Below are 45794 nucleotides of genomic sequence, written 5' to 3' on the forward strand. Positions count from 1 at the left end.
CAGAACCAGAGTGATGATCTCTCAGGCGACCGCTCGTCTATTCAACTTGAGAAGTATCTGGAATTAGATCCCAATAAAGATGGGAAGTTAACAGCCGACGAGCTTCAGGAACTCGCAACAGCAGCTTTCGCCTATTTCGACAAAGACGGTGACGGTCTCCTATCCCCAACAGAAAAACGCGAACTTCAAGCGCGGAGCGAGATGATCACCCGTGCAGATAGCTTGGAGCGGCAGTGTCGGTTGCCGAAAGCTACAGCACGACAGAAAGTGTACCTGATCACTGCCTATGAAGGAGGCACTCTTTCGAACGTCTCCATTGTTGGCCAGGATGAAGTAACCGAAATCGCAACCATCGAGATCGCGGCTGGTTCTGAGCCGATCTATTTGGCAGTATCGTCCTTTACCCCAATGATCTGGCGTTTGACCGGGCACGTCGAGCGAGTAACAACCTTCTATGGTACAGGATGGACTGGGGTTGGCGTCACGGGCGTCCCCAAGGATGTCGTCACGCTCGTCTCGGATCGAGAATGCAGTCGTCGCTTTGAAGGCAAGAGCGGAAGCGCAACAACGCGCCAATTTCTACAGGCGCTAACGTCTTTGATCGGTCACGATATCGATGGCATGATTTCACGCTATACTTCGTTCAGTATGGCCCTTCCTTCTGATTTCCGAGCGGTCACCGATGAAGTCGAGGACGGTCGGTCTGCGAAAAAGCCTGACTTCAGCCTCGATGGACTTCCGTCACAAGACGGCATCATGCAATTCAAGCAAACTCTTGCCAATCTTAGGAGTTTCAGCCCTGGTGGCGTCGTGAATATCGATGCCAAAGACGTTATCGCCACTCGCATCGCCGAGCCGTACCGGATCCTTCCGCAACAAGCGGGATTGCTGCAGCTCTTGCAGAACGGGTCTCTCGTTGAACGGGGCCGGGAAACATATGTGGCGATGCGGGCTTTTGCACACTATCCTGCTGGTCTCGCAGGTGGCCACTCGGTTACTTTCCAGTTTCCCGAAGGAATGAAACTGCCCGAGGGAAGGCCCGGTCATTCAGAGGTGTATGTCGGCAAAACGAAACAGCTGCCGACGGTCCTTCGACAGTAGTCATTGCGCCGCCCAGATGATCGACTACGATCGGCCCTATCGCTCGCCCCAATGTCATCCCAGTGCGATAGTGTTTCCGTTGCAATGGGTCTACGTTCCCCAAGTTCGTGTGCAAACCTGTCGTGATGCACTTTGCAACTTCAAAGAGCAGGTCGGACGCGCTACCTTTCGGCATCTCCGACGAGTTGAGATGTAGATGCCTCGATATGTTTCTATCTCTGACGCGGCAGGCGTTTTGGCCAAGGCCGAACGCGTCTTGGTCATTGGTTGCTCGGGGGGAGGATAGACGACATTATCTGCGAAGGTCGCGCAACGGTCTTCCCGTTATCAACCTCATCACGCGGGTTCTTCAATATAAGCGGGTGAGCGCCGGGCGCCCGGCTTGGTCTGACGAAGGTCGCGCAAGCGTCCTGCGCATGGGCCATCGTGCAAATTGATTTAAACAAGGCAAATCGCGTCGAAATTTGATGATCGCCGCGTGGCGACGTCGCCGAATGACCGCGAAATGAAACCGCAGACCCGTGTTCCATAGGGTCATTCGGAGATTGTTTCGCGTATTGAACTTTCGCTTACATCGAATGCTCGTAATGCTAGAATGACGCCGGCGCGCGCAAGGATAGCAAGTACTGAAAAGAACGGATGGTGACGAAACGATGGCGTTCAGCAACTTGACAAATGCTCGCATAGCTTGAATCCGTAGGGCGATTTTGACGCACCAGCCACGTGCAAGCAACAACTTGTTAATTCGGATGTGTTGACATATATGGCAACCATAGAGAAACTTGTAGAAGATGAGGTCTTAATCAAGATCGATGTCCTTGATGATGCCACGCTGGAAAAGAGGAAGATCTACATTTTCCCGGAAGTTCGACAGTGGTTTCAGGATGTGCTTCCAACATTGAAAGCTTTCCACGAAGAGGACATCGCTCCGATTAATCAAGTTTGGTCACTCTTTGAAACGTTTTTGACCGGTCATGAATTAGAAGAAGGTGAAGAATACCGGCTCATGCGGCCGATTGAGAACGACGTCTACGAGTTAAAGAGTCCGGACACTCGATTCTATGGATGGTTTGTACGTGCTGGCATTTTTGTCGTAGTTCGTGCGGATTCTATGGAGCGTGTTCACACCTACGACCTAGCCTCTGGCTATAGAGGCGAGGTTGAAAGAGCGAGAGAAGGGATCGACCTCGATCCGCCAAAATACGTAGTGGGAGCGAAGAAGAAACATGTCTTTTCGACTTAAAATAGACCCTCGCGAAGCGGCTAGTACCACATTGATAAGTCGAACCGCGCGAGAATTGCGCAAGGCGTTAAACGTCAGGAAGGCGCATGATGGCATGACGCAGGCGGATGTTGCCGAGGTTCTTGGGACGGACAAAGCAACTCTAACAAAATGCCTGAGTGGCTTTCGAAACATTACGTTGAAAACACTTTCTGACATTGCTTGGGCTCTCGGCGGTGAGGTCGAAATCAACGTCAAGATGTCGAACTTAAAAAAAGGCGCAGAGATCGTTGATTTCGCTGCCTTTAGCGGGATGAAGGGAAATACATTTATTTCCTCGACAACAACTGAGGCGCCGGCAGCAAAGCAGGAAGCGGCCGCCGTGCAAACAGCGGTTTTGAAGTATGCGAGGTAATGTAGTCTTTTGCGATGATGTGCGGGTCGAGGCGAGCGGAAAGCACATACTTGTCGGCGTCTATCCAAATGGGTTGGCGTTCACCGGCGGGTTCCCCGCGCTTATACGCATAGTGGTATGGCTTCAAATGGCCGATCTGCCCGGCGGAAAGCACAACGTCGATTTCTTCCTTCGTGGTCCAGGATCGTCCGACAACGATGTTCATCATGGCGGAGAAGTGGATATAACGGCTCCGTGGCTCCCATTAACGTTCTCTATGGGACCTTTCGACGTGCCTGTGCCCGCCTCGGGAGATATTGTCGCATTTATCTCGATCGATGGTGGACCGTTAGAGAAGATCGGGGCTTTGAACGTCGCCCCCCCACTTCGCTGAAACTCATCAGTCCGTTGGGTGTGAACCAACAGAACATCTGGACGCACCGTCTGCTAATTTCATTGCCTTGATCGCCGGGGCGGGTCGCCGGGGGGATTCATCGGACTCGGGACCGGCATGCAAGGGAACGGCGTGGGTAGTCTTGTTTTAGTTTCCGGGTATGAAACTTTCAGGGGCCGAAACAACCCCGCCAGAACCGCCGGCAAACCCGGGTTATCCTCGATTGAACGGCGCTTCTGCCCGACGATCGGCATTTTTGTGGTATCTAATTACCTACGTGCTATCCTCACCCTGCCGTGAAGGGCAGTGTAACCCGCGCTGCATTGTGTTCTATCCCGAGCCCTTCCGAACCCGAGGAGGGCATCGAGGGGCCGATGTCAACATACTCCCGACTCGTGGTTGCGACGGCCCCGTGCACGGTTTTCGATGGGACTCACATGACAAAAGAAGCCGCCCAGATCAGCGCAACTTTACTATTGTTTGTTGCGATGAGCTGTTCTGGACCACGCGAGGATGGCCGCTCTGGGCGAGAGCGCGTGGCGGTTGGTGGTTTTCGTCGTTCTCACATACCTGGTCCCAGGGACTGGCCCGTCGATGAGGAGGCACACAGGATGGATCACCCGGTCACTCGCCAAAGAACATCGTCAATGTCCCAGGTGACATGTGCCCCGATCACCACCGTTGGCGGGGTGGTATCGACGTCTTGCTCGAGCGGTCGGACGGTGACCACCGGATCGTAACGCTGCTCCTGGTGCGGCGCTTACCGAAGATCGTCGAACGAGAGGCATCTCCCGCCCTCGGTCACCATAAGCAAACCTCATATGGCCATGACGCGTACTTATTTGCGTGGCGGGAGGCTCCCGCATACCCTTATCGAGAGGGCATTGCGAGCATTCGGCCAATCGGTGCAGCCATCGCAAATCTCCCTCGGGAACAAGGCAAAACGGGAGCAGCTGATGTGGCGAGGCCACGATAGACCCGAGCCTGGCACCTTTCCAAGCCGGGCAGCAGGACAAACACAGTCGAAGTTCAAAGTCGGTTTTATCCTGGCACGGTCGTTTACGCTCTCCGCGTTCTCCTTGTTCGTGGATACATTGAGATTGGCGGGCGATGAATTGGACAGGTCGCGCCGACTGCGCGCCGATTGGGAGGTTCTTGCCAATACCCGGCATCTCATTCGATCGAGCTGCGGAGTGAGCGTTGCGCCGACATCGGATCTTGTCGCACCTGAACGCTTTGACGTCATTGTCGTCGTCGGTGGGCTGCTCGGAACCGATCAGTCCTGCGACGCGGAGGCTCTTGCCTATCTCAAGCAGGCGGCAAAGGCACGTGTCCCCCTGATTGGACTATGCACCGGAACATTCATGCTCGCAGAGGCTGGCCTCATGGGCGCGCATCATAACTGCGTCAGCTGGTTGCATGTCGATGAATTCCGCGACCGCTTCCCGCATCTTCGCGTTCGCGCCGATCGGCTCTTCAATTTTGACGGAAGAAGGGGCTCGTGCGCCGGCGGAAGCAGTGCAGCGGATCTGGCTGCGTTCCTGGTGCGATCGCGGATTGGCCCTGCCGCGGCGCAGAACGCACTCGACGTGCTTCAGATAAATCACGCGAGACATTTTACGGACGCCCAGGCTCGTCTGCCGATCCGTCAGCTTACTGGCGACGGCACCATCGATAACCGCGTCAACGCCGTCCTGCTGACGATGGAGCAGAACCTCGTTGCTCCGAAAACAATCGAACAGCTCGCCGCCAGCGTAAGCGTCTCTCGCCGGCAGCTCGAACGCTTGTTCCGGACCATATTGGGGATGTCCCCTGCCCGTGCATATAGCGAGCTGCGCCTCAGACGCGCACACTACCTTCTCATCAATACAGATCGGCGAATAGTGGACATTGCGATTGATGTCGGTTTCGACAACGCATCGCATTTCTCCCGCGCGTTCAGGAAGATCCATGGGAGGAGCCCGACAGCTCTGCGGATCGACGGAGAAACCGTTCCATCAGTGTGATCCTGCAGCCTACGAGCTGAAGGGTGACGTGGGCCGGAGGGCGACCAGGATGCCGACATGATCCGTGCTGACGAAGCAACCAGCCCTCTGTCGTCGTTCGCCCCGGTATCCCTCACGATGCTCTCCATCACCCTTCTGCCGCAGGGGCAATACGCGCGACGGCCGTTGCGGTCACTTTCGATAAGCATCGGTTATTCCTGTATCAGGTGAATAAATTTCTGTAATGTCATTCGCGTCGATAAGTTCGGACTGCTCATCCAATCAGGAGGAATTTCCGATGACCGACGACATGCTTCACGTGATGAAATGGCACAATGGCGCGAAGGAGTTCTCGCCATTTTCCGACGAGGAAATGGCCCGGCGCCAGAAGGGCCTGCGCGACTGGATGGCGAAGAACGACGTCGATGCCGCGCTCCTCACCTCCTACCATTGCATCAATTATTACTCCGGTTGGCTTTACTGCTACTTCGGCCGCAAGTACGGCATGGTCATCGACCACGAGAATGCGACAACGATTTCAGCCGGCATCGATGGCGGCCAGCCCTGGCGTCGAAGCTATGGCGACAACATTACCTATACGGACTGGCGGCGGGACAACTTCTACCGCGCCGCACGGCAACTGACGCGGGGTGCCAGGCGCATCGGCATCGAATTCGACCACGTCAACCTCGAATACCGACGACAGTTGGAAGAGGCACTTCCCGGTGTCGAGTTCGTCGATATCGCCCAGCCCTCGATGTGGATGCGTTCGATCAAGTCGCTGGAAGAGCAGAAACTCATCCGGGAGGGCGCAAGGATCTGTGATGTTGGTGGCGCGGCCTGTGTCGCCGCCGTCAGCGCGGGCGTACCCGAACACGAAGTTGCAATCGCCACGACAAACGCAATGGTCCGCGAGATCGCCAAGTCGTTTCCCTTTGTCGAACTGATGGATACCTGGACCTGGTTCCAGTCAGGGATCAACACGGACGGCGCCCACAATCCGGTCACGAACCGCAAGGTCCAGTCGGGCGACATCCTGTCACTGAATACGTTTCCGATGATCTTCGGCTATTACACGGCACTCGAACGCACCCTCTTTTGCGACCACGTCGATGACACGAGCCTCGATATCTGGGAGAAGAATGTTGCCGTTCACCGCCGCGGCCTCGAGCTCATAAAGCCGGGCGCGCGCTGCAGGGATATCGCGCTAGAACTCAATGACATGTACCGCGAATGGGACCTGCTGAAATACCGCTCCTTCGGATACGGCCATTCCTTCGGTGTGCTATCCCATTATTACGGTCGCGAGGCCGGTGTCGAACTTCGCGAGGATATCGAAACGGTTTTGGAACCGGGCATGGTCGTATCCATGGAACCGATGGTCATGCTGCCAGCAGGCAAGCCAGGTGCTGGCGGCTATCGTGAGCATGACATTCTGATCATCAAGGAAGATGGGGCGGAGAACATCACCGGTTTTCCGTTCGGTCCCGAGCACAACATCATCCGCAACTGATGCCTGTCGCACACTATTGAATTGAAGTGGCGGGATAACCCGCCACTTTTCTCGTTTCTGTCAGGATGCTGAGGCAAACTCGGCTTGCAGCGCCTTCGCAATGCCTTCGACGCAGACCTGCAGCAGTATCTCACCCTTCTCGGCGGTCGCTTCCTTCGGGGAGGAAAGCGTGCCGCACACAGGTGTCCACTCGGGCTTGGCGGGATAGACATCATAGGGTGGAAAACTTGCCGGCGCATGGTCGATCGCCCGCTCGAGCGCAACCTGCTGCGGATAAAGCGCAAGCATGAGCGAAGTCTCAAGTACGCCGCCATGTTCCAGATCCCAGCCCGCAAAGCCATTCGGGTAAAGACACGCAATCGTCGCCTTGTCGACGAAGTCCCAGTAGGAAAGAACCACGATTTTCATGGTCTCGACTCCACCCCATCTCAATTCGCGCAGGGCAAGATCGATGCCCTCAATGATGAACCAGGAATTCTCGAAATGGCCGTTGACCAGGCATATGGACCGTACGCCATGACGCGCAAATTCCTTGATGACGTCCCGCAGGGCAGCCACCAGCGTAGCGCCATCAAGGCTCGTCGTGCCGGGAAGGTGATTGCCGCCGCCGGACTTCTGGTGCGACTTGTAGCCGTAGGTGAAAGGCGGAGCCACAAGGGCTCCGGTCATGCCTGCTACGCGGCGGGCGAATTCGACCGGCAGGAGTACATCGACGTTCATCGGCATATGATGGCCATGCTGTTCCATGGAGCCGATAGGGATCAGGATTGGCACCGATCCGTCCCGCACACGGGCATCATAATCGGGCCAGGAAAGTTCTGCGGCAAATACGGTCTGTTGAGACATGGCAAAGTTCCTCACATGGGTCGGAAGCTTTGATTTGATCCTCGTCCCTTGATATGGGAAATTTATAATCGTCATCGCTACATAAGGAATGCAAATCCGATGGGCAGTATCACGAACTTCCAGACAGACCTGTTGCGGACATTTGTCTCGGTGGTTGATCTTGGTGCCTACACCAAGGCCGGTGATGCGTTGGGCCGCACGCAGCCAGCAATCTCCTTGCAGATGCGCCGCCTGGAAGAGTTGGTTGGAGCTTCGCTATTGAAGCAGGTCGGTCGCGCGCTTGTGCTGACCTCGGAGGGCGAGATGCTGCTAAGCTACGCCCGCGAGATCCTGCGCCTGAATGACGAAGCTGCTTCCTATTTCAATCGGTCGAAAATAGCTGGCGTGTTGCGCGTGGGTCTGCCGAACGATTATGCCGTTGCATTCCTGCAAGGCGTCATTACCGAATATACCTCCCAGCACCCCGAAATTTCCCTCGAGCTGCATTGTGGCTGGAGCGCGGAAATCCTCGAACGGTTGAATGCCGACGATCTTGATATCGTCGTTGCCATGGCCAACAGCGAACACACACAATATCTATCGCGGTCGTGGATCGAGCGCCCGATATGGGCTGCCGCCGAAAACGGAAGCCTGGACACGGTTAAGGGTATACCGCTCGCCGCCCATCCGGAGGGTTGTGCCTATCGCGCCCGCATGATCCAGGCACTCGATGCCGCCAGGGTGCGCTGGCGAATTGCCTATACCGGCCCCGGTATTGCCGGCCTCCAGAATGCTGTTGTCAATGGGCTCGGTGTCAGCGCACTCACACGCTACACGATGCTGCCCGGCATGCGCGCCCTGACGCAGGAGGACGGTTTCCCGCCTCTTGCCGAGATCCGGGTCGGATTATTTTACAAGCATCCGCGCCTGTCGGATGCCGGTATTCGGCTGGTCAATCATGTGATCGCCCGGCTTGACGAAGCCGGCGTCTCCGGCGACCCGACACGGCGTCATGTCGAGCTTGACCGCCAATAAGCATTCCAAATGCGGAAATTATTTTAATTAATTTTCCAAATGCATCGGCGCTGCATAGCCTTTTGCCAACAACAGCAAAGGGGAATGCAATGACCAACACCAGTTCTGCAAGATCGACCCGGCGTCAGTTTCTCAAGACCACAGGTGCTCTGGGGGGCGCCATGCTTGCCACCCCGTTGCTGAGCCGCCGCGCCTTCGCCGCACCGACAGAAATCACCATGCTCGCCTGGTACGGTCATGCCGAGCCTGACGTGGTCGCGGACTTCGAAGCCGAGCATAATGTCAAGTTCAAGCCGAAATATTACACCGGCGGCGACAACATGCTGGGCCTGATTGCCCAGTCACCACCCGGCACTTTCGACATCATCCTGTCCGACGCGGAATATGTCCAGCAGCTCAATGCCGCCGGCTATATCGAGGCGCTCGACCCGAAGGACTATCCCTTCGACGACTACTTCCCGGAGTTCCAGAAATTTGCCGGCCACTGGCAGGACGGAACGCTCTATTCGGTCTTCACGCGATTTGGCTTCCTCGGTGTCGCCTACAATACCGAGGCCATCACCGAGAAGGAGGCGATGACCTACAACGTCTTCTGGAACGAAAAGCTGAAGGGCAAGGTCGGTCATTTTGACTGGCATCTGCCGAACCTCGGCGAAATCAGCCTGCTCAATGGCAACGCTGCACCCTTCGACATTGATGCGACAGCTTTCGAGAAACTGAGAGAGAAAACCACAACGCTGCGACCGCAGATTGGCGGTTTCTTCGACTACGGCGGTACGTTCTCTTCGCTGCAAAACGGCCAGATGCTGGCAATGGCCGGTATCGGCGACTGGATCACCGGTACGCTCGAGAAGAATGGCGCAAAGGTCCGCAGCGTCATCCCCGCCGAAGGTGGACTTCAATGGACCGAATCCTTCTCGATCGGAAGGGGATCGTCAAAGGCGGATATAGCAAAGAAGTGGATCCAGTACATCACCTCGGCAAAGGGCCAGGTGAAGTCTGCAAACATGGCAGCCTACCCGGCGCTCATCCCCAACCAAAAGGGGTGGGAACTGCTCGCAAAGGAAACGCCCGAGGAAGCCAAGCGCCAAGGCATGCTCCTTAACGAAAGCAATGTGATGGACCTCATCCGCTCCGGCCGCATCCACTATCGCCAGCTTCCGATACAGCAAGGCCTGGAAGACTGGAACGACTTCTGGTCAGACTACAAGGGCGCATGAGACCTTCCGTCGCCGCGGCCTTGGCAACAAGCATTACGCCTGTTGCCGAGCCAGACCACGCCACGAAGCGGCCGGCGGTTTCGTCTCGTTCGGGAACCCTAAGAATGCGGAAATCGATCACGCTTTACGGGCTCACCTTTTCGGTGCCGCTCCTTGTCTGGCAACTGACCTTCTTCCTGGCGCCGCTAATCTTCCTCATGGCGCTCAGCTTCTGGACCGTGCGCAACTTTCGCATGGAGCCAGCCTTCGTCTTCACCAACTGGACCTATGTCCTTAGCCGCGGTGTCTTCTGGGAGGCCTATCTCAGGACCCTCGGTCTTGCCGCAACAGCGGCAGCGATCACCAGCGCAATTGCCTTTCCCTGTGCCTATGCCGTCGCGTTCAAGCTGTCGGAACATGCGCGGCGCTGCATCGTCTTCTTGATGGTGCTGCCATTCTTCACCAGCTACCTCGTGCGGATCTATTCCTGGCAGATATTCCTGTCTGACAACGGCATCTTCAATGCCCTGTTTGCCAAGGTAGGTATCGGACCATTCGGAATGCTCAATTCCGTGTTTGGCCAGCTCGTCGGGTATCTCACGCTCAGCTTGCCGCTGGTCATTCTGCTGCAACTGTTCAGCCTGGTCTTCGTCGACAGGACGTTGATCGAGGCGGCGCATAACCTTCGCTGCGGCCGCTTGCGCACTGTTGTCCAAGTCGTCATTCCGGCTGCCAAGGTGGGCCTGGTCATTGCAGCGCTGTTCTGCTTCATCCTTACGTTTGGCGACTTTGTAAGCCCCCTCTATCTCGGTGGCGGCGATCCGCCAACACTGTCCATCCTGATCACGGACACCACGAAATCCGGTCAACAATGGCCGCGTGCAGCAGTCATCGCGCTTGTCATGATCGCGACCCTTCTCGCTGTTGCCTTTGCCGCCGTTCGTTTTGCCTATCGGGAGCGCGGGCAATGAATCACAATCGCAACCTGGCAATCGACCTGGCCCTGCAGGCCTATATCGTGCTCGCCCTCGCTTTCATTTTCGCGCCTATCGCCGCAAGCTTTGTCTTTTCCTTCAATGTCGACCGGTTTCCCTCGCTTCCGCTCGGAGGATTCTCGACCGTCTGGTACAAGGCAGTGGCTGCCGACCCGCTCGTCTTTGAAGGCTTGCGCAATACCCTTATCGTCGGCATCGCCGTCTCATGTGCTTCGACGCTCCTCGGCTTCGGTGCAGCCTATACTGATTTCCGCTACCGGTTCTTTGGCAAGACGATCTATGTCGCCCTGGCGCTGCTGCCCCCGACGATTCCGGTCGTTATCCTTGGACTTGCGATGCTGGCCTTTCTTTCAAGCGTCGAGCTCTCAGGGGCCATTCATTCGGTCATCATTGCGCACGTGGTCATGTGTGCACCGTTTGCGATGGCAATCACCCGCTTGCGGCTTTCGCAGATGGACCCGTCGCTGGAAGCAGCCGCATGGAACCTCGGTGCGTCGGAATGGCAGGCAATGGGCAATGTGATCATCCCGTTCTGCAAGCCGGCAATCTTTGCCTCTCTCATGATCACCATGGCCGTGTCCTTTGACGAGTTTGCGGTATCATGGTTCGTGTCCGGTCTCAACGAGACCCTGCCGGTGAAAGTGCTCGGCTTTTTGCAGGGACAAGTCAGCCCGCGCATCAACGTCATCGGCACCTTCGTCTTCCTTGCCTCAATCACATTGGTGATCGTCGCTCAGGCCCTTCTCATGAAGCGAGGCAACCCACCATCCTCGATCAACAATGGAGCCCGGCAGTCATGACAGAGCAGCCCCTGGTCGCTTTCGACGGAGTTACGAAACGCTACGGCAATTTTACCGCCGTCAGCCCAATCCACCTCGAGATCAACAAGGGGGAGTTTCTGGCCATCATGGGCTCCTCGGGTTGTGGCAAGACGACGACGCTGCGCATGCTCGCGGGTCTGGAAACACCGAGCGATGGCGAAATCCGGCTTGCCGGCAAACGCATCAACGAGCTGCCGACATGGCAACGCGACACGCCGATGGTCTGGCAGAGCCTGGCGCTCTTTCCGTTCCTCACGGTCCGGGAAAACATCGAATTCAGCCTGCGGATGCGCGCCGTCGCGAAAGAAGAGCGCCGAGAACGCGTCGAGAAGTGGCTGGAGCGAATGCAGATCTCGGAGTTCGCCGACCGGAATGTCGCCCACCTTTCCGGCGGCCAGCGCCAGCGCGTGGCGCTTGCCCGCTCGCTGGTCACCGAACCAGAGATCCTGCTGCTCGACGAGCCGCTCTCGGCGCTTGACGCCCACCTCAAGGTCCGGATGCAAACAGTGCTCGCCAACCTGCAGCGTGAGCTTGGGATCACCTTCGTCTATGTCACCCACAGCCAGTCGGAAGCCTTCTCCATGGCCGACCGTGTCGTGATCATGAGCCGCGGCAAGATCGAACAGACAGGCACGCCGCAAGAGATTTACCGGACACCTCGCACGCGCTTCGTGGCAGAGTTTCTCGGTTCGTCCAACATCTTCCCCGGCAAGGTGACTGCTGCCGCTGCAGGCGCCATGACGATCGCGACGCCTGTTGGCGAATTTCGTGTTGCCGATACCCCTGCCCGGCAATTGTCTGCCGGAGACAAGGCGACGTTTGCGATCTCTAGCGACTGTATTCAGCTGACCCCGGAGCGGCCTTCCGGTGAGTGGAACTGTCTCGAGGCTTCCGTCGTCGGCGAGGAATTCGTCGGCGCCACCGCCGTGGTTCATCTGGAAGCTTCTGGTCATATCGAAATCAAGGCACAAAAGAGCCACGAGGAATTGGATCGCCTCAAGCTCGAGCCTGGCGGGCGGATCTGGGTGTCATGGCGTCCAGAGGCATCACATATCCTTCCCGGCGAGACATGAGCATCATCATCCCATCGCCCGTTGTTAGCTTCTGAGCACGCCCGCGACATCATCGGCCGATCGGGGCGCTGAGGACACGACGGTGGAGCCGGCACGCAGGACAACTTGCGCCTTTGCATTCAGTTCATCGACGCCCCTTACGACCGGGTAAGCGTCGCGGCGGCAAATCACCTCGTCCGAACCGAACAAGCAGCTCATAACTGCTTGGTTGGGGCTCGCCGAGCAGTTCATGAAGTCCAACATGGGCGTCCTCATGAACATCATTCTCGGCATCGTCGGTGCGATTGTCGCCAACGCAATCCTGTCCCTGTTCGGCGTCGTACTCGGAGGCTGGCTTGGCTATCTGATTGCTGGCTTCATCGGCGCCTGCATCCTGATCGCTATCGGGCGCTTGTTCCGGCGGTGAGTCTATGCCTTCTGGGAAAACAGACCTGCCTGAGGGCGTCGAAGATTGTGGCGCCTTCCAGCGGAAATTCTGGGTAGCCCAGCGGGTCGCGTCGGTTCTCTTCGCTCTGATCCTGATAGGATGCCTGTTCGGTGCCCTTGGCCGAGGTGGCTACCTGTCGAGGACATTGGTTACGTCGGAGCTGGGCGTACTCGATTTCCCTGCACTCACACGTTGGAACGCGCCGGACGACCTCGTGGTGACATTCTCGCCATCTGCCGAAGATCGGGTGTTCTTCGTGGACGGGCGCTTCTTCGAAGCCTTTTCAGTAGAAGGCACCGATCCGCCGAAGAAGGCTACTCTGGTGAAAGACGGTCTCACGGGCTACGTCTTTTCTAGCGATCCCTCGAAGCCGACACGGGTCACATTTCGTCTGCAGACACAGATGCCGGGACTGCGCACCGCGGCATTCGGCATCGACGGCGAGGTCGCCGAACGCACAACTTTCGTCTTCCCCTAGGATTCACGCATGGATGCCGTCGTCAGAGGTCTCGCAATCTACTTCATCCTGCTCATCATCATCAGGCTATCCGGGCGGCGTATGCTTGCGCAGATGACACCCTTCGACCTCGTGATCGTCCTCGTGATCTCCGAGACGACACAGCAGGCGATGCTAGGCGACGACTTCTCGATCGCCAACGCCGTACTTCTAATCCTGACCGTGTTCACGACCGACATCGCGCTCTCGTACGTGAAGCGATGGTGGAGCAAAGCCGGGCATGTTATCGACGGCGTCCCCACCGTTTTGGTGATCGATGGCCGATCCGACGAGCGCGCGATGCGCGGTTGCTGACTCGACAAGGAGGACGTGATGGAGGCGGCCCGATCACAGGAAGGAGTCGAGCGCGTTACTGACATCAAGTTCGCGATCCTCGAAGTCAGCGGGAACATTAGCATCGTTCCGAAGAAAGACCCCTAAGAGCACACAGTGGAGAACGCCCTCGCTGGCAACTTCACAGACGTGGCGAGCTTTCCGACGACCGTTTCTATAAGCATCGCTGTGATATCATCCGCGGACCGAAACCCTTCCAGAGATTCCCGAAGTTTGTTCATGAGGATAGATCTCGTAACATCGACAATTACGCCGCCAACTTCTGGAGCTGCTCTGTCATCTTGTCGACGTCGTAGGGCTTCGCGAAGAAGATGCCGTCAGGGAGAGCCTCTTCCGCAGGCCGCTTCTTTCCTGAAACCACGACGATCCGGATTGGCGGCCAGCGCTCGCGCACGGCGGCAGCGAGCCTGAGGCCGTCCATGCTGCCGGGCATATCAACATCGGTCAGCAGGATGCGGATGCCATCTACAACCTCCAAGAGTCGGATGGCCTCGTCGGCATCGCGCGCTTCGACAGCTTCGAACCCGGCTTCTTCGACAACGTCGACGGCCAGCATGCGAACCAGTGGTTCATCGTCAACAATCAGGACCTTAACAGTCATAGTAGTAACAAAACGTGTACCCGTCATCAGGCGCAAACTTCTACGCGATCGATCGGTTCCTCCAAAAGAAATGTCAATTCAAACACCAAGCCACTCGGTTCGAAGTGGAAAGCGTGGACGGCTCGAGCCTTGCTGGGAAAGGCGCGCTCGATCAGGACCGTTCCGAAGCCCTTCCTTGCCGGGACGGCCACTTGGGGACCGTTCGTTTCCGCCCAGCGAATTGCGACGCGCCCCGCATCGACCATCCACTCAACCTCGACCTTTCCTTCGTCACTCGAAAGCGCGCCGTATTTTGTAGCGTTTGTTGCCAGCTCGTGCGTAACGAGCGATAGAGGAAGTGCGAGATCTGTGGGAAGAACGACATCCGGCCCTTCCAGGGCAATTCGTCTCTCATCGGTGGCGTGCGCGCGCAGCGATGTCTCTAACACGCCCATGATTGACGTTGCCCTTCCCTCGCCTGACAAAATAAGATCGTAGGTTCCAGCGAGCGCGGTCAACCTCTGGGAGAAGCTTCCATACTTCTCGGCGTCTGACTTTTTAAAGGATTGATGCGCGATGGCCTGCACAAGCGCGAAGCCGTTCTTCACCCGGTGCGCAAGTTCCCTTACTAGGAGTGAGCGCTCCTCCTCCGCCTTTTCGGCATGAAGGCGCCGCGTCTCTAGTTCGTCCAGGAGATTATCGAGTGAGGCGCCGACCGCATGAAGCTCGTCTGTCGGCTTCATCAGAGTGCGGGCCTTCGTCTTTCCATCCCGCCAGTTCTGCATCACTTCGGCGATGCGCGAAATTGGTCCCAGCAGGAAGTGGCCACCAATGAACATGGCAAGGATGAGCGACACAATCGCCCCGGCTCCGATGCCAACTAGGTTGGCGATGGACGCCCGGTTTATCGGTGCGAAGGCTTCGTTCGTGGAGAAGCCAGCGCTCACATAAAGTGGGCTTCCGGGGAGCGCGATTGGACGATAGCCAAGGATCCGTTCGGTTCCGTCCTGACTCGTCAGCTGCACAACGCCGGGAGCGTTGGCGTGTACCAAGCTCTGATACGCGTCTGGGATGACGGTACCGACGAACTTCTCCGGCAAGGGCACTCGGGCAAGAATGGTACCGTCGCCGTCGGCTATAGTGACAGCGTTTCCGGGAGCTACGCCGCGCTCGGCGATGCGGGTTTGCAGCCAGTCGAGCCTGACGCCACTCACGACAACCGCGATGGTTTTGCCTCCATCGATGATGGGCATAGCAAGAGGAAGGACAGGGCTGCCGGAGAAACGGCTTTTGGTATACCGCCCAACGACGAAATCCTTCGTCGCAAGCGCGTCCTTGAAGTAGTCCCGGTCCCCGAAAGTCACTCCCGCCGGAAACTCGGCGCTTCCGCAGACGGGACTTCCATCAGGTTTCAGAACGAAAAGCGTCCGAATGTTCGGAACGCTGCCGCCGAGCGTTTTGAGCGCGTCGTTACAGAGGGGAACATCGAGCTGTCGAACTGCAGGCATTGCTGTGACGGCGGTCAGAAGCGAGCGAAGTCCCTCGATGATACGTTCGACCTCTGAAGACGCCTGTTTAGCCGCCTGAGCCGCTTGCGCGCGCACCTCCTCGGCGCGCTCCTGGCGCATCGCATATTCATTGTAGCCCGACATAGCCACCACAGGTGCGAGAGCCGCAACCGCGACCCCCACGAGTTTCAGCCTCATGGGACCCCCTTTTTTCGGTATGGATAGCACGCGATTTTTGGGCTGACTACCGCCTCAGATACGCGCGCTGGATAGGTACCCACGGCGTTCCGGATCAAATGCGAGTCCGACTGCAACAGTCTGGAACATCTCGTGAAATTTGACGTTGTCCCCGCACTCACGAGTCCGTGATCTCAAAAGAGGAAACCTAATGACTGAACCCGTCTCAACCGTCGCCCACATCCACACTCGAGCACTACGAGATCGCGCGCTGCGGAACACAGATCTCGTGGGCTGGCCAGCTTGCCCTCGAGGACGCGGTTCCGCTGCTACAGGCCAACATCGAAGAAGAGATGGCAACCGATGAGAAGCTTACGCAGCTTGCCGAAGCTCAGGCAAACGCGAAAGGCGAAGCAAAGGCTGCGAAGCGGGTCTAATGCAACGGGGCGCGGATCCGGGTGGCTTTGCGTCCTTCTTTTGAAGGAAAAAGAACTATGATGAGTGGACCATTAAAGGCGCTTCTAAGCGCTCTCGTTGTCGCTGGATACCAGAACCGCGACAAGATCGGCGAGTTTTTGCGTGGCATCCAGAATCCGCAGACAACCGACGGCAACGCCAGTGCTGGTCAGCCGGGATCGCCGAAAACAGCCGGAGGGCAAGGCGCGATTTTCTCAGGCCCAGGTGGCCTCGGAGATTTACTTGGAGGCCTGACGACCGGCGGAATTTTAAGCGGTGGCCTTGGCGACCTGTTGAAGACGTTCCAGCAAAACGGTCACGAGGACAAAGCCCATAGTTGGGTGCAGCCGGGTCCGAACGTTCCCATCGATAACGATCAGCTGTCGGAAGCTCTCGGTCCTGATGTCATTAAAGAACTCGCGGCGAAGACCGGATTATCGCCGCAAGAAATTTTGGACCGTCTGAGCCGCGATCTTCCCACCGCGGTCGACGACCTCACGCCGAACGGCAGGGTGCCGGACGCCGGGGGCGAGTTCCTTGCCTCAGCGAGCGCGGCGACCACCAGCGGCAAGACGCAGGCTTAGCCAAAGTCATAAGGAGAAGGTGTCATGCCAGACCCAAAGAAGTCACCAGCTGTCCAATCGATGCTCAAGGAGCAGGCCAGGCAGCGCAAAACCGCGCGGAAAGGCGACCTCGACAAGGGTCTCGAAAACACCTTCCCGGCCTCGGATCCGGTGTCGGCGACGACGACCTCGATCCCGGCGGGCCGAACGGATACCGACGAAGCGGCACGGGTCGCCGATGATAAATCTCTTGCTGTAGACGATAATGACTACCCTTAGGTCGAGTTTGCGCTCGCCGCAACAAGCGAGAAATCGAACGGCTCCGAACACGAGGCGAGGCGTGAGGGACTAGACGCTCTCAGGCGCGACGCTGGACAGGTGGGGGCTTCCATCTCGGAGATCGCGGAAGGCAGCGTCCATCTGGCGAAGTCAGAAGCTCGCGGCATCTGGAGCGACGTCGAGGCCAAGATCCGTGAGCGTCCGCTTACAGCGGTCGGTATCGTTGCTGCCCTCGCGGATCTCTGGGGCGCGACAAGGTAGCTGCAGAAATCGAAGCTCGTGCCTCCCGAAGGAACTCATACTCCAGGCTCCTGAAGAAACCGAGGTTTGAAATGCGCTACTATTTCTACATTCGATCTCACCTCAGTGACGAACTTGATGACGAAGGCCCAGATTCGGGTCAATAGACCTCGCGGTTGACGAAGCCGAGAATACAGCTCGCGAAATGCTGGCCGAGCGCGTGATGCGTGATGAGCGCATCGACGGTACTCGGTTCGAAATTGCGGACGAACAAGGGAAGTCCTCGCGACCGTGCCTTTCAGGCAGGTCGTCAGGCTCGACTAGATGCGCCGAGCATCTCAGTCGGCCTTGATGAAGATCGGTTCCGCCATGTTTTTAGCAAAAGTTGCGAATTTAGCTTGCCTTCGACCATCGTTTCCTGGACTGCGCAGACCAGCGCGCATTCCCTTGCGCTCTTCGAGATGTCGCTCTCCATGACCATTCTTTTACTCCTTTTGCGTGAATGCGCGCAGCCCCGCCTGAGGTCTGCCACGCACACCCAGGAGGAAAACCAAAGGGTGCGCTGGCACTCTATCGCGAAGAGTGCCAAAAGTTTTTTTGGCCATCTTGAAACCCGGAAACTCTCAAAATAAATTTCCGGATGAGGCGCTCGAGGAGGCCTCTCACCCGAGCACGGACTGGTCATCCGGTTCGGCTTGGGGATTCAAATATCATCGTTTGTCCATGGAGGAAAACAATGTCGTTCCGCCCACTGCATGACCGTGTCCTGGTTCGTCGGGTCGAGTCCGAGGAGAAGACCAAAGGGGCATCATCATCCCCGATACCGCCAAGGAAAAGCCCCAGGAAGGTGAAGTCGTCGCCGTAGGATCGGGCGCACGCAACGAGGCTGGCCAGATCCAGGCTCTCGACGTGAAAGCTGGCGACCGGATCCTGTTCGGCAAGTGGTCCGGGACCGAGATCAAGATCAACGGCGACGACCTTTTGATCATGAGGGAAAGCGACGTGCTTGGTATCATCGACGGTCAGAGCGAGCAAAAGCAGGCGGCCTAAGTCGCTGCTCAGTCACCCAAATAGCTGCCTATCGAAGGAGTTACAAAAATGGCTGCAAAGGAAGTCAAATTCAGCACGGACGCGCGCGAGCGGATGCTGCGCGGCGTCGACATTCTGGCGGACGCCGTGAAGGTCACCCTCGGTCCCAAGGGGCGGAACGTCGTGATCGCCAAGTCCTTTGGTGCACCTCGCATCACCAAGGATGGTGTATCCGTCGCCAAGGAAATCGAGCTCGAGGACAAGTTCGAGAACATGGGAGCGCAGATGCTGCGTGAGGTTGCATCCAAGACTAGCGACCTGGCAGGAGACGGAACGACCACTGCAACGGTTCTCGCACAGGCTATCGTTCGGGAAGGCGCCAAGGCTGTCGCCTCTGGCATGAACCCGATGGATCTGAAACGAGGTATCGACCTCGCCGTCGACGCCGTCGTCAAGGAACTGAGGACCAACGCTCGCAAGATTTCCAACAATTCCGAGATTGCTCAAGTCGGCACGATCTCGGCCAACGGCGACAGCGAAGTCGGCCGGTTCCTTGCGGAGGCGATGGAAAAGGTCGGAAACGAAGGCGTCATTACCGTCGAGGAAGCCAAGACCGCCGAAACCGAACTTGAGGTCGTCGAAGGCATGCAGTTTGACCGCGGCTATCTCAGCCCCTACTTTGTCACCAATCCGGAAAAGATGCGGGTGGAGTTCGAGGATCCCTACATCCTCATCCACGAGAAAAAACTCTCGAACCTGCAGTCGCTCCTTCCAGTTCTCGAAACCGTCGTTCAGTCCAGCAAGCCGTTGCTGGTGATCGCCGAAGACGTCGAAGGCGAAGCTCTTGCCACGCTCGTCGTCAACAAGCTCCGTGGCGGCTTGAAGATTGCTGCCGTCAAGGCTCCTGGTTTCGGCGACCGTCGCAAGGCAATGCTCGAAGACATCGCGATCCTGACGGGTGGCACCGTCGTGTCGGAAGACCTCGGCATCAAGCTGGAGAACGTCACCCTCAACATGCTCGGTCGCGCGAAGAAGGTTGAGATCGAAAAGGAAAACACCACCATCATCGACGGCGTCGGCTCCAAGGCCGAGATCGATGGGCGGATTGCGCAGATCAAGGCACAGATCGAGGAGACAACCTCCGACTACGACCGCGAGAAGCTGCAGGAGCGACTAGCCAAGCTCGCAGGCGGCGTTGCCGTTATCCGCGTCGGCGGCTCGACCGAGGTCGAGGTTAAAGAAAAGAAGGACCGCGTCGACGACGCCCTCCATGCGACGCGCGCAGCGGTCGAGGAAGGCATTCTTCCAGGCGGCGGCGTGGCTCTCCTGCGGGCCGTGAAAGCACTCGATTCCATCGGGACTGCCAACAACGACCAGCGGGTCGGCGTGGACATCATTCGTCGGGCCATCGAAGCTCCTGTGCGGCAGATTGCGGAAAATGCTGGCGCCGAGGGGTCGATCATCGTCGGCAAACTCCGTGAGAAGACAGACTTTTCCTTCGGTTGGAACGCTCAGACGAACGAGTACGGCGATCTATATCGCCAAGGCGTTATCGATCCGGCCAAGGTAGTGCGCGCAGCGCTCCAGGACGCTTCGTCTATTGCAGGCCTGCTCATCACGACCGAAGCTATGATTGCCGAAAAGCCGAAGAAGGAGGCCGCTCCGGTAATGCCTGCGGGCGCCGGAATGGACTTCTGAGCTGCCCTTCCCGGCCATGCTGGTTGAATTGGCTTGCAGTCATCTGACGAAGGAGGAAATCCGAGTTTGCGTCGATGTCGTCAAGACGATCTCTCGCGAGCGCGGATGCGAAAAGGATGGAGCAGCGGTGGGCAAGATCATGCACGCCGTCGCCCATCTCTTCAGCCAGGGAATGCGAAAGAGTGAGGAATTGGTGGCGGCCATGAGGGGTGAAGCCACCTGAGTGGGGAGCGCCCGGCGAATGACCTGCCGGGCGCTCCCTCCTAGAGATTTCGAAGCCGCTCAAGATTTCTGCGAGGTTGAAATGAACAGAAGCCGAGGGCCACGTCTTCACCGATGCCTTGATGGCGTCGTGCATGCCAATTGACTACCGCGAGCTATTTGATGTCGCGACAAAGCCGATACCGCAGAGGATTTTGAACCTTCTTTCCGTCAAGTGGGGCTTCGGAGCGATTGGCACCAACAGGGAGACGACGCGGCTACATCGGGGCGAAGAACCGGGCGGATGGCTGGAATGTCTGGCTATCGCTTTCCGTTGCTCCCGCGCTGTCAAAAAGGCCGAATAAGCATTCACACATGGGGAGGTAAAGGATGGTAGCGCTTCTCTTGAAGAGATAGGCTGCCCGTCTAATTCTACAGTTGGAGATGTCCTCGCGTCTTATGATGTGTGCCTCAGCGCCTGCGCTTCGCGCTCATCCGGCGCGTGCTGCGCAACGACGCGTGACGTCACGACCTTCCCAGGCGGAACTGATACACCCCGAGCCTGCCGGTACGAAACCCTGCCGCACAATAGTGCAGGTAGAACCGCCACATCCGAAAGAAGCGTTCGTCGAAGCCGAGCGGCCGTATCACGCTCCAGTTCTCGACGAATGCGCGCTCCCAGTACAAAAGCGTCTTCTCGTAGTCGCGACCGAAGGAGAATGAATCGATAACCGTCAGACCGGACGCGACAGCCCGTTCCCTGAAGATCGTCGCTGACGGTAGCATGCCGCCGGGGAAGACGTAGGTCTGGATGAAATCGGCATTGCGCCGGTAGTGCTCGAAGCGCGTCTCATCGATGGTGATGACCTGGATCACCGCTTGGCCGCCCGGCGCCAGCAATTGGCGTAGGCGATCGAAGTAGAGCCGCCAGTTCTCCTCGCCGACCGCTTCGAACATCTCGATCGAAACGACCTTGGTGAAGTGTCCCTCGCAATCGCGATAGTCCTGCAGGCGCACCTCCGTGCGGTTGGAAAGACCCGCGGCCTTCAGTCGCCCCCGCGCGTACTGCGCCTGCTCCTCTGATAGCGTCAGTCCGGTAATAAGGCATCCGGTGCGCGACACCGAATGTTCCATGAACCCGCCCCAGCCGCAGCCGATCTCGAGCACGCGGTCCTCCGGACCGATTTGAAGCGCCTTCAGGACCCGGTCGTACTTCGCCCGTTGGGCCTCGTGCAGAGGCTGCGCCTCATGCTCGAAGAGCCCGGCCGAATAGGTCATCGTCTCGTCGAGCCAGGCGCCGTAGAACGCGTTGCCGAGATCGTAGTGGGAGGCGATGTTGCGACGGCTGCCCGCGCGGGAGTTGCGCCGAAGTCGATGCCGAAGATAGGCAAGCATGCCGATCAGGGGCGTGGACGCAAGGACCGGCCGCAACGCCAGTTCATTGGCGATCGCCAGTTCCATGACCGCACCCAGATCCGGCGAATCCCAGTCGCCGTGCAGATAGGCGCGCGAGAAACCAAGGCTGCCGCCTGTTAACAAAAGCCAAAACGGTCGCGCATTGTTGAACCGGATGGCGGCGGAGGGGCCGGCCGTCTCGCCAACCGCCACGCACTCCCCGCCGCAGGGAAACTGTATCAGAATACGCCCGCGCTCGATGCGGTCGGCCCAGCGGCACACAAGCTGCTTCCAGAGCGACCGGCGCGGTGCCAGGAAAGCCGGGGCGTCTTGTTCAGCCTGGCTCATTCGGTGGCTCTTCCGATGGATGGTGGGAAACTATTGTGGTGGCGACGGGAATGCCGGCGGGTCGATGCCGTTGGGCAGGAACACCTTTCATCCAAAGCCGCAACGCCTCCCAATGAATGCCGCCCATGACCTTCAGTGTCATCAGCGGATACTTGAAAAGCATGGAAAGTAGCCGGCGATCGGATATTTCGATCCGCTTCCCGGAGAAGGTTGCAACGAGTAGCGGTCCCTCATCGTCGCACTCATTGATCGCAATCACCACGCGCTTGTCCGGCGGCGCTATCCGGAATTCATAGCGACAATCCATCGGCACAAAGGGGGAGACGTACAGTTCCTTGGCGCAGGACTGCCGAATGGCGCCAAAGTCGGTTGCGACCGGGATCACATATGTATGTCGCTCCAGGAAGGTGTTGCAGACCTCGTAGAGGACGGCCCGCACCGCACCGTCCGGCCCACTGCAGAAATAGACCGTCAACGGATTGAACACATAGCCAAAGATGCGCGGATAGCAGAGCAGGCGGATGCGGATGCCGTCGACAGTGACGCCGGCGTCGATGAGCTGGCGCTCGACCCAGGCGCGCAGTCCGCCGGACATACCTTCCCCATGGTCGGCTTCCTGGAAGGAATACAGTCCCCATCGATTATGCCCGAACAGCCTCAGCCTGTGATCCAACGCAGGCAGCTCGTCGAGATCCAGCAGCATGGAAAACACGCGATAGCGCAGCCGGTGCCGGCACGGGCGATGTCGCGCATGTATGACTTCACCGACATAGAGGGCAGAACCGCTTGTCATTGCGCCGTCGCAAGGCTGGCGGTGGAAGGAACGCGGCCGGACGCGCCTTCGACGGCCCAGGGTCGAGGCTGGTCGCAGATCGCCTCGGCGACCGAAAGCCCGGATTGCAGGCCGTCCTCATGGAAGCCGCTGCCGAAATGGGCGCCGCAGAACCATACGCCACGGCGCCCTTGCAGGCGCCAGAGCTCCTTCTGCGCAACAAGCGCCGCCGGGTCGAACAGGGGATGGTTGTAGTCGACCTCGGCGATGATCCGTTCCTCGGGGATTTCGCGGTGGGGATTGAGAGTGACGAACAGGGGCATGGCCGGATCGATGCCCTGAAGCCGGTTCATCCAGTAGGTAACGCAGAGCGGACGTTCGCCGTCCCGTTCGGGCTCACCGATGTAGTTCCAGCTCGACCAGACTCTTTGGCGCCTCGGCATCAGCCGCTCGTCGGTGTGCAAGACGGCGGTGTTGTCCGAATAGCCGATCGCTCCCAGCAGGCCTCGTTCCCGCTCATCGGGATCGGCGAGCATGGCAAGGGCGCGATCGGCATGGGTTGCGATCACGACGTCGGTGAATATATCGCGGTTGCCGCGCCAGTCGGTGACTGACACACCGCCCACGACGCGCCGGACCGCGCGGACGGCGCTGTTCAAGCGGATCTCGCCGGTGAAGTCCGCAATCAGCCGCTTGACATATTCGCGGCTGCCCCCGGTCACTGTGCGCCAGCGAGGTCGGTTGGAAAGGGCTAGCAAACCGTGGCTTTCGAAGAAGCGGATGAACGCATGGAGGGGATAGTCGCGTATCCTTCTCGCCGTCGTCGACCAGATCGCCGCCCCCATTGGCAGCAGGTGATCGGTGACGAAGGCTGAACTGTAGTAGTTTTCGTCGAGGTACTGACCTAGTGACTTCGACGCCAGATCCGCGCGATCGAGCACAGCCGGCGCCTCTTGGTAAAAGCGCAGCGTGTCGGACAACATGCGCCAGAAGCGCGGCCGCAAAACGTTACCGGGTTGGCCGAGCAGGCCACCGATCCCGGAACCTGAGTATTCGAACGCGCCGCCATCGAGCGATGCTGCAAACGACATGTCCGAGGCCTGGGTAGGCACATGCAGATGTTTGAATAAGGCGACGAGGTTCGGATAGTTGCGGTCGTTGTAGACAATGAACCCGGTATCGACCGCGACCGGGCCGCATCGTGAAGGCGCAGATACCGTGTTCGCGTGACCGCCAGGCCTGCCCGACGCCTCATAGAGCACGACCTCCATGGTGCGACCCATGAGCCAGGCAGCGGACATTCCGGATATTCCGGCACCGATCACGGCCACGCGTCGTTGGCGTGGAACTTCGCCGAGATCGCGGTCATCGCGCATGACATTCCCCCTCCATCCAGCAACAGGTTCGCTTGGGGATACGAAGGAAACGTATAACCGGATTGATACCGGCGCAGATTTTTGAACAATGGTGATCCGGCACAAAGTTGACGCCGTACCGTCCTGCATGACGATCGCAATCTCCATACCGGCGCCCGCGTGCCCCGAAACACCGATCCCCCGGCCCTGGCGTTGTTGTGCTCCAGGGCTTGTGGTCAACATGAAGCGTGGACGTATGAGCGAGACCCCTAGGGACCTGACAACGGAAGAAGCCCGCGCGCTGCTCGAAGCAGTAGCACGCGATCGGGACATGGAGGCCTTTGAGGTCCTCTTTCGCCACTATGGCCCGCGGGTGAAGGCTTACATGGCCCACCTGGCCCGAGACAGCGGCATTGCCGAGGAACTGATGCAGGAAACCATGATTGCAGTCTGGAACAAGGCCGCTCAGTTCGAGCCGGGTCGAGGAAACGTCTCGAATTGGATCTTCACCATCGCCCGCAACCTGCGGATCGATGCCTACCGCAAGAGCCGTCGACTGAATTTCGATCCGAACGATCCCGCTTTCGTCCCGGACGAGAGCCCGCCGGCGGATGCCGTCGTCGAGGAACGGCAGGAGGCCGAGCGGCTGCGCAGTGCCATGGCGGTGCTACCGCAGGAGCAACTCGAGCTGCTTCGTCTTTCCTTTTTCAACGATTGTTCGCATACCTCGATCGCCGAAAGGCTTAATCTGCCGCTCGGCACGGTAAAATCCCGTATCCGGCTCGCCTTCTTCAAGCTGCGCGCCGCACTGGAGGACGGACAATGACAATCCGTCACCATGTCAGCGACGAACTGCTGATTGACTACGCTGCCGGCACGCTTGAGGACGGCTGGCGGCTCGCCGTCGCAACGCATCTGGCGCTCTGCCCTGATTGCCGCAAGCGGCTTTCGCTGATGGAGGAGGTTGCGGGGCAGTTGCTCGAGGAGATTACCCCGGAACCGGTGGTGACGTCCTTCAACCGGTTGCGGCAGCGCATCCTTGAGGTGCGTGCGCCGGTCCTGCCCGCTGCTTCGGGAGCAGGTCCGACTGCGCTGAGCCGCCTCGCGTCACCGGTCCTGCCTGAGCCGCTTCGGTCCTATGTCGGGGATGATGTCAAAAATCTCAAGTGGAAATCTCTCGGGCGCGGTGCCTACCACATTCCTATCGCGACCGAGGACGGAACGACGATGGCTCGGCTCCTGCGGATACCGGCCGGCAAGCCAGTGCCGGAGCACGGCCACGGCGGCCGCGAACTCACGCTTGTCCTTAGTGGCAGCTTCCACGACGGCGAGGAACTGTTCGCGCGCGGCGACCTTGAGGAGGCCGATGCCAGCGTACTGCACCAGCCCGTAGCAACCGCTGATGAAGATTGCATCTGCCTGGCCGTTACTGACGCACCACTGAAGTTCAGAAGCTGGCTTGTACGATTGGTCCAGCCGCTACTCGGCATATGATCGAAGCTTGGAGGACGCACAACGGAATGATGAACCTGATCTGCTACATTGCAACAGCGCTTGTCTTTCTCGGCCTCGACGTACTTTGGCTGACGCGTATCTCGCCGGCATTCTATCGCAGCCGTATCGGCGAGCTTCTGCTGGCGCAGCCGAATTTTGCCGCTGCCGCGGCCTTTTATCTGATCTACGTGGCAGGCATCGTGTATTTTGCCGTTGTTCCGGCCCTGAACGCCGAGAGCTGGAGCACCGCACTCGTCTCCGGCGCCATCCTCGGCCTCGTCGCCTTTGGCACCTACGACATGACAAATCTCGCGACGCTGAAGGGATGGTCGCTGGGAGTTAGTCTCGTTGACATGAGCTGGGGGATGGTCATCACAGCTAGCTCCGCCACCGCCGGCTATCTGGTGACCATGCATGGCTTCCTGCCATGGCGACCCTGACCAAGTCCAGGGCCGGCGAGCCTATCGAGACCAACAGCGCGAAAAGGAATAACGTTTGCGGTTACGCGCGGGCACTGCGCAACGTCAGCGAGGTCTTGCGGTGTCGGCTGCTTCCATCTTGCGTTCCTGCGAATTCCTTGCCGTTTGGGGGCTACGGTTCAGTATTTGATCTGCCCATTTTTGATTGTCGCTCCGTCGTAGGAAAGCTCCTCCTGGAGAATGTCTCGCTCCTCCGGGCTGATGACGGCGACTGGTGCGGCCACCGCGAGATGCGCAGCCGAACCTGCAAGGTTCGCGGCAGTGAAGTCAATCTGGTCTGCCGCGCTTGCCTTTCCGCCATCAAGGCTCTGTCCGGCCAGCCGGCGCCCGAGCAGGCGCACGATCTCCGGGCTGTCGACGAAGGCGTTGTGGCCGAGCGGGTCGTCCGTCGCGATCGCGCTCGTGTCGATGACAGAAACGCCCAGTCCGTCGAAAAGAGGTACGCAATGTCTGAGATCGGACCCATCAAGGCGTTCGTTCCGGCCGAAAGCCAGCCAGAGAATTCCAGCGCCGTGTCGTGTTTCGATGTCGACATAGCAAAATACGGCCGCTTCGGTCCCATTTCGGTGAACTGACGGCGGAATACGTCGCTATCGACGTCCGGCGATGCAAGCGAGACGTTCCTCACCTTCGCCGGAATCGATTTCTCTCGCATAGCGACGCCGCGCAACGCCTCCGCGGAAGGCCAGGCCCCCAGGACCGAGCGAGGATTGTCACATCGGGACGTCAGGACTTATGACAGCCCGGAGTATCAGATCCTCCAAAGCCCTACGCAATAGTTGGCGCTCTCCTTGTCATATAGGTAGTCGAGGACGCGTTCCCTCGAGGGCTAGATGAAGAGGATCGAGGCGGCATCGGTTATCTGGAAGCCATCAACCGTCGGGGCTTGGAGAGTCTGATCTCTCAGGTATCGTAGCGCCTATCGAGTTCTCTGAGGGCAGACTGAACCTCATCGATCGAAACTGGCTCCGGTGTTCCTGGAACATGACGGAGGGACGGTTTCGAATCGATCGCGTAAAAGTCCGAAGCCCATGCCGCGAGGATCGTTCGCTTATCGTCGACAGAAAGTGCTGGCGCCCTTACCACATCGATTGGCCGTCGAAACAGCAACCCTTGGGGTGCTAGAACTGTTGGCCCGATCGCCATGGCATTGCTGGCAGCCAGTTCCAACATCTTGTTCATCATCGGTTTACCTCAGCGTATGTGCGGATCCCTGTCCCGGCGCAGGCGAGACGCAACGAGGACGTTGGTTTCCGGCGCCAGCAGATCGTGCTTTTCAGCAAAGGCGGCAAACAGGCCGCGAGCGGTCTCCGCTTCGATTTCACCGCGCAGCGCAGCTCCGCAGGCCTTAAGCGCAACGGAGTGCGCGTTATCTCTGAACGCCTCCGGCCACTCGACGAGATGCCTGTAGGCATCCATCGCGCTGCGAACTTCGGCCGGAAAGCCCAGGCCGACCAGAATAGAAACAGGCTCTTTGAACATATCGGGTTTCATTACGCTCTCCTTCCCAACCCGCGATGTTGACGGGCGCCGCCGCAGCGACGCCCTCCTTGATGGGTTCTGCTTAAGCCGCCTTTTGCGCTTCGATCTGCGCGGGAGAGGCCGACGGCTCAACACCTGAAGCGGTCTCGATGGCGACTTTTCGCGGCTTCATTTCCTCCGGGATCTCACGAACGAGATCCACGGACAGCAGACCGTTCTTGAGATCCGCTCCGTCCACCCTGACATGGTCGGCCAGCTCGAACCGGTGTTCGAACGGCCGGCCGGCTATGCCGCGATGAAGGTAGGCTTCGGCAGCCGCCTCCTGCTTCTTGCCGGTCACGGTCAGAAGGTTGGACTGGAATGTTATGTCGAGATCGTCCTGGGCGAAACCTGCCACCGCTATTGAGATCCGATAGCTGTCATCGCCAGTCTTGACAATGTCATAGGGCGGCCAGTCGTTGATCGAGCGGGCGCGCTGAGCATTTTCGAGAAGATTGAAGACCCGATCGAAACCGACGCTGGATCGGAACAGCGGTGCATAGTCGTAGGATGTTGCCATAGCCATATCCTCCTTGAAGCAACATGGGTACGAAGCGCCGAAAGATAGCGCTTCCAGCAAGGCCAGCCCTATCCTCAGCGGCTGGCGGATATCGATTTGGTTTTTGAGAATTTCGGATTCAAGAGCTGCGCTTGAGAAAAATTAGCGTGTTTCAATCCTGGCGAACCATACAATCGAGCTCATAGCTTGGAGCTATATTCTGTATATCGCGCAAGCCTTCACATAAGGCGGACGCAGATTGCCGCCGTCGGCCCCACCACGGAATTCAAACCCGACAATCACAGGCACAGAACGACACCGTTGCTCTTCAACGGCACATTCAGCGATCCAGTCGTCAGGCCATCTCTGGTGCTCCGATGCCGCAGCGATCGAAATCCTCCACGATGGCGACTGTTCACTATCGTACACCCCAGCAAAACCCAGACCGGCGGGATTTGTCCGTATCAGATTACGACGTCGTTGTTTCCTCCTCGAGCGGAGTGCCCTAATCGACGACGCGTGGGTTCGGATATATTCGAGAATTGGCCGCCCGCCATTCATCTAGCAACCATAGCCAATATTTACGATCTCTATTCTCCGCTGGCCATCAGGCTGTTGATCGATCGCAAAGGCCATATGACAGGACGGGTCGATCACGCCGGGGGCAGTGGCCAGTAAACGCTATTCATCCTGCTCTTCCTCGTCGGCGGACAGCAGATCAACGAGCACAGCAACCCTCCCCGTCGCCAGACGCCGGCCTTCACCCAACAAGGCTTCGTCATTGCTGGCCCACGCAAATGCCTCGGCAAGTTCAGCCTGCGTAGCGCCTGTCGCGATGATCTCGGCCACCAGCGTTTCGTCGACAGGTCCAAGGACGGCAATGACGTCGTCCGAAGTCATTGTCATAGCCAGTTCCTCCTCCCTCTACCTCGGCCCAAATATGGTGGCGCCTCAAAAAAATTCAATTTTTTCACCGAGAAAATCCACTCTCCTTGAAACATTAACTCACTGAATTATTTTAATATTAGTTGATTTTTCGATGGGATCGACACAAGTCCAGGAGACGCCGGCCGCCGTCGCCTCGTATCCATGTTGCCTATAAGTAGGATATGGCTATGAGGACGAACCTCGATTTCTCACCCTTATTCCGGTCGAGCATCGGAATGTTGAACGCGGCGGGGCTAATCGAAGCGAAGGCGGCAAACTTGGTGTTCGGCCATAGGCCGTAGTCACTCCAGGAGGCCTCGCTTCTCAGCCGGGACGGTAGCCACGTGAGCGAACGCAACTTCTTCCTGGTCCCCAAGATTCTCGAATGAGCGCCGGCCACCTCGGGCTTCGGAGAACTTAGCATCGGCTGCGACTCGGCGTCGCGCGATCCTGATTGCCTCTGCCAGGTGCGCAAGCGGCAACCTTCCAATACGGCACTCCCGAGTGCTACATGGCCGCTGAGCTGTCAATCAGCTTTGAGCCCATCTACCTACGCGCCCAATTAGCTTAGCGGGTCGCCGGCGTGAGTTGTCGCGTCCGACACAGTTCTGGGGGAGATCGTCGAGGCGGTGAAAGGACACCCCCGCGCCTCCGCTGTCATTGTGTATGGAAGGGATGAGGTGACGATCTGTTCGCTCGGATGGTCAGTCGGCGTCGACGATGTGGCAGGTTTGAGGTCTTGAAATTCACTCTGTCGGCTCCGATATTTTCCCTACTTCTTTTCATCCGGTTTGAATGCGAAAGGAGGACATCATGCTTCCCCCGGAATTGGTTTGGATGACGCCCGTCGCCGTCCGCATAGAGGATGGGGGCTCCCAGGTCTTCGCTTCTGTCAACGACGCGCTCGACTTTCTGGAAGGGGATTGGGCCATATATCGAGGCCGAAATTACAATCGGGCGGTTCAAACGTGCCGCCGTGCTCTAAACCGAATGACGCCAGTCACCCTCGCGCGCGAAGCGTTCATTGACGCCTGCCGCGATGCGGGATTGTCAACGGGCGCAGATGGACCGCTCGGGACAAAGACCGGCGTTGGCGGTCAACACTCGCTTGCCTAGAATGGCTGGGTTGGGGCACCTCTTCGTGCCTCAACCTTCGAACGTTCGCTGCGCGGGGCACCTTAGGCAATTCGGCTGCATTATGTTTACGCTGCCTTGATCTCCTGTGGCTGGCCACCGCGATCACGAGGCGCACCGTTGCGCTATCGACGATCCTGGTCGTCAGCTTATCGAAATCCAGCCCCCTTGCCGAAGCGCTGGGCGAACTCGGCCGCATTGAGCCCACCAGGTTGATAATCGCATGGAATACAAAACCGTCGTTGCGTCGGCGCTGTCCGGCTGCGCCCAACGCGAGCCGGTATAGCGATACGCGGATTGGGTCCAGGTCAAATTGCGAGCTTTCAGCTCCTTGCACGTCCCTGGCTATCATAACCCTAATCATGTCGATCACTTGCCTATTTTGTTCGTTGACCTCCTCATACCCAAGCTGCGGCGGTGTTCAATTGCGCTCAGGCAACCACCGCCGAATTCCTATACCGACGGTTCGAGCCGTTGACTTGCGGCGGCAACTTCATTGATGCGGTCTCGTGATCCATCTGCCACCTAAGCATACAAGGGAGACAAGAATCGCTATGGCCCCTGCCGCGAGATGTGAGGTGGCAGGGTCAGCGTTGTTCGAAAAGTCCAGGAGCCATGGCGCTGCGAAGATCCAGACGCCGATCGACAGACATGCCAGATTTAGCTTTGGCCAGATGTCCGTTGCAGCAGCGACGGCGAGAACCGTCAATGCCAGCCCACCGATCCATGCGTTGATTGATGCGAGCAAAGACCCTTCGTAGCTCAGCACCCACGGGCTGACAAACAATACCGCTCCTGCGACGGCATTCACCGTGTTGAGTTTTGCTAAAAGAGAAACCCGTTCTTCGACCTTCCACATCCTGAGACCTTTCGACCTGACTATGGCGCGAGAAGATCTGGTGTGGCGGGTTTCCCAAGACAAGACGGCGGCTGACATCGAGTCTGTAAGATCGCGTGTATGATTTGAACTATGTGCCACTCCTTCCGCCGACCGCTCCAAACATCCATAGACATCCTATCTCGGCAAGGCTGCCGGGGGGCTCGGGTGCATCGGAACGCCTCGCGGCGAGGAGAGGCTGTCTGATTCCATACGAAAGCTGGTCATGGATCCTATCGCTCTGCTGCCGCGCCATGCCCCTTCGAGCCGTTAGCCGAAAGCTCTCCGGAGATCTGTCGCCGAATGCGGTGGCCGCCTTTCTGAAGTCGTCGACCAGCCGGATCTGCATGCGGGCGTAATCGGCCTCGGAGCCACATCGCCTGCCGAAGTCCGAGGCATTGCGCTGAGGGGCTGGCTCTCCGAGACCCCCGCGGCGTATAGGTGGTCTTGAACCGCCTGATAGCGCCCACCCGCTAGCCCTTGCACGCGCCCGTCTCCAATCCTAAATTTTTGTTATTTGTCGTTGGTAGGAAAAGGAGGAAAAAATGCCGACGTCAGATATCCTTTGGAGTAGTCCCGTAAATGTTCGGCTTCCGAATGGTACTGAGAAGTCGTTCCAAAGTATCCACGACACCTTGGACTTTCTTGAAAACGAATGGCCCAAGGTACACGGTGCGTATCACGACGCAGCAGTAGCGAGCTGCCGAAATGCCCTCGGGCGACAAACTCCTCCCGCGGTCAGCAAAGAGCTCTTCCTCGCGGCATGCCTGGAGGCAGGCCTTGCGGTTCGAGGCGGTAGCAGGCGAGCGAGCGGCCAACGCTTATCAGAAACCCCTCACCGACATTTCTGAATCCGACAAAGCTGGAACAAATACCGGCAACCGCACTTTCGGCCAGAGGCCATTCGCCTCGACCTTTCATAAGTCCAAATGCGTGCCCCGCTGTTCTCGCGGGGCCTTTTGGGCGATGGCAACAGAGATGTTCTTCATGGAGGATGTTGTGATGTCTCGAAAACACTTCAGTCGCCACGATGAGCCCCTGAATTCCGACGACTTGCGCAAATGCCAGGCAGTTTTGAATGCGATCTGCGGGGATTTCGGAATAGAACCGGGCTCCGAGGAGGCAGATCGCATAGCCGCAATTACCATCGAGCTTTATCAACAGGGGGTGCGCGACGTTAGGCACCTGGAGCACATCGTCGATGCCGCGCGCGGCCTCGATCTCCGCGCACGTGGAACCAAGGCGTAGCTTACCGCGTTTTGAGCTTCGCTCACGGCTTTCGGGGCGTGACCACTTAAGGAGCCCTGACCTTGCCCCGCCGAACACGCGGGGCTCTTTTCCACACCGACATCCGGAGTTTAGCACGCTCGCATGACCGTCATAGGTGTGAGGAAGCATCGGCGGTTGAATTCAACCTGGCCGGTTGGTCGCGATCCGATCTGACGCTCCAGATCCGATGACAATCGCATGCTTCGTCTCCGTTTCGTAACAGTCTGAAGGTGGCGCAATTTTTTGCCGCCATCAACGAATTTTTGAATGCCCAAGGCCAGGGTTCTTGTTTCTTTCCAGCATGTTAGCACCCGCCGCTGAAGAGTGCTAATTTTTTGTTTTGACCTCTTGAAATCGAAAAATCGCAAAACCAGATAATTTCGCGCAAAACGCTCGAGCGAGGTTTTGCACCCGCCCGGACTGGTCATCCGGTCCGGCCAGGGGAACAACGTCATCATTGTTTGTCCATCGGAGGAAAACATGTCGTTCCGACCGCTTCATGATCGCATTCTTGTCCGCCGGGTTGAGTCCGAAGAGAAAACCAAGGGCGGAATCATCATCCCCGATACCGCCAAGGAAAAACCGCAGGAAGGCGAGGTCATCGCCGTCGGACCCGGCGCGCGCAACGATGCCGGCCAGATCCAGGCGCTCGACGTCAAGGCCGGTGATCGCATCCTGTTCGGCAAGTGGTCCGGCACCGAGATCAAGATCAACGGCGAGGACCTGCTGATCATGAAAGAAAGCGATGTCATGGGCATCATCGAAGCCCCGGCAGAGCAGAAGCAAGCCGCCTGAAGGCCAATCCATCATTAATTAGCTGCCTATTAAGGAGTTAAAGAAATGGCTGTGAAAGAAGTCAAGTTCCACACCGATGCCCGTGAACGCATGCTGCGTGGGGTCGATGTGCTCGCCAATGCTGTGAAGGTGACACTTGGGCCGAAAGGCCGCAACGTCGTGATCGAAAAGTCCTTCGGCGCACCGCGCATAACCAAGGACGGCGTTTCGGTCGCCAAGGAAATCGAACTGGAAGACAAGTTCGAGAACATGGGCGCCCAGATGCTGCGCGAGGTGGCATCAAAGACCAACGATCTCGCCGGCGACGGGACAACGACCGCGACGGTGCTTGCCCAGGCAATCGTCAAGGAAGGCGCCAAGGCGGTGGCGTCGGGGATGAACCCGATGGACCTGAAGCGCGGGATCGACCTTGCCGTCGACGCCGTGGTCAAGGAACTGAAGACCAACGCGCGCAAGATCTCCAACAATTCGGAGATCGCCCAAGTCGGTACGATTTCGGCCAATGGCGACGAAGAGATCGGTCGTTATCTTGCCGAGGCAATGGAAAAGGTTGGCAATGAGGGCGTCATCACCGTCGAGGAAGCCAAGACGGGCGAAACCGAACTTGAAGTCGTCGAAGGCATGCAGTTCGACCGCGGCTATCTCAGCCCTTACTTCGTCACCAATGCCGAGAAGATGCGCGTCGAGTTCGAGGATCCTTACATCCTCATCCACGAGAAGAAGCTTTCCAACCTCCAGTCCATGCTTCCGGTCCTTGAAGCCGTCGTGCAGTCGGGCAAACCGCTTGTTATCATCGCTGAGGACGTCGAAGGCGAGGCTCTCGCGACCCTCGTCGTCAACAAGTTGCGTGGTGGCCTGAAGATCGCCGCCGTCAAGGCACCGGGCTTCGGCGACCGCCGTAAGGCTATGCTGGAAGATATCGCTATCCTGACGGGCGGCACCGTCATTTCCGAAGACCTCGGCATCAAGCTAGAGAACGTGACGCTGAACATGCTTGGCCGGGCAAAGAAGGTCGCGATCGAGAAGGAGAACACGACGATCATCGATGGCGTCGGTTCCAAGGCCGAGATCGACGGCCGCGTTGTGCAGATCCGTGCGCAGATCGAGGAAACCACCTCCGACTATGACCGCGAAAAACTGCAGGAACGCCTCGCCAAGCTCGCCGGCGGCGTTGCCGTCATCCGCGTCGGTGGCTCGACGGAAGTCGAAGTCAAGGAAAAGAAGGACCGTGTCGACGACGCGTTGCATGCGACCCGCGCGGCGGTTGAGGAAGGCATTCTGCCAGGCGGTGGCGTGGCACTGCTGCGGGCCATTAAGGCGCTCGACAATCTTGATGTGGCAAACCCGGACCAGCGTGTCGGAGTCGACATCGTCCGACGTGCGATCGAGGCCCCTGTCCGTCAGATCGCCGAGAATGCCGGCGCAGAAGGTTCGATCATCGTCGGCAAGTTGCGCGAGAAGTCCGACTTCTCCTACGGCTGGAACGCCCAGACGGGAGAGTATGGTGATCTCTACGCACAGGGCGTCATTGACCCGGCCAAGGTCGTACGCACCGCGCTTCAGGATGCAGCCTCCATTGCCGGCCTGCTGGTGACGACGGAAGCCATGATCGCCGAAAAACCCAAAAAGGAAGCCGCTCCGGCGATCCCCGCTGGCGCCGGCATGGACTTCTAGGTGGATCAGCCTGGCCCGCCCGTCGGGCGGGCCGTTCCCGGAGTGAGAAATGAATCCGACGTCTTTCCCAACAAAGGAGGAGGCGCGCTTGTGTGCGAGTGTCGTCAAGGAAATCTCCCAGACAAGGGGAGTCTCCAAGGACCCGGTCGCTATCGGAAAGTTAACCGTGCTGGTGGCGCAGCTCTTCAACAGCGGGCTGCGCGAAGGCGATGATCTTTTGTCAGCCGCCATGCGATCATCCGATTTGCAGGGTGACCTGATGCATACAGATACCGGAGTGCGCACGTCGTCAAATAACAAAGAATGAAAGGATAGGCCGCCTGGCGGCCTCAAACTGGCACTTTTGGAGGCCACCAGCCGCCGAGGTTCACAACCATCAAGCAAACCTGAAAGGAGGTAACCATGGCACTCGATCTGTTTGACTCACCCCTTTTCGCTCAGAGAAAGTATTTTATGCAGGAAATAACAGGGCTCGATGACGCTTTCGACCTTCTGGACGAATGGCCGACGGAGCAGCGCGATCTCTCTTATGAAACGGTACTCAGGGTCTGCCGAGATGCCGCGGCGGGCACCTATCACGTGCGGTTCGAATCTCCACCGGTCCACCATCATTTCCGGAGTTTTCGTCGTGCCTGGCCGTTTCGCCGGCGTTTGTGTGCGGCGGATCGAAATCTCTACCGGCACCGTCCGTCATCTTTAGTAGCCGCTCGCGGCCGGCAGGGAGGATGGAGCGGAATGCTTTGCTTCCTTATAGAAACCGCACTCGACGAAGCAGTAGAAGAAGCAAAGCGTCGCGGACAACCAGTCCAAATTGGCGCGCCATCGGCAATTCAATAACCCGCTCGGCCTTCGACTCCATCGCCCGAAATCAAGATGTCTGCGATATCGACCGCCGTACAGGTGGCGCTTCCAATGATTTGCCACCTGTTTCCGACGTGGCCGAGGGAGCAAGGCAAATCAGCGGATGAGCTTCGGTCGAAACTATCCTCCATGAAACCCGCGCGATCGCGGGCTTCATGGAGCGTCGGCCGATCAATTAGACAACCGAAACGTTCTCAGCCTTGGATTTGCCGGTCTTGCGGTCCTGTCCGACCTCATAGCTGACCTTGTCGCCTTCACGCAGAGAACTGCCGCGTACCAATGCGGAGACGTGAACGAAAACGTCCTGGCCGCCGTTGTCGGGAGTGATAAACCCGAAGCCCTTGTCGTCGTTGAAGAATTTTACCGTTCCAGTCGCCATGTAAACCTATTTCCGTGTGGTTCTGCGGGTTCGCAACACGAACCTATCGTGAGCGAGACTGCTCATCAATCGCCAACGCCCCTTTTTTAGCACTTGAGGACGGCCGCGTGGAAACAGACGCTTGACCGCATTCTCGGGGAATGGTGCGTCGAAGCAGGCGTCCTCCAAACAGTGCCGAAGCACAAGCAAAAGCCAAGACACTCGTCGATTGGTTCGAATTCGAGGTGCACGGCGAGGATGATCTGGCAAGGGTCATCAGGGATGACATCCAGCTTGTGGACGTTAAGGCGTTAAGGAGACCCCGCGCTAGGGGGAGTGGCTTCCGCGGTCTTATCAGAGTATGCCTAGCGTCGCGCCGGAGATCGAGTATTTGAGACATCTGATCGCCGACGGCTTTGTCGGCGAGGTGCTGTCGATCACTTTGGTCGCGCGGGGCGGCTCGGCACTGGGCGGAGGCAGTATTCCCGACCGGAAGACCTACGGATATCTGCTGGATCGCGCCAATGGCGCAACCCTGCTGACGATCCCCGTCGGGCATACGCTGGCGGCGTTAAGGGATGTCGTAGGCAACCTCGCTGAAGTCTCTGCTGTAATGGCGACACGCCGACCCACGGCGACGGCAGTCGATACCGGGGAAATGCTGCCTGTATCGGCACCCGACCAGGTGCTGGTAAGCGGGGTCTTGGCCAGCGGCGCTCCCATCTCCATACATTACCGCGGCGGCGCGCCGCGCGACGACGACGGATTGTTTTGGGAAATCCACGGGACGGAAGGCGATATACGGGTTTCAGGTTCCTCTGGTCATACGCAAATGGTGCGGCTTTCCCTCATGGGTGCACGCGAAGGAGAGACGGAGTTCCGTGCATTGAAGGTTCCTGCCCGACACCGCCCCGGCTGGCCGGAGGACGTGGAGGCTGGGAACGTCGCACGTCTTTACGCCAGAATGGCCGAGGATCTCCAGCACGGCACTCGTACCGCGCCAAGCTTCGAGGACGCGGTCGAAGTGCATCTCGTTATTGAGGCCATCGAAAGTGCAGCCACAAGCGGGCGTCGCGTCGTGCTGACCTGATGGAAAATCCGAGAGATAGGGTGGTGGGGAACTGGTTGTCGGAAGCGCGTAGCTCATCCGGCAGCAAGCAGAATGACCGCGATCGCGGTGGAGACCAGGACACGATTTCATGATCGTTTCGCTGTCAGCGGACCGTGGCTAGGCTGTTCGTTCAGGCCACCATCCTTGTCAGGGCCTCGGTCATCGTGCGGGCGTCGTATGGCTTCGCAATGAAGACCCCGCCTGCCGGGATCTGGTCCGCCGAAGGTTGCCGTTTTCCAGAGACGATCACAACCTTGATCGGCGGCCACCTGTCGCGGACAGCGGCAGCGAACACCAAGCCGTCCATGCTGCCGGGCATGTCGATGTCGGTCAGGACAATCACGATGTCATCAGTGTTTTCGAGGAGGAGAATGGCATCGTCGGCATTGCTTGCTTCAAGCGCCTCAAATCCGCCGTCCTCGACGACGTCAACCGTCATCATCATGATGAGCGGCTCGTCCTCGACGATCAGTACCTTCGCCTTGTTTCTCACGTGCCCTGCTCCGCTACCCCGTCCGCCGAAACTTGCGAAAGGGACTCTAGTTCCCCGGCGGCGAACGAAAGTTCGAAGACCAATCCCTCGGAGAGATAGTCCGACCGGGAGACTGATCGCGCTTTCGACGGGAAGGCTCGCTCGATCAGAACTGAACCGAAGCCCTTTCGGGCAGGCGCGTCGACAGCGGGACCGCCGCTCTCGGTCCACGTGAGGTCCAGACGTTCGCGCTCCTTGCGCCAGACGATCGAGACCTTCCCCGTCTCGCTGGAGAGGCTTCCGTATTTGGTGGCGTTGGTTGCCAACTCGTGGACCACGAGCGACAGCGGTAGCGCGAGATCCGCGGGAAGGACGACGTCCGGTCCATCGACGCGAATTCGCTCGCAACCACCGTCAAGATGGGCTTCCATTGCGGCCGCAATGACTTCACGCACCGACGACGACGTTGTCTCCTTGGACAGCAGTAGGTCATAGGTCCGAGCGAGCGCCGCCACGCGCTCCGAGAATGAGTGATAGCGTTCGGGTTCGACCTTCGAGAACGTCTGCCTGGATATCGCCTGCACGAGCGTGAAGCCGTTCTTGACGCGGTGCGTGAGCTCCCTCATCAACAGAGCACGCTCCTCCACTCCCCGCTCGGTTTCAAGCCGGCGACGGTCAAGTTCATCCAGCAGTCCGTCGAGCGTCGCCCCGACTGCGGACAGCTCGTCAGGCCCTCTCATGCCGGTTCGTGCCTTCGTCTCGCCGTTGCGCCATCGGTCCATTGTCGCCGCGATGCGTTCGATCGGCGCAAGCAGGAACCTATTGCCAATCAAAAACGCGGCGAGGAACGCAAGCAGCACTCCCCCGACAATGCCAAGCCCGCTTGCGAGAGTCGACCGGTTAATCTGATCGAAGGCCTCCTTCTTTGAGAAGCCTGCACTGACATAAAGCGGGCTACCCGGCAGAGCGATCGGGCGGTATCCGAGGATCCGCTCAGTACCATCTTGGCTCGTGACATCGATTACGCCAGGCTCGTCGGCATGAATGAGCGACTGGAATTCATCCGGAATGACGGTGCCGACGAACCGTTCGGGAAACGGCACCCGCGCAAGGATCGTCCCCTTTCCATCAGCTATCGCCACGGCATTGCCGGGGGAGACGCCGCGCTCGGTGATCCTGTTCTGAAGCCAGTCCAGCCGGACACCGGTGACCACGACCCCCTTTAGATTGTCACCTTCCATCAACGGCATTGCGATCGGCAACACGGCCGTATCCGAGACCCTGCTCATCGTGTACGTGCCAACGACCGTCTGCCGAGAATCGATGACGCCGTTGAAATAGTCTCGGTCTGCGAACGTCGTTCCGGCGTTTATCGGCTGACTGCAGCAGATCGGGCTTCCCTTCGGATCGAGGACGAAGATCGTTCTGACGTTCGGAACGTTTTCCGCCACCGACTTCAGGCTTTCGCTGCAGCTTGCGGCGTCGAGGTGACGAACGGCGGGCATGGCGGAGACAGAGACTAGCATGGCGCGGACGCCTTCGATGATCCGCTCGACCTCCGACGAAGCCTCACGAGCGGCTTGCGCGGCGTTCGCTCTAACCTCCTCGTTTCGCTGCGCACGAAGCGCGAACTCGTTGTACACGAGCATCGCGACAACAGGAGCGAGGGCCGCCGCTGCGACCGCTACAAGCTTCAGCTTCATGTATCCCCCAGAACTCCAAGCTAAGGTCGTAGCATGGCCGCGAAATCCTGGCTATCCGGTGGTTTTGGCCCGCAACGCTCGGATCTGGCGGAACAAACTGGCGTCGCAATCATTTCGCCGCCAGAAAATATAAGGGAGCTAGGAAAGATGCATTCAGATCGTCATTTTGAACGCCGGCGAGCGTTGCGTGGCAACGCGTACACGCTCGAGGAGTTTCGAAGCCGATACGGCCTGCATCAGGACGTGGCCGAGAGTCTGTTTTATCGCTTCGGCCCATCATCGATCGAACTGGACATTTTGATGGCCGCGAAGAAGCGCGTGCCGTCGATCCACGTGATTACGCAGGAAATGGGACGGTAGGTACGACGCCGACACCTCCGTGCGATTGTCCGACTGAGGTGCATCTTCCTCAGAAGTCGGTGGAGCCCGAGGGTCTCGCCACCGCTTTATGATGTCGGCATCGCTAAGATGCTTCGCCTCTATCACGGCAACAGTGTCGCTGCCGAACGGCATGCGGACGGGCGGTTGAGCGACGTCGGAGAAGTCCACGACCTGCTGGGCGAACCTTTCGGGGTCGCCGGGCTGATTGTGGTTCAGCAACGACCCGCGCTCGCGAACCGCGCGGCGGTCTCATCATAGTCGCGGATCCCATTGGTGCTCGACGCCAATGAGCTGCGATCGAGGAAGTCCGTCCGGAAGGTAGCCGGGTTCGTCACATGGATTGCACGCGGTTCCAGTTCCGCATGGAGCGCCTTAGAAAGTCCTTCGATTGCGAACTTCGCGGAGCAGTAGAGACCGAAGCCCCAATTCGGTCTTGAACTGTCAAAGGTGTGACTTCTGCGAGACATCTCTTTAGTTCAGGAAAGATCGGGGTGTCGCGAAATTCGGATCCATGGACACCCACGCTCAGGTCTTTTATCGCGGCGGTTGGAGTGCCGCGGGCCTTCAAACTCAATGGCCGACCCTGTATACGCGCCCGAAAAATCGCACGACCGCTCCCAAAGCTTACTCGTTTCATTGGGCATTTGCTCGCGCATGTCAGGGAGGAGTTTGCTTCTAGGTGAGGAACTTAATCTAGTCAGTGACGCTTAACCGTGTCGCATTTCTAGCACCGGTGTACACTTTCATGATCGATGATGTTGATCTCGTATTGGTTGTCGAGGACGAAGTTCTCATATGAATGAGCCTGGTTGAAGACCTCGAGGATGCTGGGTTGATAGTTCTTGAGGCGGGATCGGCCGATGAGGCGCTCATGCTGCTCGACGAAAACCCTCGCGTCGCGATGCTATGGCGCTGTATAAGTCGATCGTCAGTTCAGACGATAGTCATTCAACCCACTTTGATGGGTTGAATAATTTCTAATTATGCATTATTTGAACCATTTAAAGGGTCAATTAATGCGCCTAACGCTCCAAACCCATTTTGATGACGAGTGGCATCACGCCGCGACGCTAGAACTCAAGGATGACGCGGCCGGCTTCCAGGGCGCATCGATCGTCGATTACGATCTCGATTATTTCGTCACGATGGCGTCGGCGGAATTCGCGACCGGCAAAACGGTCCGCGACCATCGTGCCTTGTCAGTCCGTTATCCCGTTGACCTCGAAAATCGATACAGCCGCAGCTGGCCACCTTTCCTCTTGGATCTTATGCCCCAGGGGCACGCAAGGCGAAAGCTTGCCGATCACCTCGGCCTTGCTGAGGGTTCGCGCGCTTCCGATCTGCCGCTGCTTCTGCGATCGGCAACGGGCGGCAAAGGCAATATCCGCATCAAAGAAGCCGCGGACACCGAAGGAGTAAGGCTGCGCGGTGTTGATCGCCAAGGAGTGATAGAAGCGGAAATCCTTGAACGGGCGGATCGTTTCATGGAAGTCGCCGATCGCTTTGGAATGCTCGCCTCCGGCTCGAGCGGCCTGCAAGGCGAATGGGACGCTGTATCGCAATAGCGGACAGCGTTCTGGCGGCGTGTCAATGATGGCGAAGGACCGCTAAATGGCTCGATGGAAGAAGCCGACGAAAGAGGAGATTCTTGAAAACCGGCGAACACTTGCGGAGCGTGCTCGAACTGGGGACCTGAGGCTGCCCGGTGCTGTGGCGGAGATCCGCAAAGGGTTCGGCATGACGCAGGAGGAATTTGCCAAGACGCTGTCGCTTACTAGGCGACAAGTTGCGGAGATCGAAGCCGGCGCCGCGAACCCAACGCTGGAAACATTGGAAAAGATTGGCCGCTTGTTCGGATTTGGCGTTGGGTTTGTTCCAAAGCAACCGGGGCCAACTTGATAATCACGCAAGCAACAGCCGACAATTCCTCTAGCGCCAAGACAGAGCGCTACGGCTCTTTGCGCAACTGAAGGCGCTCAGGTATCTACCCTGGCCGTTTCGGAAAAACTTGATCAGCACGGCGCGCCATCCTTGGCCGTGAACTGCTCAAGCGTCTCTGAAAGCGCCCGCTCGATTGCGGCCAGGCGCGCGGCAACCGTGATTGCGTCGATGAGCCTCGGCCATGTTCAGCCATCGCGCAATCCGGTTCGAATGCGAAGCCGATACCGCCGTGCTTGTCTTGGGTGAATTGCCCCGACAATGCGACCACCCCACCAGACATTGAGAACCTCTACGTTCACCAGGGGCCAGAATATCTAACGACAATCAGGGGATGTCGACTTCCACTGAAATCACGGCGAAACATGGAACCGAAACCGCCCCCTGCCGTTTCGTTATCTTCCCGAATTGGAGGCGTCGAAATGGACACAGCCCAACTTCATCGTGGCCGACTAATCGATCACATCCAATTGATCGTAGCCAATCTTTCGGCAAGCCGCGCATTTTATCTCCCACTGTTAGAGGTGCTCGAAATTCCAATTGGTGGTGAGGCCGATGGCTATTTCTGGGCTGACGAACTCTTCATTTCATCCCGAGACAGCGACGCTGCCCTCGGGGAGCTAACTGGGCGGCATCATTTGGCCTTTCAGGCAAAGGATCGTGCCACTGTCGACGCATTCCACAGCGCGGGCATCGCCAACGGCGGTACCGACAACGGTAAACCGGGCGAACGATCATATCACCGGGGATACTACGCCGCCTTCCTGCTTGACCCAGACGGGAACAACATAGAGGCGGTGTATCACGGACCGGCCAACCGTAGCGCTCGGTCAGTCGTAGTTGACTTCTGACGACGGTGGTTGGCGGCGAGGACGAAGACGACAGGCAATGCATAGCTACGCTGCAGTAACTGGTGTTTCCAGACTCAAATTCCGTCGATAGATGGACGATCCAAGCAAGCCGCCTGCCACGCAGTTGGCTTTTGCCGCTAGCAAACATACGGGCGCTCCCCAATCGGGTTGAGCGCCCGTAATGTTTTGTCCATGTTCAATGGCTTCGTCTTCGGATATTTCAGGAGGGTTAACTCCCCCAAACTAAGCCGTGCATCTTGCCAAACGGGCCTTCGTGACTATTTTGCCGATTGCAAATCAACCGAGGACTTACATTGGCTACTGGTACAGTGAAATGGTTCAACTCTGAAAAGGGCTATGGTTTCATCGCCCCCGATAATGGCTCTCCGGATGTGTTCGTGCACATCTCGGCAGTAGAGCGTTCCGGGCTTTCAGGCCTCAAGGATGGTCAGAAAGTCAGTTACGAACCGAAGCAGGATCGGCGTTCGGGTAAAACAGCGGCTGAAGATCTCCGCGCACTTTAATTGAAGGCTGCCGCGCGAGACGCGGCAGCCGAAACAACAACAGTAAAATTTATCCGCAAGCAGCGACTTTCAACCACACGCTTGTCAAGGCGGCGACCAGGGGCGGGCAAATATGTTCACCGCTTCGCGCTGCGTCGCGACTTTACCCCCGTTTGCCATGTGCTGAACTGCCAATCGCGTGGCCAAGGCTTTACCCGCAAAGCCAACGTGGGATTGCCCATAATCTTCACCAAAAAGCGCTCGTCTTTCGCAATTTCTGCATTCTTACGTTTCAAATCGGAAGCACACGGTCGAGTGAGGCAATCTAACCCGGCTCAGTTCGATGGACGGCAAGTGAAGCGCTCACCATAACCCTTGCGTATGACTGTCCAAAGTAGCGTTCTCAGGTATGTTACCTGAGATCCAACGATAGGATAGGATTTCAAATGACGCGTTGCAGCCATCAGAACTCCGTTCAATCCGTCAAGCCCAAGACCATGGGGTGTGAAGAATGCCTGGCAATCGGACAAGCTTGGGTCCACTTGCGACTATGCCGTGAATGCGGACACGTTGGATGTTGCGATCAATCAATAGGCAAGCATGCGACGGCGCATTTCCGGAGCACGGGCCATCCCATCATCGAAGGCTACGATCCGCCGGAAGGCTGGGGTTGGTGCTACGTGGATGGGACAATGATTGACCTTCCTGATCAGACCCCTCAGGTCGGACCGATTCCGCAGTTTTATTAGACAGGAGGTTGAGTGCATGGACGTCCACTCTCGCCAAGCCCAGCTGTTTCCCGTCCTGACCCCGTTGCAGATAGAAGTAGCCAAGAGATTCGCCAGCGGAGAGCCAAAGACGTTTGGTCCCGGAGAACAGGTCTCATCGATTGGTGACCGGCAAGTCCCGGCTTGGCTAGTCCTTTCTGGGCGGCTTGATGTCTTCGGGAGAATTGGCTCCCACTCGGAGACCGCAATCGTGTCGCATGGGGTGGGCCACTTCTCAGGCGAACTCAATCAATTGTCGGGACGGCCTGCTATGGCGGCTTCACGGGCTGGCCACCATGGTTGCGTCGCCATCCCCTTTGACGCCACGCACGTCAAGGCGCTCATCATCGGCTCGGCCGAGGTCGGCGAAATCATCATGCGGGCCTACATTCTTCGGCGCGTCGCGCTGATCGACACCGGGAATTCCGGCACCGTGCTGATTGGACACGACGGAAAATCGGATCTGCGTGCCCTTCAAATCTTCCTCTCCCGGAGCGGATATCCCTACGTCGTGGTCGATGCCTCCAGCGAGGGCGAGGGTCACGATCTGGTGGAGCGCCTGGGTATCCAGGACAGCGATCTACCGGTCATGGTCTGCCCAAACGGGACTGTCCTGAAAAAGCCCACCGACGCGGAGGTAGCATGCTGTCTGGGGATTACACCGGAGCTGGACCCGGAGATGGTGTACGACACTGCGATCGTCGGGGCTGGTCCCTCAGGACTGGCTGCGGCGGTCTATGCCGCCTCTGAAGGCCTGAGCGTTATCGTCCTGGACGAGCGTTCCGCAGGAGGACAAGCAGGCAGTTCTTCCCGCATCGAAAACTACTTGGGCTTTCCGACCGGCATCTCGGGCCAAGCCCTGGCCGGTCGAGCACTCAATCAGGCCCTGAAGTTCGGCGCCGAAGTTGCCCTGCCCTTGAGAATTTCTGAGATGTCACCGCCTGTTCCCGGCAGTCGGCGCGATGGTCTAATCAATCTCCGCACGACCGACCGGCGAGCAATAATGGCGAGAACGGTCGTGGTTGCATCTGGAGCACGATATCGCAGACCAAGTATCTCGAATGTCTCAGACTTCGAGGGTGCCGGGGTGTCGTACTGGGCAACGCCCATCGAAGCAAAGTGGTGTGAGAACCGGGATATTGTCGTCGTCGGTGGCGGCAACTCTGCTGGTCAGGCAATCGCCTATTTGGCCCCCAAGGTCAGCCGTCTCCATCTGGTGATCCGAAGAGACCTCGCCGATACGATGTCGACCTACCTGATTGAGCGGATTGCCGCCCTCCCGAATGTCGTAATGCACGTCGGGTGCGAGGTAGCCTCCTTATCGGGGGATGCGTCGCTTCTGGCAGTGACGATCAGAAACTTGAAGTCCGCAAGAGAGACGGAATTCGAAGTCCGCCAGCTTTTCATGTTCATTGGTGCTGACCCTAACACCGGCTGGCTATGCCCGCACATTGCTACGGACCGCGCCGGATTCATCGTGACGGGATCTGCTTTCGATCCCTTCGTCGAACAAGAGGTGGGCCGCGCAGCTCTGGCCCTCGAAACCAGCATACCGAACATTTTTGCCATTGGAGATGTAAGAGCAGGCTCCACCAAGAGGGTGGCAGCAGCTGTGGGCGAAGGTGCGGCGGTAGTCAGCCAGATTCACACAGCTTTGGGATTTCGAGATGGTGACCGCAATCCACCTGCGTTCCCCGAGCCTTCACCCCCGCCGAACTGAGCCTGAACCCGGGAAAATTCCAGCT

The 45794-nt window shown here is 58.2% G+C and carries 51 protein-coding genes and 4 pseudogenes; 40 read left to right on the plus strand and 15 right to left on the minus strand.

All coding sequences use genetic code 11. The features are described from left to right. The 5 genes and pseudogenes from AS026_RS04655 to AS026_RS04680 form a co-directional block, all read left to right on the plus strand. A pseudogene (locus tag AS026_RS04655) lies at window positions 1-1101 on the plus strand (hypothetical protein); the annotation flags it as partial. 763 nt (window positions 1102-1864) lie between these two features. Then, on the plus strand, window positions 1865-2344 hold the full coding sequence (locus AS026_RS04660; RefSeq protein ID WP_062368757.1) for a hypothetical protein: 480 nt from the start codon (window positions 1865-1867) through the stop codon (window positions 2342-2344). Further along, complete coding sequence (locus AS026_RS04665; RefSeq protein WP_082728433.1) at window positions 2328-2738, plus strand: helix-turn-helix domain-containing protein; 411 nt, start codon at window positions 2328-2330, stop codon at window positions 2736-2738. Before AS026_RS04660 ends, AS026_RS04665 begins: the two co-directional genes overlap by 17 nt. Window positions 2739-4067: 1329 nt before the next feature. After that, window positions 4068-5117, plus strand: coding sequence for a GlxA family transcriptional regulator (locus tag AS026_RS04675; protein ID WP_062368760.1), 1050 nt, complete (start codon window positions 4068-4070; stop codon window positions 5115-5117). A 277-nt stretch (window positions 5118-5394) separates the two neighbouring features. Continuing rightward, window positions 5395-6609, plus strand: coding sequence for a M24 family metallopeptidase (locus tag AS026_RS04680; protein ID WP_062368761.1), 1215 nt, complete (start codon window positions 5395-5397; stop codon window positions 6607-6609). A 60-nt stretch (window positions 6610-6669) separates the two neighbouring features. Here the strand turns inward: AS026_RS04680 and AS026_RS04685 are convergent, their stop codons facing one another. Beyond that, on the minus strand, window positions 6670-7455 hold the full coding sequence (locus AS026_RS04685) for a creatininase (RefSeq protein WP_062368762.1): 786 nt from the start codon (window positions 7453-7455) through the stop codon (window positions 6670-6672). 99 nt (window positions 7456-7554) lie between these two features. Here AS026_RS04685 and AS026_RS04690 point away from each other — a divergent pair, with 99 nt between their 5' ends. From AS026_RS04690 to AS026_RS04725, 8 genes and pseudogenes are all read left to right on the plus strand, one after another. Further along, window positions 7555-8469, plus strand: a complete 915-nt coding sequence (locus AS026_RS04690) for a LysR substrate-binding domain-containing protein (RefSeq protein ID WP_062368763.1) — start codon at window positions 7555-7557, stop codon at window positions 8467-8469. 89 nt (window positions 8470-8558) lie between these two features. After that, window positions 8559-9689 carry an extracellular solute-binding protein gene (locus AS026_RS04695; RefSeq protein WP_062368764.1) on the plus strand — a complete coding sequence of 377 codons (1131 nt, stop codon included), beginning with the start codon at window positions 8559-8561 and terminating at the stop codon, window positions 9687-9689. 104 nt (window positions 9690-9793) lie between these two features. Next, the gene (locus AS026_RS04700; RefSeq protein ID WP_062368765.1) at window positions 9794-10639 is read left to right on the plus strand and encodes an ABC transporter permease; all 846 of its coding nucleotides are present in this window, start codon (window positions 9794-9796) and stop codon (window positions 10637-10639) included. Further along, complete coding sequence (locus tag AS026_RS04705) at window positions 10636-11463, plus strand: ABC transporter permease (protein WP_062368766.1); 828 nt, start codon at window positions 10636-10638, stop codon at window positions 11461-11463. Before AS026_RS04700 ends, AS026_RS04705 begins: the two co-directional genes overlap by 4 nt. Then, on the plus strand, window positions 11460-12557 hold the full coding sequence (locus AS026_RS04710) for an ABC transporter ATP-binding protein (protein WP_062368767.1): 1098 nt from the start codon (window positions 11460-11462) through the stop codon (window positions 12555-12557). Before AS026_RS04705 ends, AS026_RS04710 begins: the two co-directional genes overlap by 4 nt. 166 nt (window positions 12558-12723) lie before the next feature. Then, window positions 12724-12963, plus strand: coding sequence for a GlsB/YeaQ/YmgE family stress response membrane protein (locus AS026_RS04715; protein WP_062368768.1), 240 nt, complete (start codon window positions 12724-12726; stop codon window positions 12961-12963). A 4-nt stretch (window positions 12964-12967) separates the two neighbouring features. After that, a complete protein-coding gene (locus AS026_RS04720) occupies window positions 12968-13462 on the plus strand; it encodes a hypothetical protein (RefSeq protein ID WP_062368769.1) in 495 nt (164 codons plus the stop codon). Between the two features lie 9 nt (window positions 13463-13471). Continuing rightward, window positions 13472-13921: pseudogene (locus AS026_RS04725) on the plus strand (DUF421 domain-containing protein). Between the two features lie 160 nt (window positions 13922-14081). Here AS026_RS04725 and AS026_RS04730 read toward each other — a convergent pair. Then, window positions 14082-14435, minus strand: coding sequence for a response regulator (locus AS026_RS04730; RefSeq protein WP_062368796.1), 354 nt, complete (start codon window positions 14433-14435; stop codon window positions 14082-14084). A gap of 26 nt (window positions 14436-14461) precedes the next feature. After that, the gene (locus AS026_RS04735) at window positions 14462-16120 is read right to left on the minus strand and encodes a sensor histidine kinase (protein WP_062368770.1); all 1659 of its coding nucleotides are present in this window, start codon (window positions 16118-16120) and stop codon (window positions 14462-14464) included. A gap of 194 nt (window positions 16121-16314) precedes the next feature. Here AS026_RS04735 and AS026_RS39305 point away from each other — a divergent pair, with 194 nt between their 5' ends. From AS026_RS39305 to AS026_RS04765, 8 genes and pseudogenes are all read left to right on the plus strand, one after another. Further along, on the plus strand, window positions 16315-16536 hold the full coding sequence (locus AS026_RS39305) for a DUF892 family protein (RefSeq protein ID WP_082728434.1): 222 nt from the start codon (window positions 16315-16317) through the stop codon (window positions 16534-16536). A gap of 57 nt (window positions 16537-16593) precedes the next feature. Then, entirely contained in the window at window positions 16594-17139 is a 546-nt protein-coding gene (locus AS026_RS04740; protein ID WP_062368771.1) for a YidB family protein, read from the plus strand. 24 nt (window positions 17140-17163) lie between these two features. Next, entirely contained in the window at window positions 17164-17397 is a 234-nt protein-coding gene (locus tag AS026_RS44150) for a hypothetical protein (protein WP_342587546.1), read from the plus strand. A 99-nt stretch (window positions 17398-17496) separates the two neighbouring features. Next, entirely contained in the window at window positions 17497-17658 is a 162-nt protein-coding gene (locus tag AS026_RS44155; protein ID WP_342587547.1) for a hypothetical protein, read from the plus strand. 184 nt (window positions 17659-17842) lie between these two features. Further along, entirely contained in the window at window positions 17843-17989 is a 147-nt protein-coding gene (locus AS026_RS44405) for a hypothetical protein (RefSeq protein WP_425349758.1), read from the plus strand. Window positions 17990-18373: 384 nt separating this feature from the next. Then, window positions 18374-18687: pseudogene (gene groES, locus AS026_RS04755) on the plus strand (co-chaperone GroES). A 48-nt stretch (window positions 18688-18735) separates the two neighbouring features. Further along, window positions 18736-20364, plus strand: a complete 1629-nt coding sequence (gene groL, locus AS026_RS04760; protein WP_062368773.1) for a chaperonin GroEL — start codon at window positions 18736-18738, stop codon at window positions 20362-20364. A 16-nt stretch (window positions 20365-20380) separates the two neighbouring features. Continuing rightward, a complete protein-coding gene (locus tag AS026_RS04765) occupies window positions 20381-20587 on the plus strand; it encodes a hypothetical protein (protein ID WP_062368774.1) in 207 nt (68 codons plus the stop codon). A 503-nt stretch (window positions 20588-21090) separates the two neighbouring features. On the opposite strand, the gene AS026_RS04775 is transcribed toward AS026_RS04765, so the two are convergent. Genes AS026_RS04775 through AS026_RS04785 form a run of 3 tightly spaced genes read right to left on the minus strand, consistent with a single transcriptional unit; the run spans window position 21091 to window position 24456 of the window. Next, window positions 21091-22308, minus strand: coding sequence for an SAM-dependent methyltransferase (locus AS026_RS04775; protein ID WP_062368776.1), 1218 nt, complete (start codon window positions 22306-22308; stop codon window positions 21091-21093). Next, window positions 22295-23101 carry a DUF1365 domain-containing protein gene (locus AS026_RS04780; protein ID WP_062368777.1) on the minus strand — a complete coding sequence of 269 codons (807 nt, stop codon included), beginning with the start codon at window positions 23099-23101 and terminating at the stop codon, window positions 22295-22297. Before AS026_RS04780 ends, AS026_RS04775 begins: the two co-directional genes overlap by 14 nt. Further along, window positions 23098-24456: an NAD(P)/FAD-dependent oxidoreductase gene (locus tag AS026_RS04785; protein ID WP_062368778.1), complete on the minus strand. Its 1359-nt coding sequence runs from the start codon at window positions 24454-24456 to the stop codon at window positions 23098-23100. Before AS026_RS04785 ends, AS026_RS04780 begins: the two co-directional genes overlap by 4 nt. Window positions 24457-24691: 235 nt before the next feature. On the opposite strand from AS026_RS04785, the gene AS026_RS04790 reads away from it, so the two are divergent. The 3 genes from AS026_RS04790 to AS026_RS04800 are packed head-to-tail and all read left to right on the plus strand — an operon-like array spanning window position 24692 to window position 26369. Further along, the gene (locus tag AS026_RS04790) at window positions 24692-25261 is read left to right on the plus strand and encodes a sigma-70 family RNA polymerase sigma factor (protein ID WP_062368779.1); all 570 of its coding nucleotides are present in this window, start codon (window positions 24692-24694) and stop codon (window positions 25259-25261) included. After that, window positions 25258-25929 (plus strand): ChrR family anti-sigma-E factor, encoded by a 672-nt coding sequence (locus tag AS026_RS04795; RefSeq protein ID WP_062368780.1) that lies wholly within the window; start codon window positions 25258-25260, stop codon window positions 25927-25929. Before AS026_RS04790 ends, AS026_RS04795 begins: the two co-directional genes overlap by 4 nt. Window positions 25930-25955: 26 nt before the next feature. After that, window positions 25956-26369 (plus strand): DUF2177 family protein, encoded by a 414-nt coding sequence (locus AS026_RS04800; RefSeq protein WP_062368781.1) that lies wholly within the window; start codon window positions 25956-25958, stop codon window positions 26367-26369. A gap of 158 nt (window positions 26370-26527) precedes the next feature. Here the strand turns inward: AS026_RS04800 and AS026_RS39310 are convergent. The 5 genes and pseudogenes from AS026_RS39310 to AS026_RS04825 all read right to left on the minus strand — a co-directional run. Then, window positions 26528-27267 (minus strand): annotated as a pseudogene (locus AS026_RS39310) (alpha/beta hydrolase); the annotation flags it as partial. A gap of 44 nt (window positions 27268-27311) precedes the next feature. After that, on the minus strand, window positions 27312-27593 hold the full coding sequence (locus AS026_RS04810; RefSeq protein WP_062368783.1) for a hypothetical protein: 282 nt from the start codon (window positions 27591-27593) through the stop codon (window positions 27312-27314). A 9-nt stretch (window positions 27594-27602) separates the two neighbouring features. Next, window positions 27603-27902 (minus strand): DUF982 domain-containing protein, encoded by a 300-nt coding sequence (locus AS026_RS04815; RefSeq protein WP_062368784.1) that lies wholly within the window; start codon window positions 27900-27902, stop codon window positions 27603-27605. A 70-nt stretch (window positions 27903-27972) separates the two neighbouring features. Continuing rightward, complete coding sequence (locus tag AS026_RS04820) at window positions 27973-28449, minus strand: Hsp20 family protein (protein ID WP_062368785.1); 477 nt, start codon at window positions 28447-28449, stop codon at window positions 27973-27975. Between the two features lie 660 nt (window positions 28450-29109). Beyond that, the gene (locus AS026_RS04825) at window positions 29110-29334 is read right to left on the minus strand and encodes a hypothetical protein (protein WP_062368786.1); all 225 of its coding nucleotides are present in this window, start codon (window positions 29332-29334) and stop codon (window positions 29110-29112) included. 834 nt (window positions 29335-30168) lie between these two features. Between AS026_RS04825 and AS026_RS04835 the strand changes: the two genes are divergently transcribed. Together AS026_RS04835 and AS026_RS43035 are read left to right on the plus strand one after the other, a co-directional pair. After that, window positions 30169-30471 (plus strand): DUF982 domain-containing protein, encoded by a 303-nt coding sequence (locus AS026_RS04835; RefSeq protein ID WP_425349759.1) that lies wholly within the window; start codon window positions 30169-30171, stop codon window positions 30469-30471. Between the two features lie 110 nt (window positions 30472-30581). Continuing rightward, window positions 30582-30989: a Tn3 family transposase gene (locus tag AS026_RS43035; protein WP_280950848.1), complete on the plus strand. Its 408-nt coding sequence runs from the start codon at window positions 30582-30584 to the stop codon at window positions 30987-30989. Here the strand turns inward: AS026_RS43035 and AS026_RS04840 are convergent. Beyond that, window positions 30983-31348 carry an SPW repeat protein gene (locus AS026_RS04840; protein ID WP_062368789.1) on the minus strand — a complete coding sequence of 122 codons (366 nt, stop codon included), beginning with the start codon at window positions 31346-31348 and terminating at the stop codon, window positions 30983-30985. The genes AS026_RS43035 and AS026_RS04840 overlap by 7 nt on opposite strands. A gap of 563 nt (window positions 31349-31911) precedes the next feature. Here AS026_RS04840 and AS026_RS39315 point away from each other — a divergent pair. From AS026_RS39315 to AS026_RS39325, 6 genes are all read left to right on the plus strand, one after another. Next, window positions 31912-32217 carry a DUF982 domain-containing protein gene (locus tag AS026_RS39315; protein WP_082728436.1) on the plus strand — a complete coding sequence of 102 codons (306 nt, stop codon included), beginning with the start codon at window positions 31912-31914 and terminating at the stop codon, window positions 32215-32217. Next, window positions 32147-32614, plus strand: coding sequence for a hypothetical protein (locus AS026_RS44160; protein WP_342587548.1), 468 nt, complete (start codon window positions 32147-32149; stop codon window positions 32612-32614). The genes AS026_RS39315 and AS026_RS44160 overlap by 71 nt, the downstream gene beginning before the upstream one ends. Before the next feature lie 501 nt (window positions 32615-33115). Then, window positions 33116-33430 (plus strand): co-chaperone GroES, encoded by a 315-nt coding sequence (groES, locus tag AS026_RS04855; RefSeq protein ID WP_037136492.1) that lies wholly within the window; start codon window positions 33116-33118, stop codon window positions 33428-33430. Between the two features lie 45 nt (window positions 33431-33475). Continuing rightward, a complete protein-coding gene (groL, locus tag AS026_RS04860; protein ID WP_062368791.1) occupies window positions 33476-35104 on the plus strand; it encodes a chaperonin GroEL in 1629 nt (542 codons plus the stop codon). 49 nt (window positions 35105-35153) lie between these two features. Beyond that, window positions 35154-35411 carry a hypothetical protein gene (locus AS026_RS04865; protein ID WP_062368792.1) on the plus strand — a complete coding sequence of 86 codons (258 nt, stop codon included), beginning with the start codon at window positions 35154-35156 and terminating at the stop codon, window positions 35409-35411. A 95-nt stretch (window positions 35412-35506) separates the two neighbouring features. Beyond that, window positions 35507-35941 (plus strand): DUF982 domain-containing protein, encoded by a 435-nt coding sequence (locus AS026_RS39325; protein ID WP_082728438.1) that lies wholly within the window; start codon window positions 35507-35509, stop codon window positions 35939-35941. Between the two features lie 199 nt (window positions 35942-36140). Here the strand turns inward: AS026_RS39325 and AS026_RS04875 are convergent, their stop codons facing one another. After that, window positions 36141-36344 (minus strand): cold-shock protein, encoded by a 204-nt coding sequence (locus AS026_RS04875; RefSeq protein ID WP_018859573.1) that lies wholly within the window; start codon window positions 36342-36344, stop codon window positions 36141-36143. 340 nt (window positions 36345-36684) lie between these two features. Between AS026_RS04875 and AS026_RS04880 the strand changes: the two genes are divergently transcribed. Further along, complete coding sequence (locus AS026_RS04880; protein ID WP_425349760.1) at window positions 36685-37413, plus strand: Gfo/Idh/MocA family oxidoreductase; 729 nt, start codon at window positions 36685-36687, stop codon at window positions 37411-37413. 151 nt (window positions 37414-37564) lie between these two features. Here AS026_RS04880 and AS026_RS04885 read toward each other — a convergent pair whose 3' ends face one another. Together AS026_RS04885 and AS026_RS04890 are read right to left on the minus strand one after the other, a co-directional pair. After that, the gene (locus AS026_RS04885; protein WP_082728439.1) at window positions 37565-37927 is read right to left on the minus strand and encodes a response regulator; all 363 of its coding nucleotides are present in this window, start codon (window positions 37925-37927) and stop codon (window positions 37565-37567) included. Further along, window positions 37924-39609: a sensor histidine kinase gene (locus AS026_RS04890; protein WP_062368794.1), complete on the minus strand. Its 1686-nt coding sequence runs from the start codon at window positions 39607-39609 to the stop codon at window positions 37924-37926. Before AS026_RS04890 ends, AS026_RS04885 begins: the two co-directional genes overlap by 4 nt. Window positions 39610-39756: 147 nt before the next feature. On the opposite strand from AS026_RS04890, the gene AS026_RS04895 reads away from it, so the two are divergent. From AS026_RS04895 to AS026_RS04920, 7 genes are all read left to right on the plus strand, one after another. After that, complete coding sequence (locus AS026_RS04895; RefSeq protein ID WP_062368799.1) at window positions 39757-39969, plus strand: hypothetical protein; 213 nt, start codon at window positions 39757-39759, stop codon at window positions 39967-39969. Between the two features lie 1037 nt (window positions 39970-41006). Then, entirely contained in the window at window positions 41007-41555 is a 549-nt protein-coding gene (locus AS026_RS04900) for a hypothetical protein (protein ID WP_245307321.1), read from the plus strand. A 46-nt stretch (window positions 41556-41601) separates the two neighbouring features. Further along, entirely contained in the window at window positions 41602-41889 is a 288-nt protein-coding gene (locus AS026_RS04905) for a helix-turn-helix transcriptional regulator (protein ID WP_018859666.1), read from the plus strand. Between the two features lie 461 nt (window positions 41890-42350). After that, window positions 42351-42779, plus strand: coding sequence for a VOC family protein (locus tag AS026_RS04910; protein ID WP_062368795.1), 429 nt, complete (start codon window positions 42351-42353; stop codon window positions 42777-42779). Window positions 42780-43093: 314 nt separating this feature from the next. Then, the gene (locus AS026_RS04915) at window positions 43094-43303 is read left to right on the plus strand and encodes a cold-shock protein (protein WP_062368753.1); all 210 of its coding nucleotides are present in this window, start codon (window positions 43094-43096) and stop codon (window positions 43301-43303) included. A 425-nt stretch (window positions 43304-43728) separates the two neighbouring features. Beyond that, entirely contained in the window at window positions 43729-44031 is a 303-nt protein-coding gene (locus AS026_RS39335) for a UBP-type zinc finger domain-containing protein (RefSeq protein WP_082728431.1), read from the plus strand. Window positions 44032-44047: 16 nt separating this feature from the next. Continuing rightward, a complete protein-coding gene (locus tag AS026_RS04920) occupies window positions 44048-45769 on the plus strand; it encodes an NAD(P)/FAD-dependent oxidoreductase (RefSeq protein WP_062368752.1) in 1722 nt (573 codons plus the stop codon). The last annotated feature ends 25 nt before the right edge of the window (window positions 45770-45794 follow it).

This window comes from Rhizobium altiplani (assembly GCF_001542405.1).
GTDB classification, from domain to species: Bacteria; Pseudomonadota; Alphaproteobacteria; order Rhizobiales; family Rhizobiaceae; genus Rhizobium; species Rhizobium altiplani.

Bases quoted from the DNA above. Each gene is read 5' to 3' on its own strand.
- AS026_RS04660 (WP_062368757.1), top strand. From the start codon at position 1,865: ATGGCAACCATAGAGAAACTTGTAGAAGATGAGGTCTTAATCAAGATC.
- AS026_RS04665 (WP_082728433.1), top strand. From the start codon at position 2,328: ATGTCTTTTCGACTTAAAATAGACCCTCGCGAAGCGGCTAGTACCACA.
- AS026_RS04675 (WP_062368760.1), top strand. From the start codon at position 4,068: ATGTGGCGAGGCCACGATAGACCCGAGCCTGGCACCTTTCCAAGCCGG.
- AS026_RS04680 (WP_062368761.1), top strand. From the start codon at position 5,395: ATGACCGACGACATGCTTCACGTGATGAAATGGCACAATGGCGCGAAG.
- AS026_RS04685 (WP_062368762.1), bottom strand. From the start codon at position 7,455: ATGTCTCAACAGACCGTATTTGCCGCAGAACTTTCCTGGCCCGATTAT.
- AS026_RS04690 (WP_062368763.1), top strand. From the start codon at position 7,555: ATGGGCAGTATCACGAACTTCCAGACAGACCTGTTGCGGACATTTGTC.
- AS026_RS04695 (WP_062368764.1), top strand. From the start codon at position 8,559: ATGACCAACACCAGTTCTGCAAGATCGACCCGGCGTCAGTTTCTCAAG.
- AS026_RS04700 (WP_062368765.1), top strand. From the start codon at position 9,794: ATGCGGAAATCGATCACGCTTTACGGGCTCACCTTTTCGGTGCCGCTC.
- AS026_RS04705 (WP_062368766.1), top strand. From the start codon at position 10,636: ATGAATCACAATCGCAACCTGGCAATCGACCTGGCCCTGCAGGCCTAT.
- AS026_RS04710 (WP_062368767.1), top strand. From the start codon at position 11,460: ATGACAGAGCAGCCCCTGGTCGCTTTCGACGGAGTTACGAAACGCTAC.
- AS026_RS04720 (WP_062368769.1), top strand. From the start codon at position 12,968: ATGCCTTCTGGGAAAACAGACCTGCCTGAGGGCGTCGAAGATTGTGGC.
- AS026_RS04730 (WP_062368796.1), bottom strand. From the start codon at position 14,435: ATGACTGTTAAGGTCCTGATTGTTGACGATGAACCACTGGTTCGCATG.
- AS026_RS04735 (WP_062368770.1), bottom strand. From the start codon at position 16,120: ATGAGGCTGAAACTCGTGGGGGTCGCGGTTGCGGCTCTCGCACCTGTG.
- AS026_RS04740 (WP_062368771.1), top strand. From the start codon at position 16,594: ATGATGAGTGGACCATTAAAGGCGCTTCTAAGCGCTCTCGTTGTCGCT.
- AS026_RS44150 (WP_342587546.1), top strand. From the start codon at position 17,164: ATGCCAGACCCAAAGAAGTCACCAGCTGTCCAATCGATGCTCAAGGAG.
- AS026_RS44405 (WP_425349758.1), top strand. From the start codon at position 17,843: ATGCTGGCCGAGCGCGTGATGCGTGATGAGCGCATCGACGGTACTCGG.
- groL (WP_062368773.1), top strand. From the start codon at position 18,736: ATGGCTGCAAAGGAAGTCAAATTCAGCACGGACGCGCGCGAGCGGATG.
- AS026_RS04765 (WP_062368774.1), top strand. From the start codon at position 20,381: ATGCTGGTTGAATTGGCTTGCAGTCATCTGACGAAGGAGGAAATCCGA.
- AS026_RS04775 (WP_062368776.1), bottom strand. From the start codon at position 22,308: ATGAGCCAGGCTGAACAAGACGCCCCGGCTTTCCTGGCACCGCGCCGG.
- AS026_RS04780 (WP_062368777.1), bottom strand. From the start codon at position 23,101: ATGACAAGCGGTTCTGCCCTCTATGTCGGTGAAGTCATACATGCGCGA.
- AS026_RS04785 (WP_062368778.1), bottom strand. From the start codon at position 24,456: ATGCGCGATGACCGCGATCTCGGCGAAGTTCCACGCCAACGACGCGTG.
- AS026_RS04790 (WP_062368779.1), top strand. From the start codon at position 24,692: ATGAGCGAGACCCCTAGGGACCTGACAACGGAAGAAGCCCGCGCGCTG.
- AS026_RS04795 (WP_062368780.1), top strand. From the start codon at position 25,258: ATGACAATCCGTCACCATGTCAGCGACGAACTGCTGATTGACTACGCT.
- AS026_RS04800 (WP_062368781.1), top strand. From the start codon at position 25,956: ATGATGAACCTGATCTGCTACATTGCAACAGCGCTTGTCTTTCTCGGC.
- AS026_RS04810 (WP_062368783.1), bottom strand. From the start codon at position 27,593: ATGATGAACAAGATGTTGGAACTGGCTGCCAGCAATGCCATGGCGATC.
- AS026_RS04815 (WP_062368784.1), bottom strand. From the start codon at position 27,902: ATGAAACCCGATATGTTCAAAGAGCCTGTTTCTATTCTGGTCGGCCTG.
- AS026_RS04820 (WP_062368785.1), bottom strand. From the start codon at position 28,449: ATGGCAACATCCTACGACTATGCACCGCTGTTCCGATCCAGCGTCGGT.
- AS026_RS04825 (WP_062368786.1), bottom strand. From the start codon at position 29,334: ATGACAATGACTTCGGACGACGTCATTGCCGTCCTTGGACCTGTCGAC.
- AS026_RS04835 (WP_425349759.1), top strand. From the start codon at position 30,169: ATGCTTCCCCCGGAATTGGTTTGGATGACGCCCGTCGCCGTCCGCATA.
- AS026_RS04840 (WP_062368789.1), bottom strand. From the start codon at position 31,348: ATGTGGAAGGTCGAAGAACGGGTTTCTCTTTTAGCAAAACTCAACACG.
- AS026_RS39315 (WP_082728436.1), top strand. From the start codon at position 31,912: ATGCCGACGTCAGATATCCTTTGGAGTAGTCCCGTAAATGTTCGGCTT.
- groES (WP_037136492.1), top strand. From the start codon at position 33,116: ATGTCGTTCCGACCGCTTCATGATCGCATTCTTGTCCGCCGGGTTGAG.
- groL (WP_062368791.1), top strand. From the start codon at position 33,476: ATGGCTGTGAAAGAAGTCAAGTTCCACACCGATGCCCGTGAACGCATG.
- AS026_RS04865 (WP_062368792.1), top strand. From the start codon at position 35,154: ATGAATCCGACGTCTTTCCCAACAAAGGAGGAGGCGCGCTTGTGTGCG.
- AS026_RS39325 (WP_082728438.1), top strand. From the start codon at position 35,507: ATGGCACTCGATCTGTTTGACTCACCCCTTTTCGCTCAGAGAAAGTAT.
- AS026_RS04875 (WP_018859573.1), bottom strand. From the start codon at position 36,344: ATGGCGACTGGAACGGTAAAATTCTTCAACGACGACAAGGGCTTCGGG.
- AS026_RS04880 (WP_425349760.1), top strand. From the start codon at position 36,685: ATGCCTAGCGTCGCGCCGGAGATCGAGTATTTGAGACATCTGATCGCC.
- AS026_RS04890 (WP_062368794.1), bottom strand. From the start codon at position 39,609: ATGAAGCTGAAGCTTGTAGCGGTCGCAGCGGCGGCCCTCGCTCCTGTT.
- AS026_RS04895 (WP_062368799.1), top strand. From the start codon at position 39,757: ATGCATTCAGATCGTCATTTTGAACGCCGGCGAGCGTTGCGTGGCAAC.
- AS026_RS04900 (WP_245307321.1), top strand. From the start codon at position 41,007: ATGCGCCTAACGCTCCAAACCCATTTTGATGACGAGTGGCATCACGCC.
- AS026_RS04905 (WP_018859666.1), top strand. From the start codon at position 41,602: ATGGCTCGATGGAAGAAGCCGACGAAAGAGGAGATTCTTGAAAACCGG.
- AS026_RS04910 (WP_062368795.1), top strand. From the start codon at position 42,351: ATGGACACAGCCCAACTTCATCGTGGCCGACTAATCGATCACATCCAA.
- AS026_RS39335 (WP_082728431.1), top strand. From the start codon at position 43,729: ATGACGCGTTGCAGCCATCAGAACTCCGTTCAATCCGTCAAGCCCAAG.
- AS026_RS04920 (WP_062368752.1), top strand. From the start codon at position 44,048: ATGGACGTCCACTCTCGCCAAGCCCAGCTGTTTCCCGTCCTGACCCCG.